Origin of the sequence: Aeromonas sp. 159 (assembly GCF_963862045.1) — a bacterium.
GTDB classification, from domain to species: domain Bacteria; phylum Pseudomonadota; class Gammaproteobacteria; order Enterobacterales; family Aeromonadaceae; genus Aeromonas; species Aeromonas veronii.
In genome coordinates, this window is record NZ_CAWLMI010000024.1 from 1 (window position 1) to 50,488 (window position 50,488).

At 59.3% G+C, this 50,488-nt stretch carries 47 protein-coding genes; 26 read left to right on the forward strand and 21 right to left on the reverse strand.

The window, feature by feature from the left end:
• The 6 genes from AACR14_RS04710 to AACR14_RS04735 all read right to left on the reverse strand — a co-directional run.
• A partial coding sequence (locus AACR14_RS04710) for an acetate kinase (RefSeq protein WP_019445319.1) occupies nucleotides 1-980 on the reverse strand: 980 nt, incomplete at its 3' end.
• Nucleotides 981-1,201: 221 nt separating this feature from the next.
• Complete coding sequence (locus tag AACR14_RS04715) at nucleotides 1,202-1,672, reverse strand: YhcH/YjgK/YiaL family protein (RefSeq protein WP_019445320.1); 471 nt, start codon at nucleotides 1,670-1,672, stop codon at nucleotides 1,202-1,204.
• A gap of 314 nt (nucleotides 1,673-1,986) precedes the next feature.
• Nucleotides 1,987-3,093 (reverse strand): 1-acyl-sn-glycerol-3-phosphate acyltransferase, encoded by a 1,107-nt coding sequence (locus tag AACR14_RS04720; RefSeq protein WP_019445321.1) that lies wholly within the window; start codon nucleotides 3,091-3,093, stop codon nucleotides 1,987-1,989.
• Between the two features lie 130 nt (nucleotides 3,094-3,223).
• The gene (locus AACR14_RS04725) at nucleotides 3,224-3,922 is read right to left on the reverse strand and encodes an aspartate/glutamate racemase family protein (protein WP_019445322.1); all 699 of its coding nucleotides are present in this window, start codon (nucleotides 3,920-3,922) and stop codon (nucleotides 3,224-3,226) included.
• Between the two features lie 126 nt (nucleotides 3,923-4,048).
• Nucleotides 4,049-4,639, reverse strand: a complete 591-nt coding sequence (locus tag AACR14_RS04730; protein ID WP_005335534.1) for a LysE family translocator — start codon at nucleotides 4,637-4,639, stop codon at nucleotides 4,049-4,051.
• A 125-nt stretch (nucleotides 4,640-4,764) separates the two neighbouring features.
• Nucleotides 4,765-5,361 carry a LysE family translocator gene (locus tag AACR14_RS04735; protein ID WP_005335536.1) on the reverse strand — a complete coding sequence of 199 codons (597 nt, stop codon included), beginning with the start codon at nucleotides 5,359-5,361 and terminating at the stop codon, nucleotides 4,765-4,767.
• A gap of 116 nt (nucleotides 5,362-5,477) precedes the next feature.
• Between AACR14_RS04735 and AACR14_RS04740 the strand changes: the two genes are divergently transcribed.
• The 3 genes from AACR14_RS04740 to AACR14_RS04750 all read left to right on the forward strand — a co-directional run bounded on the left by AACR14_RS04740 (nucleotide 5,478) and on the right by AACR14_RS04750 (nucleotide 9,205).
• Nucleotides 5,478-6,854, forward strand: a complete 1,377-nt coding sequence (locus AACR14_RS04740) for an aminotransferase-like domain-containing protein (RefSeq protein ID WP_019445323.1) — start codon at nucleotides 5,478-5,480, stop codon at nucleotides 6,852-6,854.
• A gap of 53 nt (nucleotides 6,855-6,907) precedes the next feature.
• The gene (locus AACR14_RS04745) at nucleotides 6,908-7,375 is read left to right on the forward strand and encodes a hypothetical protein (protein WP_019445324.1); all 468 of its coding nucleotides are present in this window, start codon (nucleotides 6,908-6,910) and stop codon (nucleotides 7,373-7,375) included.
• A 168-nt stretch (nucleotides 7,376-7,543) separates the two neighbouring features.
• A complete protein-coding gene (locus AACR14_RS04750) occupies nucleotides 7,544-9,205 on the forward strand; it encodes a hypothetical protein (protein ID WP_019445325.1) in 1,662 nt (553 codons plus the stop codon).
• A gap of 117 nt (nucleotides 9,206-9,322) precedes the next feature.
• On the opposite strand, the gene AACR14_RS04755 is transcribed toward AACR14_RS04750, so the two are convergent.
• Nucleotides 9,323-9,736: a CBS domain-containing protein gene (locus AACR14_RS04755; RefSeq protein ID WP_019445326.1), complete on the reverse strand. Its 414-nt coding sequence runs from the start codon at nucleotides 9,734-9,736 to the stop codon at nucleotides 9,323-9,325.
• 154 nt (nucleotides 9,737-9,890) lie between these two features.
• Here AACR14_RS04755 and AACR14_RS04760 point away from each other — a divergent pair, with 154 nt between their 5' ends.
• Genes AACR14_RS04760 through AACR14_RS04770 form a run of 3 tightly spaced genes read left to right on the forward strand, consistent with a single transcriptional unit; the run spans nucleotide 9,891 to nucleotide 13,103 of the window.
• Complete coding sequence (locus tag AACR14_RS04760; protein WP_019445327.1) at nucleotides 9,891-11,801, forward strand: ABC transporter ATP-binding protein; 1,911 nt, start codon at nucleotides 9,891-9,893, stop codon at nucleotides 11,799-11,801.
• A complete protein-coding gene (locus AACR14_RS04765) occupies nucleotides 11,794-12,255 on the forward strand; it encodes a DUF2390 domain-containing protein (RefSeq protein ID WP_005343337.1) in 462 nt (153 codons plus the stop codon). The genes AACR14_RS04760 and AACR14_RS04765 overlap by 8 nt, the downstream gene beginning before the upstream one ends.
• Nucleotides 12,249-13,103, forward strand: coding sequence for a 23S rRNA (adenine(2030)-N(6))-methyltransferase RlmJ (locus AACR14_RS04770; protein WP_019445328.1), 855 nt, complete (start codon nucleotides 12,249-12,251; stop codon nucleotides 13,101-13,103). Before AACR14_RS04765 ends, AACR14_RS04770 begins: the two co-directional genes overlap by 7 nt.
• A gap of 104 nt (nucleotides 13,104-13,207) precedes the next feature.
• Here AACR14_RS04770 and AACR14_RS04775 read toward each other — a convergent pair whose 3' ends face one another.
• Nucleotides 13,208-13,414, reverse strand: a complete 207-nt coding sequence (locus AACR14_RS04775) for a hypothetical protein (RefSeq protein ID WP_019445329.1) — start codon at nucleotides 13,412-13,414, stop codon at nucleotides 13,208-13,210.
• A gap of 191 nt (nucleotides 13,415-13,605) precedes the next feature.
• Here AACR14_RS04775 and AACR14_RS04780 point away from each other — a divergent pair, with 191 nt between their 5' ends.
• The gene (locus tag AACR14_RS04780; RefSeq protein ID WP_019445330.1) at nucleotides 13,606-13,971 is read left to right on the forward strand and encodes a DUF2061 domain-containing protein; all 366 of its coding nucleotides are present in this window, start codon (nucleotides 13,606-13,608) and stop codon (nucleotides 13,969-13,971) included.
• 186 nt (nucleotides 13,972-14,157) lie between these two features.
• Nucleotides 14,158-14,754 carry an MliC family protein gene (locus AACR14_RS04785; RefSeq protein WP_019445331.1) on the forward strand — a complete coding sequence of 199 codons (597 nt, stop codon included), beginning with the start codon at nucleotides 14,158-14,160 and terminating at the stop codon, nucleotides 14,752-14,754.
• A gap of 39 nt (nucleotides 14,755-14,793) precedes the next feature.
• Here the strand turns inward: AACR14_RS04785 and AACR14_RS04790 are convergent, their stop codons facing one another.
• Nucleotides 14,794-15,969 (reverse strand): retropepsin-like aspartic protease, encoded by a 1,176-nt coding sequence (locus AACR14_RS04790; protein ID WP_019445332.1) that lies wholly within the window; start codon nucleotides 15,967-15,969, stop codon nucleotides 14,794-14,796.
• Nucleotides 15,970-16,694: 725 nt separating this feature from the next.
• On the opposite strand from AACR14_RS04790, the gene AACR14_RS04795 reads away from it, so the two are divergent.
• The 3 genes from AACR14_RS04795 (at nucleotide 16,695) to AACR14_RS04805 (ending at nucleotide 19,297) form a co-directional block, all read left to right on the forward strand.
• Nucleotides 16,695-17,297: a hypothetical protein gene (locus AACR14_RS04795; RefSeq protein WP_019445334.1), complete on the forward strand. Its 603-nt coding sequence runs from the start codon at nucleotides 16,695-16,697 to the stop codon at nucleotides 17,295-17,297.
• 66 nt (nucleotides 17,298-17,363) lie between these two features.
• Complete coding sequence (locus AACR14_RS04800; RefSeq protein ID WP_083851938.1) at nucleotides 17,364-18,551, forward strand: restriction endonuclease; 1,188 nt, start codon at nucleotides 17,364-17,366, stop codon at nucleotides 18,549-18,551.
• A 260-nt stretch (nucleotides 18,552-18,811) separates the two neighbouring features.
• On the forward strand, nucleotides 18,812-19,297 hold the full coding sequence (locus AACR14_RS04805) for a GNAT family N-acetyltransferase (RefSeq protein ID WP_019445336.1): 486 nt from the start codon (nucleotides 18,812-18,814) through the stop codon (nucleotides 19,295-19,297).
• Nucleotides 19,298-19,420: 123 nt separating this feature from the next.
• Here the strand turns inward: AACR14_RS04805 and eno are convergent, their stop codons facing one another.
• From eno to rlmD, 5 genes are all read right to left on the reverse strand, one after another.
• Nucleotides 19,421-20,722: a phosphopyruvate hydratase gene (eno, locus tag AACR14_RS04810; protein ID WP_005335583.1), complete on the reverse strand. Its 1,302-nt coding sequence runs from the start codon at nucleotides 20,720-20,722 to the stop codon at nucleotides 19,421-19,423.
• A gap of 89 nt (nucleotides 20,723-20,811) precedes the next feature.
• Nucleotides 20,812-22,449 carry a glutamine hydrolyzing CTP synthase gene (gene pyrG, locus AACR14_RS04815; RefSeq protein WP_019445337.1) on the reverse strand — a complete coding sequence of 546 codons (1,638 nt, stop codon included), beginning with the start codon at nucleotides 22,447-22,449 and terminating at the stop codon, nucleotides 20,812-20,814.
• 141 nt (nucleotides 22,450-22,590) lie between these two features.
• Entirely contained in the window at nucleotides 22,591-23,388 is a 798-nt protein-coding gene (gene mazG, locus AACR14_RS04820) for a nucleoside triphosphate pyrophosphohydrolase (RefSeq protein ID WP_019445338.1), read from the reverse strand.
• Nucleotides 23,389-23,472: 84 nt separating this feature from the next.
• A complete protein-coding gene (gene relA / locus AACR14_RS04825; protein WP_005335588.1) occupies nucleotides 23,473-25,686 on the reverse strand; it encodes a GTP diphosphokinase in 2,214 nt (737 codons plus the stop codon).
• 311 nt (nucleotides 25,687-25,997) lie between these two features.
• Nucleotides 25,998-27,320, reverse strand: coding sequence for a 23S rRNA (uracil(1939)-C(5))-methyltransferase RlmD (gene rlmD, locus AACR14_RS04830; RefSeq protein ID WP_019445339.1), 1,323 nt, complete (start codon nucleotides 27,318-27,320; stop codon nucleotides 25,998-26,000).
• Nucleotides 27,321-27,473: 153 nt separating this feature from the next.
• Here rlmD and barA point away from each other — a divergent pair, with 153 nt between their 5' ends.
• From barA to galE, 7 genes are all read left to right on the forward strand, one after another.
• Nucleotides 27,474-30,191 carry a two-component sensor histidine kinase BarA gene (barA, locus tag AACR14_RS04835; RefSeq protein WP_019445340.1) on the forward strand — a complete coding sequence of 906 codons (2,718 nt, stop codon included), beginning with the start codon at nucleotides 27,474-27,476 and terminating at the stop codon, nucleotides 30,189-30,191.
• A gap of 89 nt (nucleotides 30,192-30,280) precedes the next feature.
• Entirely contained in the window at nucleotides 30,281-30,760 is a 480-nt protein-coding gene (locus AACR14_RS04840) for a YehS family protein (protein ID WP_019445341.1), read from the forward strand.
• Nucleotides 30,761-30,794: 34 nt separating this feature from the next.
• Nucleotides 30,795-31,682, forward strand: a complete 888-nt coding sequence (locus tag AACR14_RS04845; protein WP_026034930.1) for an N-acetylmuramoyl-L-alanine amidase — start codon at nucleotides 30,795-30,797, stop codon at nucleotides 31,680-31,682.
• A gap of 155 nt (nucleotides 31,683-31,837) precedes the next feature.
• Nucleotides 31,838-32,305 (forward strand): Dps family protein, encoded by a 468-nt coding sequence (locus AACR14_RS04850; protein WP_005343312.1) that lies wholly within the window; start codon nucleotides 31,838-31,840, stop codon nucleotides 32,303-32,305.
• 289 nt (nucleotides 32,306-32,594) lie between these two features.
• Nucleotides 32,595-34,244 (forward strand): hydroxylamine reductase, encoded by a 1,650-nt coding sequence (hcp, locus tag AACR14_RS04855; protein WP_026034931.1) that lies wholly within the window; start codon nucleotides 32,595-32,597, stop codon nucleotides 34,242-34,244.
• 121 nt (nucleotides 34,245-34,365) lie between these two features.
• Nucleotides 34,366-35,355 (forward strand): hybrid-cluster NAD(P)-dependent oxidoreductase, encoded by a 990-nt coding sequence (locus tag AACR14_RS04860; RefSeq protein ID WP_019445344.1) that lies wholly within the window; start codon nucleotides 34,366-34,368, stop codon nucleotides 35,353-35,355.
• Nucleotides 35,356-35,471: 116 nt separating this feature from the next.
• Nucleotides 35,472-36,485 carry a UDP-glucose 4-epimerase GalE gene (gene galE / locus AACR14_RS04865; protein WP_019445345.1) on the forward strand — a complete coding sequence of 338 codons (1,014 nt, stop codon included), beginning with the start codon at nucleotides 35,472-35,474 and terminating at the stop codon, nucleotides 36,483-36,485.
• Nucleotides 36,486-36,555: 70 nt separating this feature from the next.
• On the opposite strand, the gene AACR14_RS04870 is transcribed toward galE, so the two are convergent.
• A complete protein-coding gene (locus tag AACR14_RS04870) occupies nucleotides 36,556-37,257 on the reverse strand; it encodes a phosphatase PAP2 family protein (protein ID WP_019445346.1) in 702 nt (233 codons plus the stop codon).
• A 258-nt stretch (nucleotides 37,258-37,515) separates the two neighbouring features.
• Here AACR14_RS04870 and mpl point away from each other — a divergent pair, with 258 nt between their 5' ends.
• Nucleotides 37,516-38,886 (forward strand): UDP-N-acetylmuramate:L-alanyl-gamma-D-glutamyl-meso-diaminopimelate ligase, encoded by a 1,371-nt coding sequence (gene mpl, locus AACR14_RS04875; protein WP_019445347.1) that lies wholly within the window; start codon nucleotides 37,516-37,518, stop codon nucleotides 38,884-38,886.
• Nucleotides 38,883-39,494 carry a flavin prenyltransferase UbiX gene (locus AACR14_RS04880; protein WP_019445348.1) on the forward strand — a complete coding sequence of 204 codons (612 nt, stop codon included), beginning with the start codon at nucleotides 38,883-38,885 and terminating at the stop codon, nucleotides 39,492-39,494. The genes mpl and AACR14_RS04880 overlap by 4 nt, the downstream gene beginning before the upstream one ends.
• A 72-nt stretch (nucleotides 39,495-39,566) precedes the next feature.
• On the opposite strand, the gene AACR14_RS04885 is transcribed toward AACR14_RS04880, so the two are convergent.
• On the reverse strand, nucleotides 39,567-40,181 hold the full coding sequence (locus tag AACR14_RS04885) for a TetR/AcrR family transcriptional regulator (protein WP_019445349.1): 615 nt from the start codon (nucleotides 40,179-40,181) through the stop codon (nucleotides 39,567-39,569).
• A 201-nt stretch (nucleotides 40,182-40,382) separates the two neighbouring features.
• Between AACR14_RS04885 and hpt the strand changes: the two genes are divergently transcribed.
• From hpt to AACR14_RS04900, 3 genes are all read left to right on the forward strand, one after another.
• Entirely contained in the window at nucleotides 40,383-40,913 is a 531-nt protein-coding gene (gene hpt / locus AACR14_RS04890; RefSeq protein WP_005362861.1) for a hypoxanthine phosphoribosyltransferase, read from the forward strand.
• A gap of 111 nt (nucleotides 40,914-41,024) precedes the next feature.
• The gene (locus AACR14_RS04895; RefSeq protein WP_019445350.1) at nucleotides 41,025-41,942 is read left to right on the forward strand and encodes an ABC transporter ATP-binding protein; all 918 of its coding nucleotides are present in this window, start codon (nucleotides 41,025-41,027) and stop codon (nucleotides 41,940-41,942) included.
• Nucleotides 41,939-42,712 carry an ABC transporter permease gene (locus AACR14_RS04900; RefSeq protein ID WP_019445351.1) on the forward strand — a complete coding sequence of 258 codons (774 nt, stop codon included), beginning with the start codon at nucleotides 41,939-41,941 and terminating at the stop codon, nucleotides 42,710-42,712. The genes AACR14_RS04895 and AACR14_RS04900 overlap by 4 nt, the downstream gene beginning before the upstream one ends.
• Nucleotides 42,713-42,771: 59 nt before the next feature.
• Here the strand turns inward: AACR14_RS04900 and AACR14_RS04905 are convergent, their stop codons facing one another.
• The gene (locus tag AACR14_RS04905; RefSeq protein ID WP_019445352.1) at nucleotides 42,772-44,874 is read right to left on the reverse strand and encodes a hypothetical protein; all 2,103 of its coding nucleotides are present in this window, start codon (nucleotides 44,872-44,874) and stop codon (nucleotides 42,772-42,774) included.
• Between the two features lie 300 nt (nucleotides 44,875-45,174).
• Here AACR14_RS04905 and AACR14_RS04910 point away from each other — a divergent pair, with 300 nt between their 5' ends.
• The 3 genes from AACR14_RS04910 (at nucleotide 45,175) to AACR14_RS04920 (ending at nucleotide 46,599) form a co-directional block, all read left to right on the forward strand.
• Nucleotides 45,175-45,528, forward strand: coding sequence for a hypothetical protein (locus AACR14_RS04910; RefSeq protein ID WP_236285191.1), 354 nt, complete (start codon nucleotides 45,175-45,177; stop codon nucleotides 45,526-45,528).
• Between the two features lie 119 nt (nucleotides 45,529-45,647).
• A complete protein-coding gene (locus AACR14_RS04915; RefSeq protein ID WP_019445354.1) occupies nucleotides 45,648-46,067 on the forward strand; it encodes a MauE/DoxX family redox-associated membrane protein in 420 nt (139 codons plus the stop codon).
• A 4-nt stretch (nucleotides 46,068-46,071) separates the two neighbouring features.
• The gene (locus AACR14_RS04920) at nucleotides 46,072-46,599 is read left to right on the forward strand and encodes a rhodanese-like domain-containing protein (protein ID WP_019445355.1); all 528 of its coding nucleotides are present in this window, start codon (nucleotides 46,072-46,074) and stop codon (nucleotides 46,597-46,599) included.
• A 65-nt stretch (nucleotides 46,600-46,664) separates the two neighbouring features.
• Here AACR14_RS04920 and AACR14_RS04925 read toward each other — a convergent pair whose 3' ends face one another.
• The 4 genes from AACR14_RS04925 to folK all read right to left on the reverse strand — a co-directional run.
• Nucleotides 46,665-48,032: a cation:dicarboxylate symporter family transporter gene (locus AACR14_RS04925; RefSeq protein ID WP_019445356.1), complete on the reverse strand. Its 1,368-nt coding sequence runs from the start codon at nucleotides 48,030-48,032 to the stop codon at nucleotides 46,665-46,667.
• Nucleotides 48,033-48,176: 144 nt separating this feature from the next.
• A complete protein-coding gene (panC, locus tag AACR14_RS04930) occupies nucleotides 48,177-49,031 on the reverse strand; it encodes a pantoate--beta-alanine ligase (RefSeq protein ID WP_019445357.1) in 855 nt (284 codons plus the stop codon).
• Between the two features lie 201 nt (nucleotides 49,032-49,232).
• Nucleotides 49,233-50,027 carry a 3-methyl-2-oxobutanoate hydroxymethyltransferase gene (gene panB, locus AACR14_RS04935; protein ID WP_005304470.1) on the reverse strand — a complete coding sequence of 265 codons (795 nt, stop codon included), beginning with the start codon at nucleotides 50,025-50,027 and terminating at the stop codon, nucleotides 49,233-49,235.
• Nucleotides 50,024-50,488, reverse strand: a 465-nt coding sequence (gene folK, locus AACR14_RS04940; protein WP_019445358.1) for a 2-amino-4-hydroxy-6-hydroxymethyldihydropteridine diphosphokinase, incomplete at its 5' end; no start/stop codon positions are given. The genes panB and folK, both read right to left, overlap by 4 nt.

Sequence of the window (50,488 nt, forward strand, 5' to 3'; positions counted from 1 at the left end):
ACGGCGTCCAGACGACCGTCCATCGCAGCGGCGTAGGCGCCGACATACTTGGCCACACGGTAGGTGAAGACATCCAGCGCACGCTTGGCACCGGCGTCGGTAGCATAGTTGGTGGTGACGTAGCGGCAGTCGCTGCTCGCTTCGGTCAGCCCCAGCAGACCGGACTCACGGGTCAGGGTGTGGTTGATCTGCTCCACGCTGTAACCGAGCTGGTCGTGCATGAAGAAGACCACGGCCGGATCGATATCACCGGAGCGGGTACCCATCGCCAGACCTTCCAGCGGAGTCAGACCCATGGAGGTGTCAACGGATTCGCCGTTCTTGATGGCGCAGACAGATGCACCGTTACCCAGGTGGCAGTTGATGATGTTCAGCTCATTCAACGGCTTGCCCAGCTCTTTTGCCGCTTCTTCCGCGATGTAGCGGTGAGAAGTACCGTGGGCACCGTAACGACGGATGCCGTGTTCACGGTAGAGCTTGTGCGGCAGCGCATAGAGGTAGGCCTCTTGCGGCAGGGTCTGGTGGAACGCGGTGTCGAACACGGCCACGTTCTTCTCGGACAGCTGCGGGAACACTTTCAGCGCGGCGCGAATACCGATGAGGTGCGCCGGGTTGTGCAGCGGGGCGAACGGAATGGCGGCTTCGATACCGGCGATCACGCCGTCATCAATACGCACTGAGCGGGAGAACTGCTCGCCACCGTGTACGATTCGGTGACCGATGGCCACCAGTTGCTCGGCAAGAGTCGGATCCTGCGGCAGGATGTGACCCACGATATGGTCGAGGGCCTCCTGGTGAGCGGCACCCGCTCCCAGCATGGCTTCGCCCTTGACCCCGTGGAGTTTCCATTTGATACGTGCATCATCCAGATTGAAGCATTCGGCCAGGCCGGACAGCATGTCCTCACCTGTTTCGGCGTCCATTACGGCAAATTTCAGGGAAGAGCTACCGCAGTTAAGGATCAATACCAACTTGCTCATTTTCTACATCTTCCTGTGCTTCGGCTTTATGCCGACAGTGTCGTGTCATCCAAAAGAGGATGGGATTCCCCTGCCGGGGGCTTATGGTCGCAGGAGGGTGCGTCCAATTTTTCAATTCTTGCTCTTGAAAGAGTCATCGCAACTTGTGGTGCGTATCACTGGTTTCAATGCTTGCGAGCCTCAACGCATCAGCAGCACAGGGCTCGCCTCAATGGGAGTGCTCAGGCGATAGCCAGCAGATCCTTGTGTACCTTGACCACCAGCTTCTTCACCTTGGCGGGCTGGTTGAAGGTACAGAGCGGGCGGTGCAGCTCGCCCGGCCAGAAGATGGCGAAATCGCCCGGTTGCAGCGCCAGATAGCTGGTCTGCTCGTCATCGACAAACCAGAGGTCGGGATGGGGATGGTCGGCGCCGTCGCTCACGTAGTCGTGGGGGCCCACACCTATCCACTCTTCACCGCGCAGCAGCAGCTGGATATCGAGATACTGCTGATGGAATTCGCCACGGCGATCCGCGGCTGGCTCGGTCAGATCCTCGCTCACCAAACAGAACAGGTTGAGGCCATCAATCTCGGTCTTGCCGAGCGGAGCGTCACCCCAGTGAGCCACGCTCTTCACCACCTCGGCCATGATGCGGGCCAGCGGGGCGGGCAGCGGCGTCCGCTGCAGGGTGTTCAGGCTACCGGTGATCATGGCGTCTGTTTCCTGTTAGGTATATCTGGGCGGCATCTTTGCCAGCCAATGAAAAAGGACCTGTGACAGGTCCTTCAATAATGCCGTCTGCAATCCGTGCAAACCGGTTTAGAGCTTTTGCTCATGTTCAGCTATATGGGCACTGTTACACACTCGTCAGCACCTTGCCAAGAGACATAATCCCATTTTCATAGTGATCGTACCAGCTGAAACCATATTATTCACCACCCTTTCCCCCTCGACTTTGACCAGACGCAAAAACGGGCGCATCAGCGCCCGTTTTTTTCGCAAAACCGTTTAACAACCGGTTTCATTCAAGCCTTTTTGGCATTTTCCACCGGTTTGGCGTACATGGCCCGCCAGATCGCCTTGTGCTCTTCCGGCACCTCTGACTGACGGGTCAGGAAGGCCGCCTGTTCGATGGTATTGGCCTTGCCGGAGACATCGGCCGCCAGATAGTTGCTGGGGAACAGGTGGTAACTGCTCCAGATCGCCTTGTCGATCAGCGCGGCCAGTTCGTCCGGATCGCTGAAGCCCTCGGTGATCGGCGCACCGAAGGAGACGTGTACCCGCCCCTTCATGCCGACGATACCGGCGACGATACTCTCGATATCCTCGAACTCGCCCTTCTCGTAGCTGCCGTTGACCGACTTCTCGTAGAGCTCGCGCGCCTTCGCCTTGTCGGTGGGGTCCAGCTCGTAGCTGATGCTGACCGGCACGATATTGAGGCTGCGCATGTAGTCGACGAAGTCGATCTTCTGCTTCTTGCCGTCGACGTAGAACATCTTGAGGATGGCGGGATCTGTCTTGTCATCGCCATTCTTGGCGCGCCCTTCCTTCTGGGCGATCCAGATGGAGTGACCTTCGTGAACCGAGTTGCCAATATAGGCAGACAGCTCGCCGAGCGCCTTCATCATCTCCCGCGGCCCCTTGGCGGAGCGTTTGACGATAAAGCTCTTGTTGAGCTTCATCAGCTCGGTGGCGCAGGGTTTGCGCAGCAGGTTGTCACCGATGGCGATGCGCACGGTATCGAAACCGTGGGTGTGCAGCCCCCAGTTGACGAACGCCGGGTCCATGGCGATGTCTCTGTGGTTGGAGACAAACAGATAGCCCTGCTCTTTCTTAAGATGCTCGATCCCGGAAAAGGTCACCCCCTTGGTGGAGGTGGCGATCATGCGGGACATGTACCGGGTGACCCCCATCTGGACCTGATGCACTGTGGTCACTTTTGACCATTTGCGGCGCAGGAACAGGCGGATCATCGGGCGGATGGCCCAACCCAACCAGCTCATCAGGGAACCGAAACGATACTTGGCGATGGCGCCGATAAATTCATCATCCAGGATCAGCCGTTCGATGGCTGCCGGCACTTCTTCATCGCGGTAGGGGCGAATATCCGCGAATCTATCTACTTCAGTCACAATGTCAGCCTTGCATGCTAGGAAACCGCAGCCAACCCGCGTTGGCCGGGGAAAATTCAGGGCGCAATTTTACACGCTTTTATGGCAAGGGGTATGAGACAAGCATGAATAGTGAGATCTGACCAGTTTATTAATCGGATGCCAGTGCCAGCGCGACCGCCGCTTCGGCATGGATGGCGGTGGTGTCGTAGAGCGGCACCGCCGCCCGGGCATCGCCCACCAGCAGGGCAATCTCGGTGCAGCCGAGGATCACCGCCTCGGCACCCGCGGCCGCCAGCCCCTCGATAATGGCCAGATACTCGGCCCGCGACGATTCGCGGATCTCCCCCAGACAGAGCTCGTCATAGATGATCCTGTGTACCCGCTCCCGCCCGGCCTCATCGGGTACCAGCACCGCCAACCCGAAGCGCTCCTGCAAGCGCCCCTTGTAAAAATCCTGCTCCATGGTGAAGCGGGTGCCGAGCAGGCCGACCCGGGTTATCCCGTCCGCCTGCAATTTGGCCGCGGTAGCATCGGCGATATGGAGCAGCGGAATATCGATGGCCGCCTCAATCTCGGGCGCCACCTTGTGCATGGTGTTGGTGCCGATCAGCAAGAAATCGGCGCCGCCATCCTGCAACTTGCGCGCCTCCGCCGCCAGCAGGCGGGCGGTAGCGGGCCAGTCACCGGCATGCTGCAGCCGCTCGATACCGGCAAAGTCGACGCTATTGAGCAGCACCCGCGCCGAGTGCAAACCGCCAAGCTGTGCGCGCACCCCGCGGTTGAGCGCCTGATAGTAACTGACGGTGGACTCCCAGCTCATGCCACCCAGCAGACCGATACATTTCATAGGAACTCCTTTCATCCCAAGGGAGGGCAGAACCACGCCACCTTGCAGGCAAGGTCACGGGATCGAGATAAAAAAGGCCCCGCAGGGCCAACAAGACAGCCGGTAAAGGCCCGGGTCAACCCTGGGCTAAATCCAGATCATCCCGACACAGGCGGCCGTCGCCAGCCCCATGCCAAGATTGAAACGCCGCCAGCCCCGGGCGGTGCGAATGATTTGCCGCACCTGGGCGCCAAAAAGCACCCAGAACGCCCCGGTATAGAGGCCGGTAATAAAGAAGATCACCAGCACCCAGAGCGCGGAGGGCCAGTAAGCCTCCCCCGCCAGGGTGAAACCGCTGATGGCGGAGAGCGCCATCATCCATGCCTTGGGATTGAGCAGTTGCAGCATGGCCCCCTGATGAGCGGGAATGAGCGGCCGGTTGCCCTCGGCCGGGCCGCTGGCCGTCGCCACCTTCCACGCCAACCAGAGCAGATACGCCGAACCGATAAGCTTGAGGCCGTCGTGCAGCAGCGGCACCTTCTCGAACACCACGCCAAGCCCCAGCGCGGTAGCGAGGATCATCAGATTGATCCCCCCCACTACCCCCACCAGCAGGGGAATCGTGCGGCGAAAACCCTGCGCCGCCCCGGCGCTGGTGAGCAACATATTGTTGGGCCCCGGTGTGCCGCAGGTAACCAGGGCAAACCCCGCCAGGGGCAGTAACCAGTTCAGATCCATCTCAACCTCTTGTCGATGCAACGCCCCCGTTATGGGGAAAGCCTTCTAATATGCAGAGCCAACCCCGTGGCGACAAGTCAGAAATGCCTCTTTCCAGGCCACCTCCCCCTCCAGCGCAACACGGCTCAATACCAGAGCATCACCACGCAGAGCGCCGTCAGCAGACCGAGAGAACCGTTGAGTCGCCGCCAGCCCCGATCCGAGCTGATCCAGTTGCTCAGCTGATGGCCGAACAGTACCCAGACAAAGCAGACTGGCAGGGCCACCAGCACAAACATGACCATCACCGCCAGCTGACTCGACCAGTAACTGGCGCCGGGCAGGCTGAACAGACTGATGGCGGAGATCCCCATCATCCACGCCTTGGGATTGAGGAACTGAAAGCCCAGCCCCTCCAGCATGGTTAGCGGACGGGCCCGACGGGCCGGATCCCCCGGCGCGCCGGCCACCGCGATACGCCACGCCAGCCACAGCAGATAGAGGCTACCGAAGATCTGCAAACCGAGGCGTAATAAAGGCCAGCGCTCGAACAGCGGATAGAGCCCCAGCGCCAGCACCAGTTGCAACACCGGCTGCCCCAGCCCCACCCCAAGCAGATGTGGCAGGGTGCGACGCACCCCGAAGTTGGCACCGGAAGCCGTCAGCATCAGGTTGTTGGGCCCCGGCGTACCGCAGGTGAGTACGGCAAAACCGAACAGGGTGACATACCACTCCATCGTCATATTGTGACTCCTTGCTTGCCATATTGTATCGATACAATGTGTGCTATCTGGTTGTTATCAGGTTGAAATTCACGCTATATTGACAACAAATTTTGATCAATGGATTTATTGTCACCATGACAATCTGGACACCCGACCTTGCGGCCTTCGATGGCCCCCTCTACCTCAAGCTGGTCAAAGCGATCGAACAGGGGATCGCGAATGGCGAGCTGCCACTGCAGACCCGATTGCCTACCCACCGATCCCTGGCGGATCGTCTGGGTGTCACCGTCGGCACCGTCACCCGCGCCTACAGCGAGGCGGAGCGGCGCGGCCTGCTTGCCGCCCGGGTGGGCCACGGCACCTGGGTCAAGGGAGCGAACACAGATCCCGCCAATGAGTGGGTTATCCGCCAAGAGGAGGGGCACCGCATCGAGCTGTGGCAGAACCTGCCGGTACAGCTGGATCGAGCGGCCATCATTCGCCCTATGTTGGAGGAAGTGGCGGACGGGGATCTCAACGCCCTGCTCGGCTACGACAAGGAGGCGGGACGGCCGGATCAGCGCCAGCAGTTTGTCGACTGGCTGGCTGAGCAAGGGGTGGCCTGCAGTGAGGATCGCCTGCTGTTCAGCCACGGCGCCCAGCACGGCATCATGCTGGCGCTGCTGGCTACCAATTGCGTGGGGGAGACCATCCTGTGCGAGGGGCTGAGCTACCCCGGTATGCTGGGCAATGCCCGCCAGCTGAAGAATCAGGTGGTGGGACTGGCGATGGACGAGGAGGGGCTGCTGCCCGAGGCGCTGGACGCCGCCTGCCGCACCCGCCGGGCCAAGCTGCTCTACCTCACCCCGACCCTGCAAAACCCCACCACCGCCATCATGAGTCTGGCGCGGCGGGAGGCCATCGTCGCCATCGCCCGTCGCCACGATCTGCTGATCATCGAGGATGACGTCAACGGCCTGCTGCCCCAGCAACCTGTGATCCCCCTGGTCAATCTGGCGCCGGAGCGGGTTATCTATCTGGGCAGTCTGGCCAAGATCGCTTGCGGCGGCCTGCGGGTGGGCTTCGTGCTGACGCCCCCTGCCCTGCGCTGCGCCTTCGCCCAGACCATGCGGCTGTCGAGCTGGATGGTGAGCCCGCTGCTGATCGAGCTCGCCTGCAAAATGGTCAGTCAGCGCCAGATCATGCCGCTGGTCGAGCAGCAGCGGGAGATCCTCAAGCGCCGTGGCGAACTGCTGCGCCACCTGCTGCCCGCCGCCCGCTGGCAGCCGGGCAGCATGCACGCCTGGCTGCCGCTGCCGGAGCCCTGGCGCAGCCAGCAGTTTGCTGCTGCCGCCGACGCCCTTGACGTTGGCGTGGCGAGCGGGGAACACTTCGCCGCCGGTCAGTTTGCCGCTCCGCAGGGGGTGCGCCTGAGCCTGAGCCAACCCGCCACCGACGCCCGGGTCGGCGAGGGGCTGGCCCGTCTGGCCCAACTGCTGCAGGGGACGCCCCCCAGCAATCCCCTGCTATAGTCAGGCCAGCCGACCTGACCTTCACGCTTCATCGTCATAGCCAAGGAGATGCCGTGCCCCCCATCAGAGCCGCCCTGCTGTTTGCCACCCTGTTGCTGGGCGGCTGCGCCTCGTCAACGACCCACCAGCAGCTGGGGGCCGCGATCAATGGATTGGAAGGGGAGTTGCAACGACTGGAAGAGGAGCTGGCGGCGATGAACGGCCTGCACTATCAAAAGGCGATCGATGCCCCGCTCAGTTTGCGCCGCGCACTCGGGGCGCCGCAGCCCACCCCAGAGGGGCTGGTGCCGGTGGCCAGCAAGCTGGAGGATGGGCCACTCCTGCGCTATCAATACCGCCTGCCAGCGGGGATGGCGAGTCTGCCCCAGGACAACCTCTGCCAGCGCTACGAGTTCGAGCTGCGCCATCTGGGCCGCCTCGGCAAACTCGAATTAAGCTGGCTGGGGGAACAGGGCAAGGGGTCGCGGCTGATCCGCCAGAGCGACTGCCCCTTCGGGACGCAGATCCGCCCTCGGCAATAGCAGGTTGCCGCCCAGAGAGGTGGCATAACCGATTGAAATAACAGCCCATAGTGCGCCCTCCAGCACCCTGATGGCTACTGTCAGCTTTTCACTCAGCGAGTGCTGTGCCTATGTTCCTCTTGGGTCTACCATAATCAACCTAATGGTTTGCTCACAGGAAGTACCTGCATGACGATACTGCTGCTCGAAGAGGATCCCCTGCTCCGTAGCGCCATCACCCGGGAACTGACCGAACAGGGGGTACCCGCCGACCGGATCCACTACCACAGCCATCCAAACCACGAGCGCAGCGGCCTGCTGGCCCTGCTGCAACAGCACGCCTTCGACGCCATCATCTGTCAGCAGGACAAGCAGCAGGATCTTGACGGAGCCCGGCTGCTGCACGAAGCGCACTATCTCGGCCTGCTGCAACCCGGTTGTGTATTGCTGCTGCTCGATGCTGATCAGAGCGAGCAGGAGTTTCTCCCCTCGGATCTCTACTTCTCCCTCTATCTGGCTCTTCCCTTCATGACTCAACAGCTCACCGCGGTGCTCGGCCAGCTGGTGAAGTTAAGCAACCTGACCCGCACGCTGGCCGCCCCCATTCTGCTGCGGGAGTGGCAACTGGCTACCGCCCTCTGTGAAGACTTGCTGTTTCAACGGGAGAATCGCTCGCTGACCCCCTGGCTGGATCGACTCAAGGGCTACCTGCTGCTGCAATCAGCCGAGCGGATCACTGCCGCCCAGCACTATGCCCTCTGTGCCAACGAGTATCAGGCAAGCTGGCCAAGGGCCGGGCTCTTCTACGCCATGCTGGGGCTCGGCAAATTGCAGAGCGCCCGGACCGACTTGCAGCGCCATCAGGCCAGCGTCTCGATGGCCACCCGGCTTGAGCTGCAACTCGCCAGCCAGCTGCATCAGCATTACTGGCTGGCGGCGTGGGAGACCATGGGAGAGCTGCTGCAGATCCGTCCCCATCAGCCGCGCTGGCATCAGCTGGCGATGTTGCTCGGGCTGGTGCTGCAAGATGAGGAGAAGGTGCTGGAGCAGGCCAACAGCCTGACCCTGCGCCACTTCAGCGAACAGCGTGTCCGGCTCGCCATCGACAGCTTCATGCTCAATGCCAGTCTGGCGGTGCTGTGGCGCGCCCCTTCCAGCAACCGGATCCGCTCCCTGCAACAGGAGTGGGAGCACCTCAAACGCACCGTCCACCTGCAACCCCACGAATATGAGCTGCTGCAGGCGCTGATGCTGGGGCTGGATTACCGCTTCGACGAGGCGCTGATCCTGATTGCCCACCACCAGCCGGATGAGGGGAGCGACAACCACCTCACCCTGCTGCTCGGCTTTGCGGTCAGCCAGTTCTGCGGTTTGCCCCACCACGCCCAGCGCTACCTGACCCAGCTGACCCAATACCGCGTCAGGGTGGCGCCCCACCCGCTCACCCGCCAGCTGTTCCACCATCTGGTGGCCGAGCTGGGCCAACGCCTGACGGCGAGAGAACAACGGCTGAGCGAACTGCGCCAGCTGCGCCACAAGGCGATGCAGGCCAGCCAGTATCAGACAGCCCTGCAAGCGGGCTTGCAGCTGCTGGAGGAGTTCCCCGCCCTGCCGGGCGATGCCTGGCAACTGCTGGAGCTGCTGCAACACTGCTGGCCTGCGGGTATGGCCGCTCCCAAGGTAGCGCTGCTGGTCGATACCCTGGAGCGGCGCCTCAAGCACAGCCCCGCGTTTCTCGATCAACATGCCCAGCAGTACCAGCGCACCCTGCAGGAGATCCGCACTCATCTTCAGCCGCACCTCTCCGGCAGCGGCCCCTCCAGCCTTGTCGCAGGGCAGCCCGAGCCATGATGATGCTGGCGGCGTGCAAACCGGCATTGTCGGCAAAGCCAATATAGAGAGAGGGGAGCCTTGGCTCCCCTCTCTCTATATTGGTTCTCTGTCAGCTGATGACGATGAGTGTTGGGCTCAAACCAGCGCGTCACTCTCCAGCGCCGCCTTGAGAAAATCTTTCCAGCTGATGATGCCGACCAGGGCGCCATTCTCCAGCACCGGCAGGCAGGAGACCCCCTTCTCCAGCATCAGCTTGACGCCGTCGCGCACGGTGAGATGGGGTGCGATGGTGACGAGCTGACGACTCATGATCTGGTGGGCCCGCTTGTTGAGGGTTTCGGTATCGCGACTCATCTCGGCTTCGGAGTCGAGATAGGGGCTGATGGCGCGGAACAGATCCCGATCCGAAATGACCCCCACCAGATCCCCCTCCTCCAGTACCAGCAGGTGGCGAAAGTGTGCCTGCTCGAAGATATCCCTGATGACTCGGAGTCGATCATCCATTGAAACGGTGGCGACCCGGGTCGTCATAATATCCCTGATATGCATGCTAACCTCCCGTAACCAAACTGGTTTCTCTGTTATGGCATGTTTTTGCAGCGCCAGCCAGTGGCCAGCCCTTCGCTACAGTGCAAATCAGCGTCATTTCACGTAAGATCCGCGCCAGTTTTTCTCCTCCATTTTGAGCAAGCAGATCCCACCCATGATAGTTGCCAGTCAAATCGAACTGATCCGCGGCGGCCGCAAGCTGCTGGACAACGCCTCCGCCACCATTCACCCCGGCCACAAAGTGGGTCTGGTGGGCAAAAACGGCTGTGGCAAGTCCACCTTTTTTGCACTGGTACGGGGCGAGCTGGCCATCGACAGCGGCACCTTCAGCCTGCCCGCTGGCTGGCAGATCGCAGGCGTCGCGCAGGAGACCCCGGCGCTCGACTGCTCCGCCCTCGAGTATGTGATCGATGGCGACAAGGAGTTCCGCTCGCTGGAGGCCCAGCTGGTGCAAGCCGAGCAGGATGACAATGGGCTGCTGGTGGCCGAGCTGCACGGTCGCCTCGATACCATCGGCGCCTACAGCATTCGCGCCCGCGCCGCCGAACTGCTGCACGGCCTCGGTTTCAGCGACGAGCAGCTGAGCTCGCCGGTACGCAGTTTCTCCGGTGGCTGGCGCATGCGTCTGAACCTCGCCCAGGCGCTGCTCTGCCGCTCCGATCTGCTGCTGCTCGATGAACCGACCAACCACCTGGATCTCGATGCCGTCATCTGGCTGGAGAAGTGGCTCAAGGGTTATCAAGGCACGCTGGTGCTCATCTCTCACGATCGCGATTTCCTCGATTCGGTCATCAGCCGCATCATCCATATCGAGAACGGCAAGCTCAACGAATACACCGGCGGCTACTCCGACTTCGAACTGCAGCGCGCCGAACAGCTGGCCCAGCAGCAGTCCATGTACGAGAAGCAGCAGCGGGAGATGTCCCACATGCAGGCGTATGTGGACCGCTTCCGCTACAAGGCCTCCAAGGCCCGTCAGGCCCAGAGCCGCCTGAAAGCGATGGAGCGGATGGAGAAGATCCTGCCCGCTCACGCCGACTCCGAGTTCAGCTTCGAGTTTCGCGAGCCGTCGGCCCTGCCGACCCCGCTCATTGCCATGGAAAACCTCAGTGCCGGTTACGGCGACAAGGTGATCCTGGAGAAGATCAAACTCAATCTGGTACCGGGTTCGCGCATCGGTCTGCTCGGTCGCAACGGCGCCGGTAAGTCCACCTTTATCAAGATGCTGTCGGGCTCCAACCCGCCGCTCTCCGGCAAGCTCGAAGTGAGCGCCGGGGTGAGCATCGGCTACTTCGCTCAGCATCAGCTGGAGACCCTGCGTCTCGACGACTCCCCGCTCGATCATCTGGCCCGCCTCGCGCCGGACAAGACCGAGCAGGAGCTGCGCAACTATCTGGGCAGCTTCGGTTTTCACGGTGACAAGGCGCTCGACAAAGTAGCCCCCTTCTCTGGCGGCGAAAAAGCGCGGCTGGTGCTGGCGCTGATCACCTGGCAAAAGCCCAACCTCTTGCTGCTCGATGAACCGACCAACCACCTGGATCTGGAGATGCGCCACGCCCTCACCATGGCGCTGCAAGGCTTCGAAGGGGCCATGGTGGTGGTCTCCCACGACCGTCACCTGCTGCGCACCACCACTGATGACTTCTATCTGGTGCACGGTGGCCGGGTCGAGCCGTTCGACGGCGATCTGGACGACTACCACAAGTGGCTCGGCGAGCAGGAGAAAGAGGCCAACGCCAAACCGGCCGATGGCCCCGTCTCTGCCAACTCGGCGGTAGCGCGCAAGGATCAGAAACGGCGCGAGGCGGAGTTTCGGCAAGCGACCCGTCCCCTGCGCCAGAAGCTGGAAAAGCTCGAAACGAGCATGGAGAAGCTGCAAGGCAAGCTTGGCGACATCGAGAGCCAACTGGCCGACCCCGCCATCTACGAAGAGAGCGCTAAAACCAAGCTCTCCGAGCTGCTCAAATCCCAGGGCCCCCTCAAGGAGCAGCTGGAAGAAGTTGAGCTGGAGTGGATGAGCCTCTCCGAAGAGCTGGAAACCATGGAGCAAGCCTTCTTTGCGTGACGAACAGCTGATGGCCAGCGAGCGGGTCGCGGTCCACGAATTGCCGACACCGATCGGCTTCTGGCACTGGAGCGGCAAGGTCTATGGTGAGCGCAGCCAGGATTGGCTCACCGTGCAGGAGCAGGGGGGCAACGTCAATCTGGCGCTGCTGCTGCACCGGCTCGATCAACTCGGCATCGTGGTCGATCTCACCGACCTGCAACCGGCGCTGGTGCAGACCGAGGCGGTGCTGACCCCGTGGCGCGCCCTGCGCCAGAGCGCCAAGACGCGACTCGACGAGCAGCAGTATCAGTCGATGCTGGCCCACGAGCTGGAGCTGGAGCGGCTGCAACAGGGCGTCCTGTTGCAGACCCTGCGCAGCCTCTCCCTGTTTCGCGGCAACAGCCGCAATTTGTTGAACTATCTATCGTTACTGGGTGCCCAGCAGGGCCCCCTCAGAGATCTAATATGCTGAGCTACCGCCACGCCTTTCACGCCGGCAACCATGCCGACGTGCTGAAACACGCCGTTCAGGCCCTGATCATCGAGTCCCTCAAGAAGAAGGAGAAACCCTTCATCGTGCTGGACACCCATGCCGGTGGCGGTCTCTACGACCTGCGCGGCGACTGGTCGCAGAAGAAGGCCGAGTATGCCGACGGCATCGGCCGCCTGTGGGACGAGCGGGCCCAGTGGTCTGCCATGGCCCCCTATCTCGGGGTCATCGACGAGATGAACAGCGATGGCCAGCTGCACTACTACCCCGGCTCGCCGGAGCTCTCCCGTCGCCTCACCCGCGAGCAGGACAAGCTGGCGCTGATGGAGCTGCACAACAACGAAGTGGACGATCTGCGCGCCAACATGGGTTACGACCCTCGCGTCGCCGTCCACCACCGTGACGGCTTCGAGGGGCTGATCGCCCTGCTGCCGCCGACCCCGCGTCGCGGGCTGGTGCTGATCGATCCGCCCTATGAGCTCAAAGAAGATTACTTCGCCGTGGTCGATACCCTGAAAAAGGCGCAAAAACGCTGGGCGACCGGAATCTACGCCCTCTGGTATCCGATCCTCGGGCAGGAGGCGGACAAATCCCGCGACATGCTGCGCGCCATCAAGCGCGAAAACTTCGGCAACGTGCTGGTGGCCGAGCTGGAAGTGGCCGGGCAGACTGCCGACTGGGGCATGAACGGCTCAGGCATGCTGATCATCAGCCCGCCCTGGATGCTGGACGAGCAGATTGAAGCGTTCCTGAAACCGCTGTGCGCCAAGCTGGCGCAGGGTGCAGGCGCCCAGTACAAGGTGGAGTGGCTCAACAAGGCCGAGGATTAATACCCCGCCCCTACGGCGCTCACCGAGTTCAAAAGCAAAAGCCCCATCACGGGGCTTTTTCTATTGGTGCGGCCGGTGTGTGCGGCAGCCTGAACCTGCGCGCCCTATGAACGGGCGGGCAGATCCTGTTTCAGCGCAACCAGCAACAGGGCCAGCAGGCCAAAGGGCGGAAACAGGCAGAGTAGGGAGCAGATAACAGTGACCAGCGCCGGATGCTCGCTCTTGCGGCGCGCCAGTCGCCAGGCGATAACGCCGACGATGACCATCAACAACGCAATGAACTGGCCAAGCAGGGTGGCATTGATATTCATGAAAGATCCTTTTTCATGGGCAAGTGTGAAGAAGCTGTACTTTATCGCCTTGGTTGCGATTGGCAACCGCTGAAGCGCACCGGCCACTCGCCCGTTGATAGGTTCTCTCTATCCTGGCAATAGATGAGAATAGTTTTCATTTAATCTCATTTCGGCGGATACTCTCATCATCAACAGAGGGAGCCGCCATCATGAAAAAGACCATCAGCTTTGCCATCCTGCACTTCGGTGTCGCCTTTACCGTGGCCTACCTGCTGACCGGTGAGCTGCTGACCGCCAGCCTGATCGCCCTGATCGAGCCCGCCGTCAACACGGTCGCCTTCTACTTTCATGACCTTGGCTGGCACAAGCTCAAGCCAAATCACAGCCTGCAGGCCAAGACCAGCCGCTTCGCGGTGGTCCACTTCTCGGTGGCCTTCGGGGTTGCCTTCCTGCTGAGCGGCGAGCTGCTCACCGGCGGCGTGATGGCGATGATCGAACCGGCCATCAACACCGTGGTGTTCTTCTTCCACGAGCGGCTGTGGCGCGCCCGCAGTCAGCAACTGGCGCTGGCCTGATCAACCGTGCAAGCCGCCTCCCCCTCTATCGCGGCCACAAAAAACCCGACATTCCGGCCAGGAGTGTCGGGTTTTTCCGTTTGGCTGCCATTCAGCAGTGCAAGTGGGCTCGGCTCCCCTGCTGCATTGCCCTGTAGAGTGTGCTGTAGTAGGCAGATATGCCCTCCTCATTGCTGGAATCTATCGATGAACAAGACCTTGCTTGCCACCCTGCTGTTTGCCCCTCCGCTCGCCAGTGCCGCAACCCCCTCCTTTGACTGCACCAAAGCCTCCGGGTCGGTCGAAACCCTGATCTGCAAGGATGCCGGACTGGCCGCCCTTGATAATGAACTGGCGGCCCTCTACCCCAAGGCGATTGCTGCGCTCTCTCCCGAACAGCTCAAGACAGAGCGCGCCATGCAGCGCGGCTGGATCAAGGGTCGCAACGACTGCTGGAAGGGGCTGGATCTGCGCCAGTGTGTGGAGGATAACTACCTGCTGCGGATCACCGAGCTGCAGATCAGCGGCGGCCAGCTGATGGTGCCGGCACCGGTCAACTACAAGTGCGGCAAGAACGTCACTCTCTCCACCTACTTCTATAACGATGCCAAGCTGCCCGCCGCGGTGATCAACCTGAGCGAGGGCGACAAGCAGCAACAAGTGCTCGCCTATGAAGCCCCCAGCGCCAGCGGCGCCCGTTATGAAGGGCAAAACCTCACCTTCTTCACCAAAGGGGATGAAGCCACGCTGGAGCGTTACGGCCAGCCAACCCTCACCTGCATGGAAAATCCGACCAAGGGCTGAGGCTCATGGGGGCGGCTCGTCTTGCCGCCCCCACCTTGACTAGATGGCGATATCCAGCGGTTTTCCTTCCCGCACAATCCGCAACTTGAGCGACCCCGGCTTGCCGGTGCTGAGCAGTTCACGCACCTTGTCGATCTCGAGGGGGCGATAAGCCACCCCGTTGACCTGCTCCAGAATGTCGCCGTTGGCCAGACCATAGGGGGCAAGATCCCGTTCGTCGCTGTAGTAGACCTGCAGATGCTCGCCATCAAAACGCACCCCGATATTGCGCAGGACTGGCGGCACTTTGCGCGCCAGGCTGTCGGCGTCGTAGCAGAACATCATCCGCCCGGGCATGATCGCAAAGCGATTGAAGCGGTTAACAAAATCCAGCCCCAGACCATACTGCTCATTGCTGTTTTCCGACACGCGCAGTTCACCGAGCTGGCGCTCATCAAAGTGCAGGCCGGTGAGGATATGGTCACGCCCCTCCACCATACCGCTGGCGTCCACCCCTTTGCGTGGCGTGGCATCTTCGCCAGAGCTCGCCTTCTGACTGGCCATAAAGTCGATAAAGGCATGATCGGCATAGCTCTGATCGGCCCCGGTATCCAGATACATGCGCACGCTGCTCTCGCCGTGGGTCAGATAGACTGCCGGGGAGCGGTTGTAGCTATCTTCATAGCCGATGCAACGCTCGAACGTGGCAGCCGACGGTGCCGTCAGCGAAGCAGTGAGTTGATGCTTGTCGCGATCAAACACCCAGTTGAAACGGCGGATGGTGTCGATCCCGAGGATGCCATCGATACGGCTGCCAAGAGACTGGGAGAAGAGATCGAAATCAATAGTTGCCCACAGATCGCTGTCATCAATGGTGACCGACCCTAGCGAGAAGGGTTGCGGCTCAACAAAGCCAAGCTGCTCGCTGCCCAGTTGGCTCGAAACGCTGCTTACACTGGCAAAATCAGCCTGATAGGCCCTGGGCAATTCGCTTAAGGTCAGCGCCTTGAAGCGGCTGGCCAGACGACGATCGATAAAGGTGATACTGGCCCCGGTATCGAGCAAAAACTGGTACTGCTCACCTGCGATGGTAACGGGGATCAGGGGGGTGCTTTCGTAATGCACTGTCAGCACCGGGCCGGGTGCATTACGCTTGGTGGATGAATCCGGGGCTGTGCAGCCTTGGACGACGAACAGGGCCAACATGACCAGCGCCACTTTGAACTGCGACTTCATAACTCTCCTTCCCGATAGCAGATGCCCCCGCAACGCCACCACATAATGCTATCTTGTTGATTTATAGATAAATAAGCTATTTCAGCGGGGAGCGCGGACAATAACAAAGAGTTTTATGCTGGTTCAAGCCAGATATAACCATGAATATTCTATGGCGATAGCTCAAGAATGGTTGTTCACGCTATCTCGGCGCGTCATCAATCGTGGGTGACATTTGATTAATTTATTGATCTTGCACAGAAAATCTCAATATTGAGCTTTCTCTCCACAGCGCCATGGTTAATATTGCCATTTGGCAACAATTGCCTCGTCGGAGTCTCCCATGAGCCATGCCAACCCCATCCCGTTGGTGAAACGCAGCAGACTGGAGGCTGAAATTCAGGGGCGGTAGCCATGCCGGATGGAATGGATAAGCGAGAGTTGCCTTCGACCCACTCAAAATGGTGACGACCTCATTTTTATTTCTGACCTGCTCAAGCAAGCGTGCTTTGGCGGCGCTTTCTATCCGCAACCCATGTACTGTTTTTTTCATACAGTGGTCACCGTGGAGCATAAAGAGGAAGTCAAGCGAATACTCCCAGCATGAGAAGCAAACGGGTAACATTATGAGTTAATAATGATTTTCACTTGGTGGCGATGAAAATGTTACGGAGTTATATGGAATTCTCTGCTAACGGATTAGTACCGCCTTCCATCTAATCACTGTTATGGATTCTGAGCGCTAAATGGTTACCAATAAAGGATTGAAAGACTTGAATTATATAGAAAGATTAATAAATGCGGTCGACTACACGCGCAGCTTAGGATTGAAGATTGAAAAATCTCCGATCCCGCTAGGTGAAAAGATTGAACGTTCAACCATGCAAGATATTTTTCAACTATGTGGTGATGCATTATACCACTATGGTTATCAAAATTCAGAAGATTTAGCTGGGCAATGTGCGCCTGTACATTTAATGCTAATGTCTCATCTTAAAAGCGACATGAACATTGAAAGCTTTATCACGATAGGTGATAGATATTGGGATGATTACGTCTATTGTGAGATGTCTAAAGATTCTATAGAACGTGAACTTGAGAAGCCGAGTATTGATGGAGACATTAAGGCTCATGTTTGGCTGACCCTTACAGATGGTACGATTTTAGACTGTACTGCAGAGGCACATGCCGATCTCCTTTTCAAGCGAGGCCTACATCCTGCCCACAAATGCATAATGCTCGTTGATCCAACTCAGGAAAAAAGTGCTAAGTCGGGATATCATAGGCCTTATCTGATAGGAACTGATTTTTTAGAAAAGACAGGGATGTATCGGATTGTACATCCATAACAAAGCATTGCAGCGGACAAGCCGCTGAATGCGGCGTTATCCCTCAATTTAAACCCGAGTAAATTTATGACAGAAAGCCCGTTAAATGCTGCGTTGAGAATTTTTGAAACAGCAGAAGCAAACCTAGTAAAGCTTGAAAAAATCTGGATAGAAATGGAATCAATAATTCCTAGCGGAGTGGCGTTTCTAGACGATTCTGGCTATGAGAATAATTGCAGAGATTTCGAAAATGTTTTGTCCTGTCTCCCCAAAATCGATGGTTGGAAACCAAAAATTTACTTGATGAACTTGAATGAGATAGGACAGAACAGACTTGATGCAATGGAAGTTGGCGAAATAGAGTGCCAAATTTCGGTTGAGAATCAGATATACGAACCAGCCAAGTTAATTCGCGAATATAGGCATAAGTTCGATCGTAAGAGGCGTGAGCTAGTGCGAGATGCACTTCAATCGGCTATTGATAGCATAGATGAAGACTTGAGAGATCTCGCAATTGAGCTCGAAGGTAAATCTGAAGTCAATGAAGCCGTTACCCGCTCTAGCTTTGATGATTTAAAGTCTCATATTGCTGAAATTGATACGTTACTGGGCAGTGAGCCTCGCCCTAGTAGATGGACAGACCTGCACCGACACTTACATTTCGGGTTACTCGGAGATCTTCAAGATATCATTAATCATGACTGGCCGAGCGTAAAAAGTGGCATTAGAAAGTCACTGTACGGAGAGAAAGAGCCCATACCTGTCGAAATAGACGATCTTGGCAGTTTAGTATCTAGCAAGCCTACAGGCCCCATTGTTGTACAGCTTAAATGGGAAAAGCTCTCTCCAGATGATTTTGAGAGAGTAATATTTGCTCTGATCTCTTCTGAAAAAGGCTATGAAAACCCCGAGTGGCTGATGAAAACTAACGCTCCTGATAGAGGAAGAGATTTATCCGTATTAAGAGTTCATAACGACCCTCTTAGCGGTGTGTTCCGGCATCGAACAATTATTCAATGTAAGCACTGGTTGTCAAAAAGTGTTTCTGTATCTGATATAGCAGAGCTTAAAGAACAAATGAAACTTTGGGAGCCTCCAAAAGTTGATATTCACGTAATTGCTACTTCGGGAAGATTTACTTCTGATGCTGTAGCTTTAGTCGAAAGACATAATCAGTCTGATAGTGGCTTAAGAATAGAAATGTGGCCAGAAAGCCATTTGGAACGTTTGTTATCTCGTCGTCCATCGTTAATTGCAGAATTTGGGCTTCGATGAGAGACAAGGGAATTGGGACCCCCACCATTTTGAGTGCCGCGTAGCGAGCCCACTTAGCCACCGACGGGCACGGTATTGTTGTGGCCTCCTCTGATTTGCTGAGACGAAGCTACAGCCCGTAAGTTCGATTAGCGAAGCGTAATCGGACGTTCGTGATAACAATATTTCGTGATAGCACCAGTTGCCTTAAGATACCGAATTTCAGATGGCATCTTTATTCACCTGTTGCTTTGCTGGCTTAACACATCCAAAGGAGATTTATGAAGCCAGACTTAACCGGATCACGGATTGTACTGCGCACCATTGGCCCACACGATACTGCCGATCTGTTCGAGATTTATGGCAATCCACTGACCATGGAGTTTGCCTCTGATCCCTGCTTTACCTCTCCCGCCATGGTGGCGCAGATGATGGCGAGCGTGGTGCGGCTGGAGCAAACGGGGAAGTCGCTGGAGTGGGCGATTGTCGAGCGGGAGGGCAACAAGGTGATCGGTACCTGCGGCCTGCACAGTTTCAGCGAGGCGGGCCACCGCTGCGAGGTGGGCTGCCTGCTCAATGCGGCCTATTGGCGCAGAGGGTTTATGTCGGAAGCGCTGGGATTGCTGTTCGCCCACGCCAGCACACTGGGAGTCACCCGCCTCACCGCAGATATCGATGCAGATAACGTCCGCTCTATCGCCCTGTTTGAAAAACTGGGCTTCAGGGCGCATGCAGGGCGCTATCAGCGCACGCTCCCCTTTGTCTGACCCGATACCAGAGGCACAACGCCCTCGCCTCTCAGGGCGTTGCAGCAAGGAGCAGGCATAAAAAAACCGGAACCCAAGGGTTCCGGTTTTTTTCATTCCAGCCGAGGCTGGCAAACCAGCAAATTAAGCCTGGTTTTTAACTTCTTTCAGACCGCGGAAAGGAGCTTTGGCACCCAGAGCTTCTTCGATACGGATCAGCTGGTTGTACTTGGCAACACGGTCAGAACGGCTCATGGAACCGGTCTTGATCTGGCCAGCAGCGGTACCAACAGCCAGGTCGGCGATGGTCGCGTCTTCGGTCTCACCGGAGCGGTGGGAGATGACGGCAGTGTAGCCAGCGTCTTTGGCCATCTTGATGGCAGCCAGAGTTTCGGTCAGGGAACCGATCTGGTTGAACTTGATCAGGATGGAGTTGGCGATGCCGTTGTCGATACCGCGCTTCAGGATCTTGGTGTTGGTTACGAACAGGTCGTCACCCACGATCTGGATTTTCTTGCCCAGTTCAGCAGTCTGGTAGGCGAAGCCTTCCCAGTCAGATTCGTCCAGGCCATCTTCGATGGAGACGATCGGGAACTTGGTGGTCAGGTCAGCCAGGAAGTCGGAGAAACCGTTGGAGGTGAAGACACGACCTTCGCCTTTCAGGTTGTACTCTTTCTTCTCTGCGTCGTAGAACTCGGAAGCAGCGCAGTCCATAGCCAGGGTGATGTCAGTGCCCAGTTTGTAACCGGCAGCGGCAACGGCTTCAGCGATAACTTCCAGTGCTTCGGCGTTGGATTTCAGGTTCGGAGCGAAACCACCTTCGTCACCAACTGCAGTGTTGTAGCCCTTGGACTTCAGCACTTTGGCCAGGTTGTGGAACACTTCTGCGCCCATGCGAACGGCTTCTTTCAGGGTCTTGGCGCCAACCGGCTGGATCATGAACTCCTGGATGTCGACGTTGTTGTCGGCGTGCTCACCACCGTTGATGATGTTCATCATCGGCAGCGGCATGGAGTAAACACCCGGGGTGCCGTTCAGCTCGGCGATGTGGGCGTACAGCGGCATGCCTTTGGCAGCAGCGGCAGCTTTGGCGTTAGCCAGGGAAACAGCCAGGATGGCGTTGGCGCCGAACTTGGATTTGTTCTCGGTACCGTCGAGGTCGATCATGATCTGGTCGACAGTGGCCTGGTCCTTGGCATCTTTACCCAGCAGAGCTTGAGCGATCGGGCCGTTTACGGCTTCGATGGCTTTCAGCACGCCTTTACCCAGGAAACGGCTCTTGTCGCCGTCACGCAGTTCCAGCGCTTCGCGGGAACCGGTGGACGCGCCAGACGGAGCGGCTGCCATACCAACAAAACCACCTTCCAGGTGAACTTCGGCCTCAACGGTCGGGTTACCACGGGAGTCGATGATTTCACGACCGATCACTTTAACGATCTTGGACATGTGTATTTCCTCAGGTTTCGTAAAAAAACAACAAAAATATGCCAAAAAAAGCGGCTGTGGCACAGTGCCCCAACCGCATTTATTTTCAATTACTTCAAATTACGCTTCTGATACTCGCCTGCCGCCTTCACAAAACCGGCGAACAGAGCGTGGCCATCACGAGGAGTAGAGGTGAACTCCGGGTGGAACTGCGCAGCCACGAACCAGGGGTGATCCGGGATCTCGATGATTTCCACCAACTTCTTGTCGGCGGAGAGACCGGTCACTTTCAGACCTGCCGCTTCAATCTGCGGCAGCAGCTTGTTGTTTACTTCGTAACGGTGACGGTGACGCTCGTAAATGGTCGGGCTGCCGTACATCTGACGCACTTTGGAATCTTCGACCAGGTGGCAGAGCTGGGAACCCAGACGCATGGTACCGCCCAGATCGGACTTCTCGGTACGGGTCTCGATATTGCCCTCTTCATCAACCCACTCGGTGATGAGGCCGACGACCGGGTACGCGCAATCTTTCTTGAATTCGGAGGAGTGAGCCCCTTCCATGCCCACCACGTTGCGAGCGAATTCGATCATGGCAACCTGCATGCCGAGGCAGATACCCAGGTAGGGGATCTTGTTCTCGCGGGCATACTGGGCAGCCAGAATTTTGCCTTCCACACCGCGCTCACCGAAGCCACCCGGCACCAGGATCGCGTCCAGACCTTCCAGCAGCTCGGCGCCACGGGTCTCGATATCCTGAGAGTCGATGTACTTGATGTTGACGGAGTGACGGGTCTTGAGACCACCGTGCTTGAGCGCCTCGTTGACGGACTTGTAAGCGTCCGGCAGGGAGACGTACTTGCCGACCATACCGATGGTCACTTCACCAGTCGGGTTGGCCTCTTCGTAGATAACCTGTTCCCACTCGGACAAGTCAGCCTCTTTGCACTCCAGACCGAAACGCTCGGTGAAGTAGGAGTCCAGATTCTGGGACTTGAGCAGAGCCGGGATCTTGTAGATGGAGTCGACGTCTTTCATGGAGATGACGGCGCGCTCCGGCACGTTGCAGAACAGAGCGATCTTGGCGCGCTCGTTGGCCGGAATGGCACGGTCAGAGCGGCAGATCAGTACATCCGGCTGGATACCGATGGAGAGCAGCTCTTTGACGGAGTGCTGGGTCGGCTTGGTCTTCACTTCACCGGCAGCAGCCAGGTAAGGAACCAGCGTCAGGTGCATGAACATGGCGTTGTTGCGGCCCACTTCGGCAGCCAGCTGACGAATGGCTTCGAGGAACGGCAGGGACTCGATGTCACCTACGGTACCGCCCACTTCGACGATGGCAACCTGATGGCCTTCGGCACCGGCAATCACCCGCTCCTTGATGGCGTTGGTGATGTGCGGGATAACCTGAATGGTGGCGCCCAGATAGTCACCACGACGCTCTTTACGCAGTACGTCGGCGTAGATACGGCCGGTGGTAAAGTTGTTGCGACGGGTCATCTTGGTGCGGATGAAACGCTCGTAGTGACCCAAATCCAGATCGGTTTCGGCCCCGTCCTCGGTTACGAACACTTCACCATGCTGGGTCGGGCTCATGGTGCCCGGATCCACGTTGATGTACGGGTCCAGTTTCATGATGGTCACATCCAGACCACGGGCTTCCAGAATGGCTGCCAGAGAAGCTGCGGCAATGCCTTTGCCGAGGGATGAAACAACGCCACCAGTAACAAAAATATATTTGGTCGTCATGCTGAACCTGAAAGAAGTTTAGGGAATTTTAAGGGGTGCTTCGGGGATGAAGCAGGACGGGGAAACAGTATACCAAAAACCCCTCTCCCAAACAATGAGCAAAAATCTATCAGGCTCACCGCCCCCCCATCTTGCGCCAAATCAACTTTGCTCGGTTTCCTTCGCCTTATCCCAGGCGGCATCGAGCTTTTCGAGGGTGCAATCGGTCATTTTCAAGCCTTCTGCGGCGATTATCTGCTCAACCTGACGAAAACGACGTTCGAACTTGGCGTTGGCACCGCGCAGCACCTGCTCCGGATCCTTGCCCAGATGACGCACCAGATTGACGGTGGCAAACAGCAGATCGCCGAGCTCGTCGCTCACCCGCGCCTCGTCCACATCGGCCATCAATGCCTCTTCCATCACCTCGACGATCTCTTCGTGGATCTTGTCCACCACAGGCCCCAACGTCTTCCAGTCAAAACCGACGGTGGCACAGCGTTTCTGGATCTTGGCGGCGCGGGTCAGGGCAGGCAGCGAGAGCGGGATGTCGTCCAGCACGCTCTCTTTGTCGAGGGCCGCGCGCTCCTTGGCTTTTTCCGCCTCCCAGTTCGCTTTTACCGCCTGCTCGTTGGCAAGGTCGGCATCCGAGAAAACATGGGGATGACGGCGAATGAGTTTCTCGCTCACCGTATCCACGATATCGGCAAAGTCGAACAGCCCACGCTCCTTGCCAAGCTGGGCGTAAAACACCACCTGAAACAGCAGGTCGCCCAACTCCCCTTTCAGCCCCTGCCAATCCTCGGTCTCGATGGCATCGGCCACTTCGTAGGCCTCTTCCAGGGTGTGCGGCACTATGGTCTGGAAGCTCTGTTTCAGATCCCAGGGGCAGCCGTTTTGCGGATCGCGCAGGCGGGCCATGATATCGAGCAATTGAGAGAGGTCATAACGTTGGGACATGGGATATTCGCTTGTTGATTCGTACCGCAGGGGCAAAACAGTGACCGACCTGGCGGTCGGTCACAAGTTGGTTCTTGATGACAATCAGAGGCGCTTGGCGCTAATTACGTCATTGAGCTGACTGAGCTTGGCCAACGCCCGGTTGAAGGCGTTGATGTTGTAAATCTCCAGCTCCATGTCGATCTCGGCGGTCTGCTCGCGCACGTTGGAGCGCGAGCGCACCCCCATCACATTGATCTTCTCGTTGGCCAGCACTGTAGTGATATCGCGCAGCAGGCCGGAGCGATCGTTGGAGATGATCCGGATGGTGAGGCCGTAACCGCCGGAGTAGTTCTCCCCCCACACCGCATCGATCAGCCGCTCGGGGTTGCGACGTGACAGCTCCTTGAGCTGCTCGCAATCTTCCCGGTGAATGGACACCCCGCGTCCCATGGTGATAAAGCCCTGAATGGAGTCCCCAGGAATCGGCTGGCAGCAGCGGGCGATATGGGTCATCAGGTTGCCGACCCCTTCTACTACTATGTGATCCTTGGGCTTGTGGCGCATCGGCGCGTTGGCCTTCTGCTCCAGCTTCTCCAGCAAGCGGCGATCTTCCTCTTCCGCCGTCGGCTTGTTGTAGCAGGTATCGAGATAGTTGAGCACCTGGTTGATGCGGATGTCGCCGCTGCCGATACCAGCCAGCAGATCGTCGGTGCTCTCCAGATTGAATCGCCGCAGCATGTTGCCCTTGTCGATCTTGGACATGCTGAGATTGTGGCGATCCAGCTCCTTCTCGAACAGCTCGCGACCGGCCACGATATTCTTGTCCCGATCCAGCTTTCTGAACCAGGTCGCCACCTTGGCCCGCGCACGGCTTGAGCGCAGGAAGCCGGCGTTGGGGTTCATCCAGTCGCGGCTCGGGTTCGGCTCTTTCTGGGTGATCACCTCCACCTGATCGCCGGTCTGCAGCGCGTAGGTGAACGGCACGATGCGGCCGTCAATCTTGGCGCCGATGCAACGGTGGCCGATCATGCTGTGGACGTGATAGGCAAAATCAAGCGGGGTAGCGCCAGCCGGCAGGTCGATCACATCCCCTTTCGGGGTGAAGACGTAGACTCTGTCCTCGAACACCTGACTGCGCAGATCTTCCAGCAGGGAGCCGCTCTCGGAGAGATCCTCCTGCCAGGCGAGCAGCTTGCGCAGCCACTCGATCTTGTCTTCGAAGGTGTTGGCCTTGCCGCCAGCCTGTGCCCCTTCCTTGTAGCGCCAGTGCGCCGCGACGCCGAGCTCGGCATCCTGATGCATCTGGTCGGTACGGATCTGGATCTCGACCGTCTTGCCCTCCGGCCCCACCACTACGGTATGGATCGATTGGTAGCCGTTGGGTTTGGGGTTGGCGACATAGTCGTCAAACTCGCGAGGAATGTGGTGGAACTGGGTGTGCACGATACCGAGCGCCGCATAGCAATCCTGCAACCGCTTGGTCACTACCCGCACCGCGCGCACGTCGAACAACTCGTTGAATTCGAGGTGCTTCTTCTGCATCTTGCGCCAGATGCTGTAGATGTGTTTCGGCCGACCGTACACCTCGGCGTCAACTCCCGCCTCTTTCAGGCCATTACGCAGGGATTGCACAAACTCGCGGATGTAGCGCTCGCGGTCGAGCCGCTTCTCGTCGAGCTGCTTGGCGATCTGTTTGTAGGTATCCGGGTGCAGGTAACGGAAGGCGAGATCTTCCAGCTCCCACTTGAGCTGGCCGATGCCCAGACGGTTGGCGAGCGGTGCATAGATGTTGGTGATCTCCTGGGCCATCAGCACCCGGGTCTCTTCATCTGCCGTCTTCGCTTCCCGCAGGCAGGCGATCCGCTCCGCCAGCTTGATCACCACGGCGCGCACATCCTCGACCATGGCGAGCAACATGCGACGCACGTTGTCGACCTGCTCCGGCGAGGTTTCGCTGCGATGGAGGGTCTGCAGGGAGCGGATGGCCTCCATCTCCAGCACCCCTTCCACCAGCTTGGCGATCTTGGAGCCGAAATCCTCGTCCATCCGCTCCTGGCTGATGAGACCGGCTTCGACGAAGGGGTAGATGATGGCGGCCTTGAGGGTGCCGATATCCATGCTGAGCATCTGCAGGATGCCCACCATTTCGATGCCACGCACCAGCAGCTTGCTGGTCAGCGCCTCGTCACCGAGCGTCAGACAATACTGATAGACGGTTCGCAACTGATCCTTTTCACTGTCACTCAAGGAGAGCGAGCTGACCCACTCTTCCAGGGTGAAGTTGTCTTTCAAATGAATATCGCGAACCGCAACCATGGTATCAATCCTTTAAATTATCGGGCCGAAAGCTGTCACTTTCTCCCCTCATGAGATTGCCTCAAATGGGGATATCCAGCGCACTTTTCAAGGCATACTGTCCAGAAAGACAATAGAGCGCGCCAATAGGCCCTGCCGAACGACGAGGGTCTAGATTACCCCAATCACATCAGCTCAAACAGCCGCAGACATGCCAGATTACACATCCGCATCGCCGTACCGATGAGCAGGATTACTTCATATACACACCTGCTCAAAGAGTAACGAACATGCCGGATGACCTATCCGGCATCGCCGTACTGATGAGTCATTTACTCCCGTTCAAACAGCGCCATGGACTCCAGATGACCGGTGTGAGGGAACATGTCGAGCATGCCGAGGCGCACCAGACGGTAACCCCCTTTCACCAGCACCTGACTGTCCCGCGCCAGGGTGACCGGGTTACAGGAGACGTAGACCACCCGCTTGGGTGAAAGTTTCACGACGTGTCCCATCACTTCCAGCGCGCCGGGACGAGCCGGATCCAGCAGCACCAGATCAAACCCTTCCCGCGCCCAGGACATGCCGACTATGTCATCGCTCAGGTCGGCTTTGTAGAAACGGGCATTGGTGATGCCGTTGCGACGGGCGTTCTCTTCGGCCCGCTGCACCATGGCCAGTTCACCTTCCACACCGACCACTTCGCGAGCCTGACGGGCCAGCGGCAGGGTGAAGTTGCCGATGCCGCAGAAGAGATCGAGCACCTTGTCATCCTTGCTCGCCCCGAGCCATGTCAGCGCCTGCTCAACCATGCTCTGGTTGATGGGGCCGTTGACCTGAATGAAGTCACCCGGAGCAAATGCAAGAGACAGGCCATCCAGCGAATAGGATGGGGAAAATTGTTGCTGCAGCGCTTCGATGCGATCATCAGCCGCCTGCAGGTAGAGGTCGATCCCCTGCGCTTTTGCAAACTCCACCAGCAGGGCGCGATCCGCCTCATTGGGGCGGCCGGTGTGGCGCAGCAGCATCATGCTCCCCTGCTCGGCCTGGATAAGCTCCGCATGGCCCAGCTCGCGCTGGCTCTTCAAGCGATTGAGGCACTCACGCAGCGGGGCAATCAGCGCAGAGAGCGGCTCGGCCAGCACAGGGCACCCTTCGATTTCCACCAGATCGTTGCTGTTGCGACGGCGGAAACCGACCCGGGTGCAGCGACCGTTCTTGTCAAATTTGATGGCCAGACGACAGACCCGGCGGTAGGCACGATCTTCACCGGTCAGTACCGGCTCCAGCGCCGGCGCCTTGATGTTGCCCAACCGCTCGAACAGGCTGACCAGTCCGGCCGCCTTGGCGGCTTGCTGATCGGCAACCGACATGTGCTGGGCACTGCAACCGCCGCACTCGCGATAGTGGCTGCAGAAGGGAGCGATACGGTTGGCTGCCGGGGTCACCACCTGTTGCAAGGCGGCGTGACCATACTGCTTTTTCTCTTCGGTGATGCGTGCCTTGACGGTCTCGCCGGGCAGCGCCCCTTCGACGAAGATCGCCTTGCCCTGATGACGACCGATACCGACGCAGTGGTGATCGAGGGTGTCTATCGTAAATTCAATGCGTTGGAGCTGGGTGGACTTCTTTTGGGGCTTGAAAAACTGGGCCATAAAACTTGGTGCCTATAGGTGGCTATGTCATGATTGTGGAACCTGCTGCCGGGTATTGTCCCACAAGAATAATAGTATGACCAAATACGGCCACAGAGCCCGTGTATTGCCATCAACCCTATCGCCAACCCTGTTCACTGGTGGCCTGTTCGTATGACCAAATATGGCCTGAGAGCACGCGTTCTCGCCTTCACCATCCTGCCGACCCTGATCATCGGTGGCCTGATGGCCGGTTACTTCACCTTCCACCGCTACCAGCAGCTGGAAAACAACCTCATTGATCAGGGGATCAACATCATCGAACCGCTGGCGATCGCCAGTGAATACGGGATGACCCAGCACAGTCGCGAATCCCTCAAGCGGCTAATTGGCCTGACCCATCGCAAGAACTCCCCCTTCATCAAGTCCATCGCTGTCTTCACCCAGGACAACCAGCTGTTCGTCACCTCGAACTACCACCGGGATTTCACCCGACTCAGACTGCCCGATGGCGAGCCCATTCCGGATCTGACCAGCGTGACGTTTCAGGGGGATGACATCATTTTGCGCACCCCGATCCAGGCTGAAACCAGTCTGGATGGCTTCCCGCTGCCCAGCGATGTAGAGCCGCCGATGATCGGCTACATCTCGATGCAGATGGCGACCGACAGGGCCATGCTGCTGCAGTACCGCGACACCTTCTTTGCGGTGATCATGGTGCTCATCGGGGTCGCCTTCAGTACCCTGTTTGGCTTCCGGCTGGTCAAGAGCGTGACCCAGCCCATCACCAACATGGTGCAGGCAGTGCACAAGATCAGGGAGGGGCGGCTCGATACCCGGGTCAGCGGCCAGCTCACCGGCGAGCTGGATATGCTGAAAAACGGCATCAACGCCATGGCCAAAGCGCTCTCCGAATATCACGAAGAGATGCAGCAGAATATCGATCAGGCCACCTCTGACCTGCGCGAAACCCTGGAGCAGATCGAGATCCAGAACGTCGAGCTCGACATGGCCAAGAAGCGGGCGCAGGAGGCGGCGCGGGTCAAGTCGGAGTTTCTGGCCAACATGTCCCACGAGCTGCGCACTCCGCTCAACGGGGTCATCGGTTTTACCCGCCAGCTGCTGAAAACCAGCCTGACCCCGAGCCAGACCGACTACATGCAGACCATCGAGAAATCGGCGCGCAACCTGCTTGGCATCATCAACGACATCCTCGACTTCTCGAAGCTGGAAGCGGGCAAGCTGCAGCTGGAGCATATCCCGTTCAGCCTGCGCGACACTCTCAACGAGACCATGCACCTGCTCGGCCCCAGCGCCCACGACAAGCAGCTGGAGCTCTCTCTGCGGGTGGATGCCGATGTGCCGGATTACCTCACCGGCGACCCCATGCGTCTGCAACAGGTGCTGACCAACCTCACCGGCAACGCCATCAAGTTCACCGAGCAAGGCAACGTGGATGTCCATATCGAGCAGACCGGCAGTGGCAACCACAAGGTGAGGCTCAACGTCCAGATCCGTGATACCGGCATCGGCATCTCCCAAGAGCAGCAACATCAGCTGTTCCAGGCCTTCAATCAGGCCGACTCCTCCATCTCCCGCCGTTATGGCGGCACGGGCCTGGGCCTCGTTATCACCCAGAAGCTGGTGCAGCAGATGGGCGGCCAGATCCGCTTCGAATCGGAACTCGGCAAGGGCTCCCTCTTCTCGTTCAGTCTGGATGTGGAGGTCTCCCCCCTGCCCCAGACCGATCAACTGCCGCTGGATCGGATCCGTGGCAAACGGCTCTGGCTGCTGGAACCGGATCCCTTCGCGCAAGCCTCTCTGCTCGCCCTGCTGGCGGAGTGGCACCTCGACGTGCACCCACTGACCAGCGATGATCCCTGGCCCGAGATGAGCGAGCAGGAGATGGTGATCATCGGCAGCAGCACCCTGCATACGCCGCAGCAGGTGATCGGCCGCCTCGACAGACTGAACGGCCAGCAGCAGAACACCATAGTGCTGCTCAGCAGCCACGAGCCGGCGCTCTATGAAGCTATGCTGGCCCATGGCGCCCAGCATTGTCTCTCCAAACCGGTCAACCACCGCAAGCTGCTGCACGCCCTGCTATCGCCGGAATCGAGCCGCCAGAAGCTGCCCGCGCAACCTGCGCCGAGCCAGTTGCAGCCAATCAAGGTGCTGGCGGTGGATGACAACGCCGCCAACCTCAAGCTGATCGCCGCCATGCTCAAGGAGATGGTGAGTCAGGTGGTGGTGTGCAAAAACGGCAAGGAGGCGGTCAAGCAGGCCCAGAGCCAGCCGTTCGACATCATCTTCATGGATATCCAGATGCCGATCATGGATGGCATCAGCGCCACCCAGGCGATCCGCAACCAGTCCCTCAACACCACCACCCCGATCGTGGCGGTGACCGCCCACGCCATCCCCGGCGAACGGGAGCGGCTGATCCGCCAGGGGATGGACGACTATCTGGCCAAACCCATCGACGAGAGCATGCTGGCCCAGCTCATCACCGACTTTGCCCATCGCCGCCACCAGAATAATGGTGCCCAACAGATCGACTGGGCACTGGCGGTGCGGCAGGCGGCGGGGAAAGAGCATCTCGCCAGAGAGATGCTGACCATGCTGCTGGCCAGTTTCGACGAAGTGGAACCTGTGCTGGATAGCGCGCTGGCTGGCGAAATTGAAGATAGCGAGGTGCTGGCCCAGCTCCATCGCCTCAACGGCGGCTGTGCCTATTCCGGGGTGCCGGGACTGCAACGGCTGCTCTCCCAGCTGGAGCAACAGCTGCGTGACGGCGTGCCGGTCAGCGAGCTGGAACCCGAGCTGCTGGAGCTGCAAGATGCGCTGGAACTGGTGCGCCAGGAGGCGCCCCGCTATCTCGGCAAGGCTTGATGAGCTTGACCTGAACTGTATCGGCCCCCGCTTTTTCTGACGCGAGGGCCGCCAGATGGTAAAGTTGCGCCGTTTACACAGGAGTCAGCATGACCAACAACGATATTCTGCGCCGTCTGCGCTACGCCCTCACCATCAGCAACGACCAGATGGTCGAGATGTTTGCCAAGGGCAACCTGACGGTCACTCACGCCCAGCTGCACAGCTGGTTGATGAAAGAGGCCGCGGAAGGTGAAGAGCAAGAGGCAGGCTATGTCGCCTGTCCCGACTCGGCTCTGAGCCAGTTCCTCGACGGCTTCATTATCGCCCGCCGCGGCGTGCGCGAAGATGCACCGGCCCAGGAGATCCCGAACCGGATCAACAACAATATGATCCTGCGCAAGCTGCGCATCGGTCTCAACTTCAAGGAAGAGGATATGCTCGGCACCCTCAAGCTCGCCGACTTCAACCTCTCCAAGTCCGAGCTCAGTGCCCTGTTCCGCTCCAAGGATCACAAGCACTATCAGGATTGCGGGGATCAGATCCTGCGCAACTTCCTGATCGGTCTCACTGCCAAATACCGCGGCTAACCAGCCGCGCGACTGACCAGACCGGGCCTTCGACATGTGCCAGCGACTCACTCCTCCCACGCTCAGCAGACTGACTGTGGCAGGGGGATGGCGCTGGCGCTGTCTTCTTCCCCTCTTCTTTCTGCCACTGGTTCTGCTGCTGGGTGGTTGTACTCCGTCCGAATATCAGCTCTCAACCCGTTATCAGAGCGCCAACCAGAACGAGCGGATCGCCTTTCTGATCCTCCACTACACCGATGAAGACGATGCCAACTCCCTGCGCCTGCTGACCGAGCCGGAGCACAAGGTGAGCGCCCACTACCTGATCCGCCGCGACAGCCACGAAACACCGCTCACCGTCTATCAGCTGGTGCCGGACAGCGCGCGTGCCTGGCATGCAGGACGCAGCCGTTGGCACCAATATGCCGGGCTCAATGCAAGCTCCCTTGGCATCGAGATCGTCAACCTCGGCTATCCAGCAGAAGATGAGCCGCTGGCACCCCATGCTCGCCGCTGGCAACCCTATACCCCACAGCAGATTGCTGCCGTCGGCGCCCTCAGCCGGGAGCTGGTCGCCCGCTACCAGATTCCACCGACCCAGGTGCTGGGCCACAGCGATGTCGCCCCCGAGCGCAAGCAGGATCCCGGCCCCCACTTCCCCTGGCGCCAGCTCTATCTGACGTACGGGGTCGGCGCCTGGCCAGATGAAGGTCGGGTGGCCGAGTTACTGGCCAGTCCATTGCCCGATTGGGATGCGGCCATGTGGCAGCAGCAGCTGGCCCGCTATGGCTATGGCCTGTCCCAAACCGGCCAGTGGGATGAACAGAGCCGCGCCGTCATGGGCGCCTTTCAACTCCACTTTCGCGCCAGCAAAGTCGATAGCAAACCGGACCGCGAGTGTCAGGCCATCCTGATGGCAATGCTCGAAAAATACTTCCCCTAATCCTCATCCATTGCCCCCGTTGCTGCGTACTGTTTGATAGCCATTAGCTATCAAACAGTTAGGCACAAGCAATTGTCCCTGCATTTTGCAAGGCGTTACTCTGACTGCGTTCCGAAAGAGAATTTCAAACCGATTTCCAAATCTGGAGGTGAATGATGAAAAGCCCGATTGGTCTTGATACTGCTCAATCACAAGCCCTGGCAGCCGAGTTGAATAAATTGCTGGCCAGCTACCAGATCCTCTACATGAACGTGCGCGGCTTCCACTGGAATATTCGTGGTAACCAGTTCTTCGAACTGCACCTGAAATTTGAAGAGATTTACAACGACCTGCTGCTGAAAGTCGATGCACTGGCCGAGCGGATCCTGACCCTGGATGGCGTGCCAATGCACAGCTTCAGTGAATACCTGAAAGTCTCTGCCATCCCAGAACAAAAAGGGCTGCACGATGGCCGCGCCTGTGTCGAATCCTTGCTGGATAGCTTCCGCGAACTGCTGGTCGCCCAGCGCCGTATTCTGGGCCAAGCCGCCGAAGCCGGTGATGAGGGCACAGCCTCTATCCTCTCCGACTATGTGCAGCAGCAGGAAAAACTGGTCTGGATGCTACGCGCTTATCTGGCCTGATAGTGAACCAAGCCGACTACAGCGTACGTATGCTGGCTTGAGTAAGTACCGGGCCGGAAGCTCCTGACCAGACCACGGCCCAATCCGTCTGATTTTTATGTTCTGTTGCAAACCTGAGTTGTCTCTCCTTTTATCAACCCGCTTGCCGCCCTGTTTGGGCGGCTTTTTTTGTTTTTGATCTGCATCAAGGGAATCTTAATTGGCAAATTGAATGCCTATTAAGTTTTTCGCGAGAGGAATAGAATCGCCACAAAACAGACAACTGAAATGTCCAATTAGGAGAGGCATGATGTTTTGTGTGCAATGTGAACAGACAATTCGTACCCCGGCAGGCAACGGCTGTGCCTACGCACAAGGTATGTGCGGCAAGACGGCGGAAACCTCGGATCTGCAGGATGTACTGATCTATACCCTGCAGGGGCTCAGCGCCTGGGCGCTGGCCGCCCGTGAGCAAGGCATCATAGATCGCGAGATCGATGCCTTCGTGCCCAAGGCCTTCTTCGCCACCCTCACCAACGTCAACTTCGACTCGAATCGCATCGTGGCCTATGTCAATCAGGCCCTCGCCTATCGCCAGCAGCTGGCCGATCGTATGACCGCCATGGCGGTGCAGGTCAAAGACTTGCCGCACTCCGCTTACTTCGAACCCGGTGCCGAGCTGCTGGAGCAACTTGCCCATGCCGCACCAGCCGCACCCAATCGGGGCAAGAGCGAAGTGAACGAAGACATCATGGGGCTGCGTCTGCTCTGTCTTTACGGCCTCAAGGGCGCCGCCGCCTATATGGAGCACGCCCGGGTGCTGGATCAGCAGAGTGACGAGGTGGCCGCCGAATTCCACCGCATCATGAGCTGGCTCAGCACAGACCCGAGCGAAATGGGTCGGCTGTTCAGCTGTGCCATGGAGATCGGTCAGCTCAACTTCAAAATCATGGAGATGCTGGATCTCGGTGAAACCAGCGCCTTCGGCCATCCGGAGCCAACCCGGGTCAGGGTCACGCCAATTCCCGGCAAGTGCATTCTGGTCTCCGGCCACGACATGATGGATCTCAAGCTCATTCTGGAGCAGACCAAGGGGACCGGCATTCATATCTACACCCACGGCGAGATGCTGCCCGCGCTGGCCTACCCCTTCTTCAAGCAGTACCCCCATCTGGTGGGCAACTACGGCTCCGCCTGGCAAAACCAGCAGAAGGAGTTTGCCAACTTCCCGGGCGCCGTGGTGATGACCTCCAACTGCATCATCGACCCGAACGTGGGCAATTACTCAGATCGCATCTTCACCCGCTCCATCGTCGGCTGGCCGGGCGTCACTCATCTGGAGGGGGATGATTTCTCCGCCGTGATCGCCAAGGCCCAAGCGCTGGAAGGCTTCAAGCACACCGAGCTCGAGCACTTCATCACCATCGGCTTTGCCCGCAACGCCCTGATGCAGGCTGCGCCCGCAGTGATTGAGAAGGTCAAAGCCGGGGAGATCAGCCACTTTTTCCTGGTGGGTGGCTGTGACGGCGACAAGGCCGAACGCGCCTACTTCACCGAGTTTGCCAAGGCGGCGCCGCGCGACAGCCTGCTGCTCACCCTGGGTTGCGGCAAGTACAAGTTCAACAAGCTCGACTTTGGCGACATCGGCGGCATTCCGCGTCTGCTGGACGTGGGTCAGTGCAACGATGCCTACTCCGCCATTCAGTTGGCGCTGGCACTCTCCGAGGCGTTCGAGTGCGGGGTCAACGATCTGCCGCTGACGCTGGTGCTCTCCTGGTTCGAGCAAAAAGCCATCGTCATTCTGCTCACCCTGCTCTCCCTCGGGGTGAAAGACATTCGTACCGGCCCGACCGCCCCCGCCTTCCTCACCCCGGCGCTGCTCAAGGTGCTGGAGGAGCAATTTGGCCTGAAAGGGACCACCACGGCCGAGGCTGACCTGGCCGAGATCCTGGCGGCCTGATCGGCACCTCATGTTGTAAGCATTTGGCGAGCCGCTCGGCTCGCCTTTTTTCTGGACCCGGCTTTTTCACCAGACGTTTTTCAAACAGTTTCAAACCTTATCAAACATAAGGAGCCTTGTGATGACCTCTCTCACGCTCACCTGCATTGGCCGCCAACAGAACACCCACGACGTCGTGAGCTGGCAGCTGGCGCCGCTTTCCGGCAGCCTCCCTCCCGTACTGGCTGGCCAGTGCATCACCCTGCATACCCAGATTGACGGCCAGCCGGAGTGCCGCGCCTATACCCTCTCCTCCAGCCCGCAGGATGCATGCTGGCAGGTGACAATCAAGGATGTGGGACGGGTCTCCCACCATCTGCATCAGACCCTGCAAGTGGGCGACGAGATCCGGGTGGATGGTCCCTTTGGCGATTTCAACCTGACCGCCCTGCCTTGCGAACGGCCACTGCTGCTCAGTGCCGGCTCCGGCATCACCCCCATGTGGGCCATGTTGCGAGACGAGCTCGCCAAACGACCGGATGCCGATATCCGCTTTATCCATAGCGCCCGCTCGCCAGCAGATGTGATCTTCGCAAATGACTTGGCTGCACTGGCTGAGGCCCATGCCGGTGTACGCCATGCCCTGATTCTGGAAGATGCCCCAGCAGATCACCCCTGGATTGGCCGACTCACCCCCGCCATGCTGGCCGAACTGGCCCCAGATCTGCGCGAACGCCATGTCTATCTCTGCGGCCCGGCCCCCTATATGGCGGCGGTCAGCGCCATGCTGGCTGAGCTGGGATTGCCGCCGGATCAGCTGCATCAGGAGTCCTTTGGTCTTCCTCCCGCAGAGCCCGCCACCACCACCAGCGACCACTTCTGGCTGACCCTGAAAAAGAGCGGCAAAAAGGTGAAGATCCTGCCGAGTCAGACCCTGCTGGCGGCATTGGAAGCTGCGGGCGAAACCATGATGGCGGCTTGTCGCGCCGGGGTATGTGGCAGCTGTCGTTGCACCACCACAGGTGACATCGAGCGCCAGAGCGTGATGACATTGAGTGCGCAGGATCTGGCGAGCGGCATTGCTCTGGCATGCTCCTGCACTGCGAAAGGGGATATCAGTCTCGATTATTGAGGTGTGGTGAAGGCTTCTGTGAGGTGCGGTGAACGCGTTATCGGTATCTCAACCTTTTCCCAACTAGACAGGGGCGCTAGACTCTGCCCCAGTTTCACCAGAACACGGGATAAAAAATGACAATACTGGTCACAGGGGGTGCCGGCTATATCGGCTCCCACACCCTGGTTGAGCTGCTCGGTGCGGGGCAGCAGGTCGTGGTGCTGGACAACCTCTCCAACTCCTCACCGGAGTCACTCAAGCGGGTCGAACAGATCACCGGCAAGCCGGTCATCTTCGTCGAAGGGGATGTGCTGGACAGAGCCTGTCTGCAGCAGCTGTTTGCCAACCATCAGATCAAATCGGTGATCCACTTCGCCGGTCTCAAGGCGGTCGGGGAGTCGAGCCAGATCCCGCTCACCTACTACCAGAACAACATCACCGGCACCCTGGTGCTGTGCGAAGAGATGGCCAAGGCTGGCGTTTTCCGCTTGGTATTCAGCTCCTCGGCCACCGTCTATGGCGATCCCGCCTCGGTACCGCTGCGGGAAGATTTCCCCACCAGCGCCACCAACCCCTATGGTCGCTCCAAGCTGATGGTGGAGGAGATCCTCCGTGATCTCGCCAAATCCGATCCCCGCTGGGCCATCGTACTGCTGCGTTACTTCAACCCGGTAGGCGCCCACGAGAGCGGCCTGATTGGTGAAGATCCCAACGGCATCCCCAACAACCTGTTGCCCTATATCAGCCAGGTGGGTGTCGGCAAGCTCAAGGAGCTGGGGGTATTTGGCAACGACTACCCGACCCCGGATGGCACCGGCGTACGTGACTACATCCATGTGGTGGATCTCGCCATCGGCCACCTGAAAGCACTGGCGCGCATCAAGAGCGACACCGGCGTCTTCACCTACAACCTGGGCACAGGTCAAGGCTACTCGGTACTGGAGATGGTCAAGGCGTTTGAAGCGGCCAGCGGCCGACCCATTCCCTACCAGATCAAACCCCGTCGCCCGGGCGACATCGCCGAGTGCTGGGCAGAGCCGACGCTAGCCCGTGCCGAGCTGGGCTGGCAAGCAGAGCGCGGTCTGGAGCAGATGATGGTCGATACCTGGCGCTGGCAAAGCAACAACCCGAACGGCTATCAAGGCTGATGATCTAGCGGGTTGATAACAAAACGCCCCGACATTTTCATGTCGGGGCGTTTTATTTTGCGACGTTCAATCAGGGGGTCTGACTGCGCAGCAGCGGCACACGGGCCAATCGGGGGGCGATGCGCTTTATCAGCCGATCCGCCAGTGGGGTCAGCAGCAACCAAGGCAGACAGAGGGTCGCCAGCCCCAGTGCGCCGACGTAGACATCGGTAAACCAGTGAGCCCCAGCCAGAATGCGCGGCGCGGAGAAGATCGGCACCATCAGCAATGCGGTGACTCCCGCCCAGCGCGGCAGATAGCGCAGGGCAAAACCGGCGAAGATCATCAGGAACAGGGCGTGATCCCCGGGGAAGCTATCACCGGAAGAGTCCTTGGTCGGAATACCGCTGATCTGGGTCACCCGCAGCGCATCGGCCACCATCAGGGTCGGACTGGGTCGCTCCACCGGCAATCGGTGACCAAGCTGGTTGATCACCAGAGCACTCAGCAGCATCACTATGCCCATCGCTACCAGTTGGCGACGACCCGCCAGATCCCGTGCAAAGAAACAGCGGGCCAGGATCAGCCCCATACAGGCCAGCACCGCCAGATCGAACAGCCGGTTATTGGTGATGGCCACCAGATCGGCCCACAGAGCCGACTGCCCGAGCCAGCCGTTAACGGTGTGAAAAATCGTGAGGTCCCACTGATCCCAGGGACCATGAGCGGGCAGCGCAGCCCAACTGATGGCCACCAGACCACCGACCAGATAGCAAAGCAGGAACTTGCCCATGGGGACTCTCCTTTGGAAAAGGGCGATATCGTAAAACTGTAGCGTGCGTCACAAAACCGAAGAATTGTAAGAAAGTGCGACACAATATCAAGCCTCAAACAAAGCCCGTCAGCCCATTCCAATCTCGCATATCCCAACAGCGCCAAGATTTCTGCCTCCGGTGCTGCATCTGTGGGCTTCTCACCATGAGTGCGGCTTGTGCCACCACCGCAACACCCCCTAGAATGCGCACTTCCCTTTACTGCGAAAGGAAGCGGTATGCATATTCACATTCTCGGGATCTGCGGCACCTTTATGGGTGGTCTGGCGGTGTTGGCAAAACAGCTTGGTTACCGGGTGACCGGTTCGGATGCCAATGTCTATCCCCCCATGAGCACCCAGCTCGAGCAACAGGGCATCGAACTGACCGAAGGCTATGATCCGTCCCAGCTCGATCCGGCGCCGGATCTGGTGGTGATTGGCAACGCCATGAGCCGCGGCAACCCCTGTGTTGAATATGTGCTGGACCGCAATCTGCCCTACATCTCCGGTCCCCAGTGGCTGCTGGAGCACGTGCTGCAAGATCGCTGGGTGCTAGCCGTTGCCGGTACCCATGGCAAAACCACCACCGCCAGCATGCTGGCCTGGGTGCTGGAGTACGCCAAACTGGAACCCGGTTTCCTTATTGGCGGCGTGCCGGGTAACTTCCCGGTCTCCGCCCGTCTCGGCTCTGCCCCCTTCTTCGTCATCGAAGCAGACGAGTATGACTGCGCCTTCTTCGACAAACGCTCCAAGTTCGTTCACTACCACCCGCGTACCCTGGTGATGAACAACCTGGAGTTCGACCACGCCGATATCTTCCCGGATCTCGCCGCCATCCAGCGCCAGTTCCACCACCTGATGCGCACAGTGCCGAGCAACGGCCGGGTGCTGTTCCCGCAAACGGATGACAACCTCACCGCCGTACGCAAGATGGGCTGCTGGAGCGAAGTAGAGCTGGTCGGTCAGGACGACGCCAAGTGGAAAGCGGTCAAGCTGGCCGATGACGGCTCCGCTTTCGAGGTGTGGCTGGATGGCGAAAAGCAGGGCGAGGTGCACTGGGAGTGCATCGGCGAGCACAACGTCAACAATGGCCTGATGGCCATCGCGGCTGCCCGCCACGCCGGTGTCATGGTGGAGCACGGTATTGCAGCGCTCTGCCAGTTCAAATCCCCCAAACGGCGGATGGAGCTCAAGGGCGAGGTAGCTGGCATCAGCGTTTATGACGACTTCGCCCACCACCCCACCGCCATCGAAACCACCCTTGGCGGTCTGCGTGCCAAGGTAGGCAAAGCCCGTATCCTGGCAGTGCTGGAGCCGCGCTCCAACACCATGAAACTGGGGGTACACAAGGAGGAGCTGGCCGGCTGCTTCGATGGTGCTGACGAGGTGTTCTTCTTCCAGCCTCCCAACATCGGCTGGGATCTCGGCGAAGTGACTGCCCATATGACCCGACCGGCCAAGGTGTTCAACGATCTGGAGACCCTGATCAACCGGCTGGTGGCCGAGAGCCGCGATGGCGACCATATTCTGATCATGAGCAACGGCGGCTTTGGCGGCATTCATGACAAGCTGATCGCCCGCCTCAAGGATTACCACGGCGAACTATGAACAAAGCGATCACCCTGGCGCTGACCGGCGCCTCCGGCGCCCCCTACGCCCTGCGCCTGCTCCAGTGTCTGGTGCAGGCGGACTATCGGGTCTACCTGCTCGCCTCCTCGGCGGCACGAGTGGTACTCAAGACCGAGCAGCAGCAGGATTGGCCCGGCTCGCCGAAAGAGCTCTCTGCCTATCTTTGTCGCCAATATGGCGCCAAGGAGGGGCAGATTGTCGCCTGCAGCAAGGAGGAGTGGTTCTCGCCGGTGGCCTCCGGTTCGGCAGCGCCCAAACAGATGGTGGTCTGCCCCTGCTCCATGGGCACCGTCTCGGCCATTGCCAACGGCACCTCGGACAACCTGCTGGAACGGGCAGCGGACGTGGTGATCAAGGAGCGCGGTCAGCTGATCCTGGTACCCCGCGAAACCCCCTTCTCGGCGATCCATCTGGAGAACATGCTGAAACTGGCGCGGCTCGGGGTGACCATCATGCCTGCCGCCCCCGGTTTCTATCATGAGCCGAAAAGCATCGCCGATCTGGTGGACTTTATGGTCGCCCGCATCCTCGATCATCTAGGTGTCGAGCATGAGTTGACCCACCGCTGGGGCTATAGCCACCGCTGAGGTGACCGCCATATCCGGCCATAAAAAAACGGCGCCACTCAATGAGTGACGCCGTTTTTTCGTTAAGTCGTGTTAGCGAGCCTGAATTGGCGCCGTCACGTACTTGAACAGGAAATCAGTCACCTCTTGTCGCGCCGGGCGCTGAGGTTGATTGATCATCTGCATCATCACATAGCCAAAACCGGTCAAAGAGCGGGCCAGATCCTGTGCTGACAGCACGCTGGTGATCTCCCCTGCATCCATGGAGGTTTGCAGCTCGCTGGCGATCAGCTCAAGGCAGTGATCGAGCAGCCGGGTATAGCGGGGCCATACCTCTTCCCGAACCGATGAGCTCCACTCCAGCCAGATACCGGCATAATCCGGTTGATCGTAGGCGGCATCGACAGAGAGGCGTACATGACGCTGGATCTTGTCGAAAATGGAGCCCTGGTCACCGTATGCCTGCGACAGCATCTGGTTCACAAAGCGTTCGATCTCGGCCAGCACCTCATCTACCAACTCCTCGCGGGTGTTGAAATAGTTGAAGACGGTAGCCACAGAGACCTTGGCCTGTTCGGCTATCTCGGCGTGACCTGCACGGCCAATGCCGCGACGGGAGAACACCTCGATGGCACATTCCATCAATTGGGAGCGACGAGCTTCCGGCGACAGCCGGGTACGACGTCTTATTTCTGCGCGTGGTTCCATAGTTTTTATCATCTAATAGTTATTGATTATGGTGTTTATAGTATTTTAACTAATCATGCCTGAGTGCCTGCTAACTCTATCAATTAAAATAAGCCGATAAAAGCACCACGTATCTCTAGCACCCTTCAACATGAGTGGTAGAATCATCGGTTTTGATATTCATGAACGGCCAAATCCCCTTTGGCCTTATGGGAGTAAGTGATGAAACACACCGTCGAGGTGATGATCTCCGAGGCTGAAGTAGCCGCCCGGATCGCCAAATTGGGTGAAGAGATCACCGCCCGCTATCAGGGTTCTGACGAAGTCGTGATGATTGCGCTGCTGCGCGGTTCCTGCATCTTCCTGGCCGACCTCTGCCGCCAGTGCAAGCTGCCCATCACCCTGGACTTCATGACCGCCTCCAGCTACGGCTCCGGCATGCACAGCACCCGTGACGTCCGCATCCTCAAAGACCTGGACGATGACATCAAGGGCAAGGATGTGGTGATCGTGGAAGACATCATCGACACCGGTTACACCCTCAACAAGGTGCGCGAGATCCTCTCCCTGCGCGAGCCGAAATCCCTGGCCATCTGCACCCTGCTGGACAAACCCTCCCGCCGCGAAGTGCAGGTGCCGGTCGACTGGATTGGCTTCGCCATTCCGGACGAATTCGTGGTCGGCTGTGGCATCGACTACGCCCAGAAGTACCGCAACCTGCCGTTTATCGGCAAAGTGGTACCCCAGGAGTAAGCCAGGTTCAGGAATATCACGGGTGAAGCGGCCCTGCGCCCTTTACTCTGTGCAGGCGGCCTTGGCCGCCTTTTCTGTATCGAGCCGGATTCAACCATCACAGAGGTTGCAATGAACGCACTGGAAATCAGCGGCCTGAAAAAGACCTATCAGGGGGGCGTCGAAGCCCTTAAAGGCATCGATCTTACCGTCAGGCAGGGGGATTTCTTCGCCCTGCTCGGCCCGAACGGCGCGGGCAAGTCCACCACCATCGGCGTCATCAGCTCGCTGGTGAACAAGAGCGCCGGCAAGGTGAAGGTGTTTGGCTACGACATCGACAGCGATCTCGAACAGGCCAAGGCCCAGCTCGGACTGGTACCGCAGGAGTTCAACTTCAGCCAGTTCGAGAAGGTGATCCAGATTGTCACCCATCAGGCCGGTTTCTACGGCGTGCCCAAGGCGGAAGCCAAGATCCGCGCCGAGAAGTACCTGCGCCAGCTCGATCTGTGGGAGAAGCGCGACATGCCTGCCCGCACCCTCTCCGGCGGCATGAAGCGCCGCCTGATGATCGCCCGCGCCCTGATGCACGAGCCCAAGCTGTTGATCCTCGATGAGCCGACCGCCGGGGTCGATATCGAGATCCGCCGCTCCATGTGGACCTTCCTCAAGGATCTCAACGAGCAGGGCGTCACCATCATCCTCACCACCCACTATCTGGAAGAGGCCGAGATGCTCTGCCGCAACATCGGCATCATCGACAAGGGTCGTCTGATCGAGAACACCAGCATGAAGAATCTGCTGGGCAAGCTGGGTCGCGAGACCTTCCTGCTCGACCTTGCGCCAGGTTCTGCCGTACCTGAGGTGCCAGAGTTCAACGGCCGCATGCAGGATGAGCGCACCCTCGAGGTGGATCTCGACAAGAGCCAGTCACTCAACAGCCTGTTCGAGCAGCTGTCGAGCCAGCAGGTGCAGGTCGTGAGCATGCGCAACAAGGCCAACCGGCTGGAAGAGCTGTTCGTCAATCTGGTCGAAGAGGGGAGAAAAGCATGAATCTGGCCATCTACTACATCGCCTTCAAGAGCATTCTGGCCAAAGAGGTGAGCCGCTTTACCCGGATCTGGATCCAGACCCTGGTGCCACCGGCCATCACCATGAGCCTCTACTTCGTCATCTTCGGCAACCTGATCGGTTCGCGCATCGGTGACATGGGCGGTTTCACCTACATGGAGTTCATCGTGCCCGGCCTCATCATGATGTCGGTGATCACCAACTCCTACTCCAACGTTGCCTCCTCCTTCTTCAGCGCCAAGTTCCAGCGCAATATCGAGGAGATGCTGGTCGCGCCGGTGCCCAACTACGTCATCATCGCCGGTTACGTGGGTGGGGGCGTGGCACGCGGCCTCTGCGTCGGCCTTATCGTCACCCTGGTGTCGCTCTTCTTCGTGCCGCTGCAGATCCACCACCTGTTCAGCGTCTGCTTCACCGTGCTGCTGACCGCCATCCTCTTCTCGCTGGGTGGCCTTATCAACGCGGTGTTTGCCAAGACCTTCGACGACATCAGCATCATCCCCACCTTCGTGCTGACACCCCTCACCTATCTGGGCGGGGTGTTCTACTCCATCAGCCTGCTGCCCCCGTTCTGGCAGGGGGTCTCCCAGGTGAACCCCATCATCTACATGGTGAACGCGTTCCGTTACGGCTTCCTCGGTATCTCCGACGTGCCGCTCGGCACAGCCTACCTCATCATCATCGGCTTTATCGTGGCCCTCTACGGTATCGCCTGGTGGCTTATCTCCCGCGGCACCGGGCTGCGCCACTGATTGCCAAAACGGGCACCTCGCGGTGCCCGTTTTCATTGTCCTACCGGCCTCGGGATGACTTAGACCCGGATGGCGTGATCCTTTAGCAGCCGGGCGGTGAGCTCAAGCTTCTCGTTGCGCTCGGCAGCCCGCTCGGGAACCGTGACGCCCCCCTGCTCATCGACCCGCTCCTGACCGAAAGCATCGTCGATAGCCTGTGCCATGGCGGTGCGACCAGCCGCGAGATCGGGATCGATCAGGCTCTCCTGCATCCGGATCCGGTTCTCGCTGGCCGCCAGCTGCAGTTCCTCCAACTGGGTGGCGAGAGTGACAATCCGGTTATCGACCCGCTGGGCCAGTTCGAAGAGACGGTTTTCATTCCCTGCCGCCATCGCCAGTCCATCTAGCTGCTCCCCTTTGCGCTGATCAAAGTTGCTTACCGCACGAGCAGCCAGCTCCAGTGCATACGCCTTGGTGGCCATGGCGTTGACTCCGCCCTCCCAACCGACATCTGACCCCACCCCCAGTGTCACGCCAAGGGTAGTATGAAACTTGGCTCCCTCCGGCCCGAAAGCCGCAGTGGCACCGGCCGATGCACCGACACCCAGATTGGCGGAGGCGCGTACTTTGGCCGAAAGGCTATAGGCATCCGCATACTGACTCTTGAGCAGGTTTAGCTGGGCACTCCCCTCTGCTTTCATACCAGCAAAGGCCGAGGCGTTCGCCGTCACGCTGACCACAGGCCCATTGGGCGTCATGATGGCTGCGGCCCCGGCCTCCATCTTGGCGTTGACCCCCACCTCGGCCGAACCTGCCAGCTTGGCGTTGAGCAGATTACCGATGGTCCAGCTCCCCTCCGCCGACAACCCCAACTTGCTCACCAGCTCGGCACTGGCACCGATGCGCAGCAGACTAAGGTCATGGGGCCCCGGGGTATAACGCGATCCGTCGGTATCATTGACGATCTTGTTCACCGGATTGAACACCAATGAGCCCTCCGCCTTGCCAATCACCAGCTCGGCCTTGGCACTCGCCTTGTTCTCCTGGGTCAGCGCCACCTTGCCGGCAAACTCTCCTACCGGTGTGTCGCGACGCCCCTCCCACTTGCCAATCTCGATCTTGGCGAAAGCCTCCACCAGCGCACTGGCACTGACCAGCCCGAGTCCGCCAAAGGCCTTCTGGCTCACGGGCTCACCCGGTTTCAGCTCCTTGCTGGCCGCAGAGAGAGGGCTCTTGAGCTCGGCTCGGACACCACTCTGATAGTGCTTGCCTGATGCGCCCTCTCCCTGCCAGAGCGCCTTCTCCTGCGCCTCGCGCTCAAGCCAGGGTTCATCCAGTCCATCCACCAGCGCGGTCAGCAGCTCGGTCCTGAGCAAGCCAATCTCCCCCTGCTTGCTCACCTGCTGCTGAATGCTGAGATCCAGAACCTCCTTGAGGTGACCGAGCTCCAGCAACTGACTGTGGGTCAACAGGATATCGCGACCATTCTCCTCGGCAGTGGCTTGGGGCTTGAGCTCACCCAGTGCGGGCAGAGCCTGACGCAAGGTCCCGCAAAACAGCTGCCACTCGTGGCTTGCTGCGACCTCTTCACAGGTCGGCGCCCGCTCCAGCCGTCGCGCCATCATCCCCTCACTCACCCCGAACATCAGGTCTAGTCCCCCTTGCAGCTCCTGCTTGAACAGGTCGTTGACCCCTTCCTGTTGCAGGCGAGCCAACTCGCTGCACCACTGACGGATCTGCTGGTTACTCTCGATAGGCTGATTGACTCTCCCCTGCTCGTTGCAGACCCACGCCAGCTGAAATGAGGGAGGCTTGCCACCCTGTGCCAACGCCTGACGGCGGACAGCGATGTCATCGACCAGTTTTTGCAACACGGGATCCTGCTGACGGGAGCGGTTCTTGCCCGAGTCGATCCAGAACTGCAGCGCCTGTTCGATCTTCGCCAGCCCGGCCAGTGAAGGCGTTGGCTGGGCCTGATAGTGCCGTACCGCCTGCTTGACCGCCTTGAGTTCCGGGCTCTGCCGATGGCCAACACCGCGGCGGATCCCCCTCTCGAACTCCCGGTTACCGGCATCCAGCAGCCGTAGTCTGGCGTTGCCAAGGCGAGCAGTAGCAGGTGGAGTGGCATCAGGGGTTGTCTGCTGATGACGGCTTACATCGATATCTGGGGAGGCAATTTTCATGGCAAGAAACCTGCGTTGATGAGAGAGAAGATCCTCAGCGTACGCCACCCCCCCCTTGCCACCCTGTCAGCGATGGTCCCGCTTTTTTAGGATTCGGACTGACCCGTAAAAGATGTCTGTCAGCTCACAATTTCGGCACAATCATTCGCCCCGCCGACCAAAAACGCTAAAAAAATGACGACAAGTGATAAGCAGCCACCGATCAGCCGCATAGGGTGTCACTCTTCCCCTGCCAGAGGTTTGGCCATGTATCACGCTCTCATTACCGCCCTGTACACACAACTTGGACTTCCGCTCCCGGTGGCTGGACAGACAGCCACCACCCTGACCATTAACGACGAGCTGGTGCTGACGCTGGCAGAGGATGAGGGCCATCTGGTGATCTATCTGCTGCTACCGGGCCACGCCATGCCCAACACGCCCCTGCTCAACCACCTTGGCGACGAGCCAGTGTTTCTGCTGGATCAGACCGAGCAGGGAGAGACCCTGATCTGGGCCCGCGAGTGGCTCGATCATCTGACGGTCGACAGTCTGCTGCTACTGCTCGAGCGGGCCATCGAGCTGGCTGCCGAACTGCTGACCCACCAGCACGACAGGGAGCAATCGACACAGCCACAGCATCCCGCCTCCACAACCGCCACCATCAGGGTCTAGCGCCCCCATTCTGGTCACTGCCCCGCAAAATCGAGATTTATCATGTCCGGCATGGGTTTAGTCATTGCGGCTCAATCGGGAATTGTTAGAATTTACCCCTCTCTAGAAAGAGGTAGAACATGCCTGCGTTGTTGCGCATGCTGGCCAATCTGGCGCTGGGGGGATTCTTCCTCGCCTCTGCCGGGTTCAAGCTGGTCTCCCCCGCCCTGTTCATCGAGCAGATCGGCGCCTTTGGCCTGATCTGGCCGTCACTGCTCCCGCCGGTGGCCTGGGGGCTGATTGCCCTTGAGCTCTGCGCAGGGCTTGCGGTCATCGCCAACCGGCGCTGGGGACTGTGGCTGGTGATCGGGCTGCTCGCCCTATTTATTCCGGTGTTGGGCTATGGCATCGCCATCGGGCTCGACATCTCTTGCGGCTGTCTCGGCAGGGCTGATCTCGGCTCGTTGCCGGAGGCCATTGTGCGGGATCTGCTGCTACTGACGCTTGCGGGCGCCCTGCTGCGAACTTCCCGCCCCGTTTTTCCCGTTCCAAAGGAGTAGTGACATGATGACATTGCGATCCCGCACTCTGGTAGCCTCGCTGATCGCCGCCAGCTTTGCCCTCGCGGGCTGTGGCGACAACCAGTTCGAGCAGGAGGTGAAGCTTGAGCAATCGGCTGTACAGCTGGCACAGGAGGCGCAGCAGGGGGGCTATCAGCTGCTGACCGTGGCCGAGCTGAAGACCCGGATGGACAAGGGCGAGGAGCTGGTGATCATCGACACCATGCCTTTTGAGGACTCCTACAAGAAAGAGCACATTCCGGGGGCCAAAAACTTTGTCTTTGTGAAAGAGGCCAAGGCTGGTGACAACTGGAGCGAAATCGTCGAGGGGAGCGGTACACCGGAGCAGTTCCAGGCGCTGCTGGGTGAAGACAAGTCCCGCCCTGTGGTGATCTACTGCGGCTTCGTCAAGTGCGGCCGCAGCCACAACGCTGCCGCCTGGGCGGTGACTCAGGGCTATCAACAGGTCTATCGGGTGCCTGGCGGCATCTTCGCCTGGAAAGGGGCCGGCTACCCCGTCACGGCCGAGTAACCCGACCTTTCGCCCCAAAAAAAGAAGCCCGCAACTGCGGGCTTCTCTCATTTTGATGCTGGCTGTCAGCTGGCGACTCGGGACGCTTCGCCTTGCGCGACATCGCTCTGCGCCTGTTCACCCAGCAGGCGCTTGGTGATCATCGCCGCCATGATGGAGCCATTGACGTTGAGAGCAGTACGGCCCATGTCCACCAGCGGCTCGATGGCGATCATCACCCCCACCAGCGCGATAGGGAAGTTGAGGGTGGAGAGCACGATCAGCGCAGCGAAGGTGCCGCCACCGCCGACGCCGGCCACCCCGATAGAGCCCAGCGCAATCACCGGCAGCAGCGTCAGCAGGAACAGGGGATCAAAGGGGTTGATGCCGAGCATGGGGGCAATCATCGCCACCATCATGGCCGGATAGATACCGGCGCAGCCGTTCTGGCCGAGGTTGGCACCGAACGAGGCGGCAAAGTTGGCGATGCTGGCGGGCACCCCAAGACGCTGCTGGGTCTCGATGCTGAGCGGGATGGAGGCGGCGCTGCTGCGGGAGATAAAGGCGAAGGTGAGCACGCCCCACACTTCCCGCAGGTAGTGCAGCGGGTTCTGGCCGATCAGCAGCAGGATCACCATGTGTACCGCAAACATCGCCAGAATGGCAACGTAGCAGACCAGAATAAAGCCGAGCAGACTGAGGATCTCGCTCAGTGGATAGTGAGCCACCACCCGGGCGATCAGCGCCATCACGCCATAGGGGGTGAGCGCAATCACCACCCGCACCATCTTCATCACCCACAGTTGCAGGGTGTCGATGGCCACGGCGGCGCGAGCACCCGCCTGCGGATGCTCCGCCTTCAACTGCAGCAGGGCAACCCCAGCCAGCACGGTGAAGATCACCACCCCGATCACCGAGAGACCGCGGCTACCCGCCATATCGGCGGCAAAGTTGGTAGGCACCAGCGAGAGCAGCAGGGCCGGCAGAGTCTGGGCACTGTCGATGGTGCTCATGCTCTGTTGCAGGGTGACGCTGTCGCTACCGTGGCTCAGCAGTCCGGCGGCAGTGAGGCCGCTCAGATGGGTCACTGTCATTCCCACCACACCGGCGATCATCACCAGCGTCAGCATGGAGCCGATCAGCACGGCGCTGATCTTGCCGAGAGACTGGGCCTGCTCCAGCTTGTTGATGGCGGAGAGGATGGAGGTGAACACCAGCGGCATCATCACCACCTTGAGCAGGTTGACATAGCCGCCACCGACGATATTGACCCACTCCAGGGTCTGCTGGACGCCGACATCATCGGCGCCCCAGCCCAGCTGCAGACCGAGACCAAACAGCCCCCCCAGCAGCAGACCGGCGAGCACCTTGCGCGAGAGCGGCACCGAAGCGGGCAGCCGGGTCAGGGCAAAACAGAGCAGACAGAAGAGCAACGAAGCAAACAAGGTAAACATAAATAAACACCTGTAGCGGCCATCAGGGCCGATTGTGGAGAGAGAAAACAGCGGGTGCGAGCAGAGTCGCGAGGGAAAACGCCAAATGGCAGGCGTGAAAAAGCAGCGGACGCCCGGGAAGGCGTCCGCTGGCAATCGGGGGAATTACTTCTTTACGGTGACGACGCGGTTGTCGATAAGGCGGGCCTTGCCAAGATAAGCGGCCATCAGGATCACCAGCTGCGCGCTCTCGTCAGTGGCGGATTCGAGGGTGGCAGCATCGACGATGTCGATGGCATCGGTACGAAAACCGGCGTTGTCGAGGCGTTGGCTGGCCTGCGCCACCAAGGAGGGCAGGTGGTGGTCACCCGCTTCGATCTGCTCGGCGATCCAGTTCATGGTGCGCGCCAGCTCAGGGGCAATGGCCCGCTCGGCGGCAGTCAGGTAGCCGTTGCGCGAAGAGAGCGCCAGCCCGTCTTCGGCCCGCACGGTGGGCACGCCAACGATCTCGATGGGCATCGCCATGTCGGCCACCATCTTGCGAATAAGCGCCAGCTGCTGGTAATCCTTCTGGCCAAAGCAGGCCACATCCGGCTGTACCAGATTGAACAGCTTGGTGACGACGGTACTGACACCACGGAAGTGACCCGGGCGCAGCGCCCCCTCCAGCAGATTGGAGAGACCCGGCACCTCGACGAAGGTCTGGCTGGCCAGCCCCTGCGGATACATGATCTCCGGGGTCGGGGTGAACACCATATCGACGCCGGCGGCTTCCAGCGCGGCGCAATCCTGCTCCAGAGTGCGCGGGTAGTTGGCAAGATCCTCGGCCTTGTCGAACTGCATCGGGTTGACGAAGATGCTGACCACCACCTTCTCGGCGTGGCTGTGCGCCTCTTTCACCAGCGTCAGGTGACCCTGATGCAGATTGCCCATGGTGGGCACGAATGCGATGGCACGGCCTTCACGGCGCCATTGGCTTATCTGCTCACGCAGAACGACGGGATTATTTACGACCAACATCAGCAGTTCACCTTCCGATAAATCAAAAAGAGAGACGGGTTGCATCTACCGATAGCGCTCGGGCGGGATGGGGCACGAGCATGGCTATCAGCAGTTCATCTTTAGATGAATCAATAAGATACGGATTAGCTATACGGATTAACTGTGCGAGGCTGAGAAGCAGAGACGGGGGCCGCAGCCCCCATCATGCAACTGCCAGGATCAGTTGAAGCAGTGCTCCGGGCCCGGGAAGGTCCCTTCGCTCACCTGCTTCACATAGAGCCGGATGGCGGCGCGCATGTCGCCGGTCTCGGCCAGGAAGTTCTTGGTGAACTTGGGCACATAGCCGGAGGTGATGCCGAAGGCGTCGTGCATCACCAGGATCTGGCCGTCGGTGGCCGGGCCGGCACCTATGCCGATCACCGGAATGCGCAGCGCCTTGCTGATGCGCTCGGCCAGCGAAGTGGGCACGCACTCGAGCACCAGCAGCTGGATGCCGGCTGCCTGCAGCTCGAGGGCCTGACGGTAGATCTCCTGCGCCTGAAACTCGTCGCGCCCCTGCACCTTGAAGCCGCCAAACACGTGCACGGATTGCGGGGTGAGGCCGAGGTGGCCGCACACCGGCACGCCGTTGCGGGTCAGATGGCGGATGGAGTCGCACAGCCAGTCACCCCCTTCCATCTTCACCATGCGGGCGCCGGCCGCCATCAGGCGGGCGGCGTTCTGATAGGTCTGCTCGGGGGTGGCATAGCTCATGAACGGCATATCGCTCACCACCAGGGCATTGGTCGTGCCGCGCACCACGCAACGGGTGTGATAGACCATCTCGTCCATATTGACCGCCAGGGTATCCTGGCCACCCTGCAGCACCATGCCCAGCGAATCGCCGATGAGCAGCACGTGAGCGCCCTCGTCGTCGAACAGCTTGGCAAAGGTGGCATCATAGGCGGTGATGGCGGTGATTCGTTGGCCTTCCTGCTTCATCTTCAGCAGGTTGGTGGTGGTGATCTTGCTCATAGAGGCTCCTGTTCGTCTGCACTTGCGGCAATGATGGCAAGACCATTGCGCGGGCAGCGGGCAACCAGTTGTGCGAGCGGCGTGCCGCAGGGCAGCACCAGAGCGGGCGCGATTTCGGCCAGGGGCAGCAGCACGAACTCCCGCTCCTGCATGCCGTAATGGGGAACGATGAGGCGCTCAGAGTTGATCACCTGATCGCCATAGAGCAGCAGATCGAGATCCAGGGTTCTCGGCCCCCACCGCTCATCCTTGCGCACACGTCCTTGTTCCAGCTCGATTTTTTGCAGTTGATCCAGCAGCGCCAGCGGCGCCAGCCGGGTGTTGAGCCGGGCCACGGCATTGACGTAGTCCGGTTGATCAGCAGGGCCCATGGGGCGGCTGCTGTAAAGCGACGAGGCCTGCACCAGCACGGAATCCGGCAGGGTTGCCAGCGCGGCGATGGCGCGGCGAGCCTGGCCGAC

What these genes read in the sequence shown, in the direction of transcription:
- relA (WP_005335588.1), bottom strand. Translation starts at nt 25,686, where the DNA reads ATGGTTGCGGTTCGCGATATTCATTTGAAAGACAACTTCACCCTGGAA.
- AACR14_RS04915 (WP_019445354.1), top strand. Translation starts at nt 45,648, where the DNA reads ATGCCTGCGTTGTTGCGCATGCTGGCCAATCTGGCGCTGGGGGGATTC.
- AACR14_RS04740 (WP_019445323.1), top strand. Translation starts at nt 5,478, where the DNA reads ATGACAATCTGGACACCCGACCTTGCGGCCTTCGATGGCCCCCTCTAC.
- AACR14_RS04725 (WP_019445322.1), bottom strand. Translation starts at nt 3,922, where the DNA reads ATGAAATGTATCGGTCTGCTGGGTGGCATGAGCTGGGAGTCCACCGTC.
- AACR14_RS04730 (WP_005335534.1), bottom strand. Translation starts at nt 4,639, where the DNA reads ATGGATCTGAACTGGTTACTGCCCCTGGCGGGGTTTGCCCTGGTTACC.
- AACR14_RS04755 (WP_019445326.1), bottom strand. Translation starts at nt 9,736, where the DNA reads ATGCATATCAGGGATATTATGACGACCCGGGTCGCCACCGTTTCAATG.
- pyrG (WP_019445337.1), bottom strand. Translation starts at nt 22,449, where the DNA reads ATGACGACCAAATATATTTTTGTTACTGGTGGCGTTGTTTCATCCCTC.
- AACR14_RS04880 (WP_019445348.1), top strand. Translation starts at nt 38,883, where the DNA reads ATGAACAAAGCGATCACCCTGGCGCTGACCGGCGCCTCCGGCGCCCCC.
- AACR14_RS04715 (WP_019445320.1), bottom strand. Translation starts at nt 1,672, where the DNA reads ATGATCACCGGTAGCCTGAACACCCTGCAGCGGACGCCGCTGCCCGCC.
- AACR14_RS04800 (WP_083851938.1), top strand. Translation starts at nt 17,364, where the DNA reads ATGACAGAAAGCCCGTTAAATGCTGCGTTGAGAATTTTTGAAACAGCA.
- AACR14_RS04770 (WP_019445328.1), top strand. Translation starts at nt 12,249, where the DNA reads ATGCTGAGCTACCGCCACGCCTTTCACGCCGGCAACCATGCCGACGTG.
- AACR14_RS04850 (WP_005343312.1), top strand. Translation starts at nt 31,838, where the DNA reads ATGAAAAGCCCGATTGGTCTTGATACTGCTCAATCACAAGCCCTGGCA.
- rlmD (WP_019445339.1), bottom strand. Translation starts at nt 27,320, where the DNA reads ATGGCCCAGTTTTTCAAGCCCCAAAAGAAGTCCACCCAGCTCCAACGC.
- AACR14_RS04775 (WP_019445329.1), bottom strand. Translation starts at nt 13,414, where the DNA reads ATGAATATCAATGCCACCCTGCTTGGCCAGTTCATTGCGTTGTTGATG.
- AACR14_RS04780 (WP_019445330.1), top strand. Translation starts at nt 13,606, where the DNA reads ATGAAAAAGACCATCAGCTTTGCCATCCTGCACTTCGGTGTCGCCTTT.
- galE (WP_019445345.1), top strand. Translation starts at nt 35,472, where the DNA reads ATGACAATACTGGTCACAGGGGGTGCCGGCTATATCGGCTCCCACACC.
- AACR14_RS04905 (WP_019445352.1), bottom strand. Translation starts at nt 44,874, where the DNA reads ATGAAAATTGCCTCCCCAGATATCGATGTAAGCCGTCATCAGCAGACA.
- panC (WP_019445357.1), bottom strand. Translation starts at nt 49,031, where the DNA reads ATGTTGGTCGTAAATAATCCCGTCGTTCTGCGTGAGCAGATAAGCCAA.
- eno (WP_005335583.1), bottom strand. Translation starts at nt 20,722, where the DNA reads ATGTCCAAGATCGTTAAAGTGATCGGTCGTGAAATCATCGACTCCCGT.
- AACR14_RS04750 (WP_019445325.1), top strand. Translation starts at nt 7,544, where the DNA reads ATGACGATACTGCTGCTCGAAGAGGATCCCCTGCTCCGTAGCGCCATC.
- AACR14_RS04735 (WP_005335536.1), bottom strand. Translation starts at nt 5,361, where the DNA reads ATGACGATGGAGTGGTATGTCACCCTGTTCGGTTTTGCCGTACTCACC.
- AACR14_RS04840 (WP_019445341.1), top strand. Translation starts at nt 30,281, where the DNA reads ATGACCAACAACGATATTCTGCGCCGTCTGCGCTACGCCCTCACCATC.
- AACR14_RS04805 (WP_019445336.1), top strand. Translation starts at nt 18,812, where the DNA reads ATGAAGCCAGACTTAACCGGATCACGGATTGTACTGCGCACCATTGGC.
- AACR14_RS04785 (WP_019445331.1), top strand. Translation starts at nt 14,158, where the DNA reads ATGAACAAGACCTTGCTTGCCACCCTGCTGTTTGCCCCTCCGCTCGCC.
- hcp (WP_026034931.1), top strand. Translation starts at nt 32,595, where the DNA reads ATGTTTTGTGTGCAATGTGAACAGACAATTCGTACCCCGGCAGGCAAC.
- hpt (WP_005362861.1), top strand. Translation starts at nt 40,383, where the DNA reads ATGAAACACACCGTCGAGGTGATGATCTCCGAGGCTGAAGTAGCCGCC.
- AACR14_RS04885 (WP_019445349.1), bottom strand. Translation starts at nt 40,181, where the DNA reads ATGGAACCACGCGCAGAAATAAGACGTCGTACCCGGCTGTCGCCGGAA.
- AACR14_RS04845 (WP_026034930.1), top strand. Translation starts at nt 30,795, where the DNA reads ATGTGCCAGCGACTCACTCCTCCCACGCTCAGCAGACTGACTGTGGCA.
- AACR14_RS04790 (WP_019445332.1), bottom strand. Translation starts at nt 15,969, where the DNA reads ATGAAGTCGCAGTTCAAAGTGGCGCTGGTCATGTTGGCCCTGTTCGTC.
- AACR14_RS04925 (WP_019445356.1), bottom strand. Translation starts at nt 48,032, where the DNA reads ATGTTTACCTTGTTTGCTTCGTTGCTCTTCTGTCTGCTCTGTTTTGCC.
- panB (WP_005304470.1), bottom strand. Translation starts at nt 50,027, where the DNA reads ATGAGCAAGATCACCACCACCAACCTGCTGAAGATGAAGCAGGAAGGC.
- AACR14_RS04920 (WP_019445355.1), top strand. Translation starts at nt 46,072, where the DNA reads ATGATGACATTGCGATCCCGCACTCTGGTAGCCTCGCTGATCGCCGCC.
- AACR14_RS04795 (WP_019445334.1), top strand. Translation starts at nt 16,695, where the DNA reads ATGGTTACCAATAAAGGATTGAAAGACTTGAATTATATAGAAAGATTA.
- AACR14_RS04860 (WP_019445344.1), top strand. Translation starts at nt 34,366, where the DNA reads ATGACCTCTCTCACGCTCACCTGCATTGGCCGCCAACAGAACACCCAC.
- AACR14_RS04895 (WP_019445350.1), top strand. Translation starts at nt 41,025, where the DNA reads ATGAACGCACTGGAAATCAGCGGCCTGAAAAAGACCTATCAGGGGGGC.
- AACR14_RS04870 (WP_019445346.1), bottom strand. Translation starts at nt 37,257, where the DNA reads ATGGGCAAGTTCCTGCTTTGCTATCTGGTCGGTGGTCTGGTGGCCATC.
- AACR14_RS04760 (WP_019445327.1), top strand. Translation starts at nt 9,891, where the DNA reads ATGATAGTTGCCAGTCAAATCGAACTGATCCGCGGCGGCCGCAAGCTG.
- barA (WP_019445340.1), top strand. Translation starts at nt 27,474, where the DNA reads ATGACCAAATATGGCCTGAGAGCACGCGTTCTCGCCTTCACCATCCTG.
- mazG (WP_019445338.1), bottom strand. Translation starts at nt 23,388, where the DNA reads ATGTCCCAACGTTATGACCTCTCTCAATTGCTCGATATCATGGCCCGC.
- mpl (WP_019445347.1), top strand. Translation starts at nt 37,516, where the DNA reads ATGCATATTCACATTCTCGGGATCTGCGGCACCTTTATGGGTGGTCTG.
- AACR14_RS04900 (WP_019445351.1), top strand. Translation starts at nt 41,939, where the DNA reads ATGAATCTGGCCATCTACTACATCGCCTTCAAGAGCATTCTGGCCAAA.